General features: G+C 68.9%; 53 protein-coding genes and 1 tRNA gene (1 of these 54 running past the window's edge). 26 read left to right on the top strand and 28 right to left on the bottom strand.

The window, feature by feature from the left end; genetic code table 11:
* A protein-coding gene (serB, locus tag MKL20_RS17525) for a phosphoserine phosphatase SerB (RefSeq protein ID WP_244037738.1) crosses the window boundary here: on the bottom strand, positions 1-615 show its 5' portion. It extends 279 nt beyond the left edge of the window; 615 of the gene's 894 nt are visible here — the first part of the coding sequence; it begins with the start codon at positions 613-615; its stop codon lies off the left edge, out of view.
* A gap of 14 nt (positions 616-629) precedes the next feature.
* On the opposite strand from serB, the gene miaA reads away from it, so the two are divergent.
* The gene (miaA, locus tag MKL20_RS17520) at positions 630-1544 is read left to right on the top strand and encodes a tRNA (adenosine(37)-N6)-dimethylallyltransferase MiaA (RefSeq protein ID WP_244037737.1); all 915 of its coding nucleotides are present in this window, start codon (positions 630-632) and stop codon (positions 1542-1544) included.
* A 276-nt stretch (positions 1545-1820) separates the two neighbouring features.
* Here the strand turns inward: miaA and MKL20_RS17515 are convergent, their stop codons facing one another.
* Positions 1821-2687 carry an NAD(P)-dependent oxidoreductase gene (locus tag MKL20_RS17515; protein WP_243963838.1) on the bottom strand — a complete coding sequence of 289 codons (867 nt, stop codon included), beginning with the start codon at positions 2685-2687 and terminating at the stop codon, positions 1821-1823.
* A gap of 286 nt (positions 2688-2973) precedes the next feature.
* On the opposite strand from MKL20_RS17515, the gene MKL20_RS17510 reads away from it, so the two are divergent.
* The 7 genes from MKL20_RS17510 to MKL20_RS17480 all read left to right on the top strand — a co-directional run bounded on the left by MKL20_RS17510 (position 2974) and on the right by MKL20_RS17480 (position 11419).
* Positions 2974-5034 (top strand): carbon starvation CstA family protein, encoded by a 2061-nt coding sequence (locus MKL20_RS17510; protein WP_244037736.1) that lies wholly within the window; start codon positions 2974-2976, stop codon positions 5032-5034.
* Between the two features lie 8 nt (positions 5035-5042).
* On the top strand, positions 5043-5264 hold the full coding sequence (locus MKL20_RS17505; protein ID WP_244037735.1) for a YbdD/YjiX family protein: 222 nt from the start codon (positions 5043-5045) through the stop codon (positions 5262-5264).
* 307 nt (positions 5265-5571) lie between these two features.
* On the top strand, positions 5572-6006 hold the full coding sequence (locus tag MKL20_RS17500) for a tellurite resistance TerB family protein (RefSeq protein WP_243963844.1): 435 nt from the start codon (positions 5572-5574) through the stop codon (positions 6004-6006).
* Positions 6007-6187: 181 nt separating this feature from the next.
* On the top strand, positions 6188-7408 hold the full coding sequence (locus MKL20_RS17495) for a YjgN family protein (RefSeq protein ID WP_244037734.1): 1221 nt from the start codon (positions 6188-6190) through the stop codon (positions 7406-7408).
* A 10-nt stretch (positions 7409-7418) separates the two neighbouring features.
* Entirely contained in the window at positions 7419-8507 is a 1089-nt protein-coding gene (locus MKL20_RS17490) for a M48 family metallopeptidase (protein ID WP_244037733.1), read from the top strand.
* Positions 8508-8880: 373 nt separating this feature from the next.
* Positions 8881-10395, top strand: a complete 1515-nt coding sequence (locus MKL20_RS17485) for a sugar ABC transporter ATP-binding protein (RefSeq protein ID WP_279594822.1) — start codon at positions 8881-8883, stop codon at positions 10393-10395.
* Between the two features lie 10 nt (positions 10396-10405).
* Complete coding sequence (locus MKL20_RS17480; protein ID WP_244037732.1) at positions 10406-11419, top strand: ABC transporter permease; 1014 nt, start codon at positions 10406-10408, stop codon at positions 11417-11419.
* A gap of 115 nt (positions 11420-11534) precedes the next feature.
* On the opposite strand, the gene MKL20_RS17475 is transcribed toward MKL20_RS17480, so the two are convergent.
* The 12 genes from MKL20_RS17475 to MKL20_RS17420 form a co-directional block, all read right to left on the bottom strand.
* Entirely contained in the window at positions 11535-12572 is a 1038-nt protein-coding gene (locus MKL20_RS17475) for a substrate-binding domain-containing protein (protein WP_244037731.1), read from the bottom strand.
* A gap of 14 nt (positions 12573-12586) precedes the next feature.
* Complete coding sequence (locus MKL20_RS17470) at positions 12587-13849, bottom strand: acyl-CoA dehydrogenase family protein (RefSeq protein ID WP_244037730.1); 1263 nt, start codon at positions 13847-13849, stop codon at positions 12587-12589.
* Positions 13850-13881: 32 nt separating this feature from the next.
* Positions 13882-14643 (bottom strand): ABC transporter ATP-binding protein, encoded by a 762-nt coding sequence (locus tag MKL20_RS17465; protein ID WP_244037766.1) that lies wholly within the window; start codon positions 14641-14643, stop codon positions 13882-13884.
* A 23-nt stretch (positions 14644-14666) separates the two neighbouring features.
* A complete protein-coding gene (locus MKL20_RS17460) occupies positions 14667-16004 on the bottom strand; it encodes an ABC transporter substrate-binding protein (protein ID WP_244037729.1) in 1338 nt (445 codons plus the stop codon).
* 4 nt (positions 16005-16008) lie between these two features.
* Positions 16009-17076, bottom strand: coding sequence for a branched-chain amino acid ABC transporter permease (locus MKL20_RS17455; RefSeq protein ID WP_279594829.1), 1068 nt, complete (start codon positions 17074-17076; stop codon positions 16009-16011).
* 4 nt (positions 17077-17080) lie between these two features.
* Positions 17081-17962 (bottom strand): branched-chain amino acid ABC transporter permease, encoded by an 882-nt coding sequence (locus MKL20_RS17450; RefSeq protein ID WP_244037727.1) that lies wholly within the window; start codon positions 17960-17962, stop codon positions 17081-17083.
* A complete protein-coding gene (locus MKL20_RS17445) occupies positions 17959-18744 on the bottom strand; it encodes an ABC transporter ATP-binding protein (RefSeq protein ID WP_244037726.1) in 786 nt (261 codons plus the stop codon). The genes MKL20_RS17450 and MKL20_RS17445 overlap by 4 nt, the downstream gene beginning before the upstream one ends.
* Before the next feature lie 8 nt (positions 18745-18752).
* On the bottom strand, positions 18753-20162 hold the full coding sequence (locus MKL20_RS17440) for an LLM class flavin-dependent oxidoreductase (RefSeq protein WP_244037725.1): 1410 nt from the start codon (positions 20160-20162) through the stop codon (positions 18753-18755).
* Between the two features lie 363 nt (positions 20163-20525).
* A complete protein-coding gene (locus MKL20_RS17435; RefSeq protein WP_244037724.1) occupies positions 20526-21512 on the bottom strand; it encodes an ABC transporter permease in 987 nt (328 codons plus the stop codon).
* A complete protein-coding gene (locus tag MKL20_RS17430; RefSeq protein WP_409568164.1) occupies positions 21509-22546 on the bottom strand; it encodes an ABC transporter permease in 1038 nt (345 codons plus the stop codon). Before MKL20_RS17430 ends, MKL20_RS17435 begins: the two co-directional genes overlap by 4 nt.
* A 4-nt stretch (positions 22547-22550) precedes the next feature.
* Positions 22551-24110, bottom strand: a complete 1560-nt coding sequence (locus tag MKL20_RS17425) for a sugar ABC transporter ATP-binding protein (RefSeq protein WP_244037722.1) — start codon at positions 24108-24110, stop codon at positions 22551-22553.
* Position 24111: 1 nt separating this feature from the next.
* Positions 24112-25131: a sugar ABC transporter substrate-binding protein gene (locus MKL20_RS17420; protein WP_244037721.1), complete on the bottom strand. Its 1020-nt coding sequence runs from the start codon at positions 25129-25131 to the stop codon at positions 24112-24114.
* A 328-nt stretch (positions 25132-25459) separates the two neighbouring features.
* On the opposite strand from MKL20_RS17420, the gene MKL20_RS17415 reads away from it, so the two are divergent.
* Together MKL20_RS17415 and MKL20_RS17410 are read left to right on the top strand one after the other, a co-directional pair.
* Positions 25460-26680: an SfnB family sulfur acquisition oxidoreductase gene (locus MKL20_RS17415; RefSeq protein WP_244037720.1), complete on the top strand. Its 1221-nt coding sequence runs from the start codon at positions 25460-25462 to the stop codon at positions 26678-26680.
* 216 nt (positions 26681-26896) lie between these two features.
* A complete protein-coding gene (locus MKL20_RS17410; RefSeq protein ID WP_244037719.1) occupies positions 26897-30169 on the top strand; it encodes an efflux RND transporter permease subunit in 3273 nt (1090 codons plus the stop codon).
* Positions 30170-30386: 217 nt separating this feature from the next.
* On the opposite strand, the gene cynS is transcribed toward MKL20_RS17410, so the two are convergent.
* On the bottom strand, positions 30387-30875 hold the full coding sequence (cynS, locus tag MKL20_RS17405) for a cyanase (RefSeq protein ID WP_147856983.1): 489 nt from the start codon (positions 30873-30875) through the stop codon (positions 30387-30389).
* A 367-nt stretch (positions 30876-31242) separates the two neighbouring features.
* On the opposite strand from cynS, the gene tsaE reads away from it, so the two are divergent.
* From tsaE to MKL20_RS17390, 3 genes are all read left to right on the top strand, one after another.
* Positions 31243-32820: a tRNA (adenosine(37)-N6)-threonylcarbamoyltransferase complex ATPase subunit type 1 TsaE gene (tsaE, locus tag MKL20_RS17400; RefSeq protein ID WP_244037718.1), complete on the top strand. Its 1578-nt coding sequence runs from the start codon at positions 31243-31245 to the stop codon at positions 32818-32820.
* An 83-nt stretch (positions 32821-32903) separates the two neighbouring features.
* A complete protein-coding gene (locus MKL20_RS17395) occupies positions 32904-33644 on the top strand; it encodes a nucleotidyltransferase family protein (protein WP_244037717.1) in 741 nt (246 codons plus the stop codon).
* A gap of 103 nt (positions 33645-33747) precedes the next feature.
* Positions 33748-33824, top strand: a tRNA-Arg gene (locus tag MKL20_RS17390).
* Positions 33825-33943: 119 nt separating this feature from the next.
* On the opposite strand, the gene MKL20_RS17385 is transcribed toward MKL20_RS17390, so the two are convergent.
* Entirely contained in the window at positions 33944-34192 is a 249-nt protein-coding gene (locus tag MKL20_RS17385) for a hypothetical protein (protein ID WP_244037716.1), read from the bottom strand.
* Positions 34193-34313: 121 nt separating this feature from the next.
* Here MKL20_RS17385 and MKL20_RS17380 point away from each other — a divergent pair, with 121 nt between their 5' ends.
* The 6 genes from MKL20_RS17380 (at position 34314) to MKL20_RS17350 (ending at position 43459) form a co-directional block, all read left to right on the top strand.
* Complete coding sequence (locus tag MKL20_RS17380; protein ID WP_244037715.1) at positions 34314-35390, top strand: catalase family protein; 1077 nt, start codon at positions 34314-34316, stop codon at positions 35388-35390.
* A gap of 259 nt (positions 35391-35649) precedes the next feature.
* Positions 35650-36168 (top strand): peptide-methionine (S)-S-oxide reductase MsrA, encoded by a 519-nt coding sequence (gene msrA, locus MKL20_RS17375; RefSeq protein ID WP_244037714.1) that lies wholly within the window; start codon positions 35650-35652, stop codon positions 36166-36168.
* A gap of 477 nt (positions 36169-36645) precedes the next feature.
* Positions 36646-39651: a PAS domain S-box protein gene (locus MKL20_RS17370; protein WP_244037713.1), complete on the top strand. Its 3006-nt coding sequence runs from the start codon at positions 36646-36648 to the stop codon at positions 39649-39651.
* Between the two features lie 596 nt (positions 39652-40247).
* On the top strand, positions 40248-41282 hold the full coding sequence (gene rsgA, locus MKL20_RS17360; RefSeq protein ID WP_244037712.1) for a ribosome small subunit-dependent GTPase A: 1035 nt from the start codon (positions 40248-40250) through the stop codon (positions 41280-41282).
* 133 nt (positions 41283-41415) lie between these two features.
* On the top strand, positions 41416-42630 hold the full coding sequence (locus MKL20_RS17355) for an ABC transporter substrate-binding protein (protein WP_244037711.1): 1215 nt from the start codon (positions 41416-41418) through the stop codon (positions 42628-42630).
* Between the two features lie 70 nt (positions 42631-42700).
* On the top strand, positions 42701-43459 hold the full coding sequence (locus MKL20_RS17350) for an SDR family oxidoreductase (protein WP_244037710.1): 759 nt from the start codon (positions 42701-42703) through the stop codon (positions 43457-43459).
* Between the two features lie 45 nt (positions 43460-43504).
* Here the strand turns inward: MKL20_RS17350 and MKL20_RS17345 are convergent, their stop codons facing one another.
* From MKL20_RS17345 to MKL20_RS17320, 6 genes are all read right to left on the bottom strand, one after another.
* Positions 43505-44836, bottom strand: a complete 1332-nt coding sequence (locus tag MKL20_RS17345; RefSeq protein ID WP_244037709.1) for a TadE/TadG family type IV pilus assembly protein — start codon at positions 44834-44836, stop codon at positions 43505-43507.
* Complete coding sequence (locus tag MKL20_RS17340) at positions 44821-45429, bottom strand: TadE/TadG family type IV pilus assembly protein (protein WP_243965968.1); 609 nt, start codon at positions 45427-45429, stop codon at positions 44821-44823. The genes MKL20_RS17345 and MKL20_RS17340 overlap by 16 nt, the downstream gene beginning before the upstream one ends.
* Before the next feature lie 11 nt (positions 45430-45440).
* On the bottom strand, positions 45441-46112 hold the full coding sequence (locus tag MKL20_RS17335) for a TadE/TadG family type IV pilus assembly protein (protein WP_244037708.1): 672 nt from the start codon (positions 46110-46112) through the stop codon (positions 45441-45443).
* A gap of 195 nt (positions 46113-46307) precedes the next feature.
* Positions 46308-46544 carry an isoaspartyl peptidase/L-asparaginase gene (locus MKL20_RS17330; protein ID WP_244037707.1) on the bottom strand — a complete coding sequence of 79 codons (237 nt, stop codon included), beginning with the start codon at positions 46542-46544 and terminating at the stop codon, positions 46308-46310.
* A gap of 13 nt (positions 46545-46557) precedes the next feature.
* The gene (locus tag MKL20_RS17325) at positions 46558-47934 is read right to left on the bottom strand and encodes an NAD(P)H-dependent oxidoreductase (RefSeq protein ID WP_244037706.1); all 1377 of its coding nucleotides are present in this window, start codon (positions 47932-47934) and stop codon (positions 46558-46560) included.
* Positions 47935-48081: 147 nt separating this feature from the next.
* On the bottom strand, positions 48082-48987 hold the full coding sequence (locus MKL20_RS17320) for a LysR substrate-binding domain-containing protein (protein ID WP_244037705.1): 906 nt from the start codon (positions 48985-48987) through the stop codon (positions 48082-48084).
* 206 nt (positions 48988-49193) lie between these two features.
* On the opposite strand from MKL20_RS17320, the gene MKL20_RS17315 reads away from it, so the two are divergent.
* The 4 genes from MKL20_RS17315 (at position 49194) to MKL20_RS17300 (ending at position 51169) form a co-directional block, all read left to right on the top strand.
* Positions 49194-50057: a class II aldolase/adducin family protein gene (locus MKL20_RS17315; RefSeq protein ID WP_244037704.1), complete on the top strand. Its 864-nt coding sequence runs from the start codon at positions 49194-49196 to the stop codon at positions 50055-50057.
* 393 nt (positions 50058-50450) lie between these two features.
* On the top strand, positions 50451-50675 hold the full coding sequence (locus MKL20_RS17310) for a hypothetical protein (RefSeq protein WP_244037703.1): 225 nt from the start codon (positions 50451-50453) through the stop codon (positions 50673-50675).
* A gap of 120 nt (positions 50676-50795) precedes the next feature.
* On the top strand, positions 50796-51029 hold the full coding sequence (locus tag MKL20_RS17305; protein ID WP_243965981.1) for a hypothetical protein: 234 nt from the start codon (positions 50796-50798) through the stop codon (positions 51027-51029).
* Positions 51029-51169: a hypothetical protein gene (locus tag MKL20_RS17300; RefSeq protein WP_201025736.1), complete on the top strand. Its 141-nt coding sequence runs from the start codon at positions 51029-51031 to the stop codon at positions 51167-51169. The genes MKL20_RS17305 and MKL20_RS17300 overlap by 1 nt, the downstream gene beginning before the upstream one ends.
* Before the next feature lie 140 nt (positions 51170-51309).
* On the opposite strand, the gene MKL20_RS17295 is transcribed toward MKL20_RS17300, so the two are convergent.
* The 6 genes from MKL20_RS17295 to MKL20_RS17270 all read right to left on the bottom strand — a co-directional run bounded on the left by MKL20_RS17295 (position 51310) and on the right by MKL20_RS17270 (position 53963).
* Positions 51310-51546, bottom strand: a complete 237-nt coding sequence (locus tag MKL20_RS17295) for a hypothetical protein (protein ID WP_244037702.1) — start codon at positions 51544-51546, stop codon at positions 51310-51312.
* Positions 51547-51593: 47 nt separating this feature from the next.
* Complete coding sequence (locus tag MKL20_RS17290) at positions 51594-51818, bottom strand: hypothetical protein (protein ID WP_279594826.1); 225 nt, start codon at positions 51816-51818, stop codon at positions 51594-51596.
* A 167-nt stretch (positions 51819-51985) separates the two neighbouring features.
* Positions 51986-52948: a transaldolase gene (tal, locus tag MKL20_RS17285; protein ID WP_244037701.1), complete on the bottom strand. Its 963-nt coding sequence runs from the start codon at positions 52946-52948 to the stop codon at positions 51986-51988.
* Between the two features lie 155 nt (positions 52949-53103).
* Complete coding sequence (locus MKL20_RS17280; protein ID WP_244037700.1) at positions 53104-53334, bottom strand: hypothetical protein; 231 nt, start codon at positions 53332-53334, stop codon at positions 53104-53106.
* Positions 53331-53615 (bottom strand): hypothetical protein, encoded by a 285-nt coding sequence (locus tag MKL20_RS17275; RefSeq protein WP_243965987.1) that lies wholly within the window; start codon positions 53613-53615, stop codon positions 53331-53333. Before MKL20_RS17275 ends, MKL20_RS17280 begins: the two co-directional genes overlap by 4 nt.
* A 165-nt stretch (positions 53616-53780) precedes the next feature.
* Positions 53781-53963 carry a hypothetical protein gene (locus MKL20_RS17270; RefSeq protein WP_244037699.1) on the bottom strand — a complete coding sequence of 61 codons (183 nt, stop codon included), beginning with the start codon at positions 53961-53963 and terminating at the stop codon, positions 53781-53783.
* A gap of 552 nt (positions 53964-54515) precedes the next feature.
* Here MKL20_RS17270 and MKL20_RS17265 point away from each other — a divergent pair.
* From MKL20_RS17265 to MKL20_RS17255, 3 genes are all read left to right on the top strand, one after another.
* A complete protein-coding gene (locus tag MKL20_RS17265; RefSeq protein WP_243965989.1) occupies positions 54516-54665 on the top strand; it encodes a CsbD family protein in 150 nt (49 codons plus the stop codon).
* 68 nt (positions 54666-54733) lie between these two features.
* Entirely contained in the window at positions 54734-55081 is a 348-nt protein-coding gene (locus MKL20_RS17260) for a CsbD family protein (protein WP_244037698.1), read from the top strand.
* Between the two features lie 128 nt (positions 55082-55209).
* On the top strand, positions 55210-56133 hold the full coding sequence (locus MKL20_RS17255; protein WP_244037697.1) for a PhnA-like protein: 924 nt from the start codon (positions 55210-55212) through the stop codon (positions 56131-56133).
* The last annotated feature ends 107 nt before the right edge of the window (positions 56134-56240 follow it).

The raw sequence follows: 56240 nt of genomic DNA, 5'->3' as shown, positions 1-56240 counted from the left end.
GTCCGCGACGCCGAGCACGTTGGCCCGGTGCTCCTCGAACCCGATCATCCCGGCGATCGGGCCGGTGAACAGGGTGAAGCCCCCCGAGACCAGGCAGGTCCGGACCCCGTGCGCCCGCATCGTCCGCACCAGCGTCGGGCCGCCCGGGGTGAGGCTGAGCTGATCGGCGATCAGTCCATCGACCGCCGTAACGGGAATATTCTTGAGGAGCGCCACGCGCTCGCGGAGCGCCGGCTCGAACGCGATCTCGCCGCGCATCGCCCGCTCGGTGATCGCCGCGACATGGTCTTTGAGGCCCAGCGTCCCGGCGAGCTCGTCGATGCATTCCTGCTCGATCATGGTCGAATCCATGTCGGCCAGGAACAGGCGCTTGCGCCGGTGCGAATCGGCCGGCAGTACGGCGAGGTCGATCGGCTCGCCCGAGAGCGCGCTCCGCAGCCGTTCCGTGAGAGCGCCCACGTCGGCGGCATCGCCCGGCACCAGCACCTCGGCGGCGACCTCTCCGTGCAGGATCCGGGGCGGGTGCTCCGTCCGCAGCACCGCGCGCGCCTCAGCCAGCACCGCGTCGGTGATGGACGGCCGAGCCGGGTTTGCTATCAGGACCGCGACCAGCATCGTGGAGTTTCGCCTTGCCAGACCGGGAAGAGACCGGGGGGCGCCCGGCGGCGATCCTCATCGCAGGGCCCACCGCCTCGGGCAAGTCGGCGCTCGCCGCCCGGCTGGCGCTGCGCCACGGCGGCGTGGTGATCAACACCGATTCCATGCAGGTCTACCGCGACCTGCGCCGCCTCACCGCCCGGCCCGACCCCGACGAGGAGGCGCGGGTGCCTCACCGGCTCTACGGCCATGTCGACGGGGCGGTGAACTATTCCGTAGGCTATTTCTCCCGGGACGCCACCGCCCTCCTGGCGGATCTCGACGGCCGGCTGCCCGTCTTCGTCGGCGGCACCGGCCTGTATGTCCGGGCCCTGGAGCAGGGGTTTTCGGAATTGCCGCCGGTGCCGGACGCGGTCCGCGCGCAGGTGCGGGACGAGGCCGAGGGCCGCCCGACCGAAGCGCTGCACGCCGACCTCGCCAGGCACGATCCCGAGGGCGCCGCCCGCCTGCGCCCGAGCGACCGCATGCGGGTGATGCGCGCCCTGGAGATTTTTCTGGCGACCGGCCGGCCGATCGCGAGTTTTTACGGCGATCCCGTGCCGGGACCGCTGGCCGGTAAAAACCTCCAAAAACTCTTCCTGGCGCCCGACCGCACGCTGCTGCGCGCCCGCATCGACGCCCGATTCCACACGATGATTGCCGAAGGCGCCCTGGACGAGGTCTTTCGCCTGCGCGCGCGGAATCTCGATCCGATGCTGCCGGTGATGCGCGCCCACGGCGTGCCGGGCCTGATCGCCCATCTCGACGGGACGCTTTCGCTGGAAGAGGCGATCGCCCGCGGCCAAGCCGATACGAGGGCCTACGCCAAGCGTCAGTTCACCTGGTTCCGCCACCAGATGGGGATGGATTGGCGCTGGCTCGATCCGGAGGCCGCGGCTGCGTTGTGAGGGGCGGGGGCACGCGTCTCTCCCGCTCCCCTCTGCAGGCGACGATGTTCTCACATCGTCTTCTGTCATACTCGACAGGCTCCCTCTCCCGTGCGGGAGAGGGTTGGGGTGAGGGATACGCCCTTTCCGGAAAGACCGGGTCCCTCACCCTGTCCCTCTCCCGCACGGGAGAGGGGACCCGAGCCACATCCGGCGATGTGCGAAACTGCCAGCCCCTGTAGGGGAAAAAGCGCTCCTGCTCTTTACAGGCTGGCGCAGATCAAAAAAACGCCGCCCTCAGCGCTCCAGGCGCGCCACCAGGCTCGACGTGTCCCAGCGGTTGCCGCCCATGGACTGCACCTCGGCGTAGAACTGGTCGACCAGGGCCGAGACCGGGAGCTTGGCGCCGTTGCGGCGGGCTTCGTCCAGCAGGATGCCGAGATCCTTGCGCATCCAGTCCACCGCGAAGCCGAAATCGAACTTGCCCTGGTTCATGGTCTTGCCGCGGTTCTCCATCTGCCAGGAGCCGGCGGCGCCCTTGGAGATCACGTCGAGCACCGCCTCCACGTCGAGGCCGGCACGCTTGGCGAAGTGGACGCCCTCGGACAGGCCCTGGACCAGCCCGGCGATGCAGATCTGGTTGACCATCTTGGTGAGCTGGCCGGAGCCCACCGGGCCCATCAGCCGGCAGGCCCGGGCGAAGGAGCCGATCGCCGCCTCGACCTTGGCGTAGGTCTCCGGCGCGCCGCCGCACATCACGGTGAGCACGCCGTTCTCGGCGCCGGCCTGGCCGCCGGAGACCGGTGCGTCGATGAAGCCGAGCCCCTTGGCCTCGGCGGCCGCGGCGAGCTCCCGGGCGACCTCGGCCGACGCGGTGGTGTGATCGACGAACACCGAACCGGCCGTCATGCCGGCGAGCGCGCCGTCATCGCCCAGCACGACGCTGCGCAGGTCGTCGTCGTTGCCGACGCAGGCGAACACGATCTCGGCGCCCGCGACCGCCTCCCGGGGCGTGGCCGCGAAGGCGCCGCCATGGGCCTTCACCCAGGCCTCCGCCTTGGGGGTGGTCCGGTTGTAGACGGTGACGTCGTGGCCCTTCTTGGCCAGGTGTCCGGCCATCGGGCCGCCCATCACGCCGAGACCCAGGAATGCGACCTTCGCCATTGTTGTCCGCTCCTCCCAGGGCCGAATCGCGCCGGCACCGGGCCTGCGCGCGAGGCGCAGGCGGCGACGGGTTCCGGGGCCGACCGCGACGACGGCCGGGGCCGTGACGATGGCCCGATGTAACAGATCGGGCGTCGTGCCGCCCGCGAAGCTGCATCACAGCTCGGATCGCTTGCGTCAACGGCGGACGAATAGGATAAACCCACGGTGTAGCCCGGGACCTGCGAGTCCCAGCCGGAGGTCCCAGCGGCCCCGAGCATGAGGCGTTCGGTAGGGAGCGGGACGGATGGGTACGGCGATCGGCAGGCATGGGCCCTGGGCCCTCGTGGGAGCGCTCGGCGCCGCGGCTTTGGCGATCGTGGCCACCCAGCGCGGCGAGACGATCAACGCGCTCTGGATCGTGGTCGCGGCGGTCTGCGTCTACATGATCGCCTATCGCTACTACTCGAAATTCATCGCCGAGAAGGTGATGCGCCTCGATCCGAAGCGTCAGACGCCGGCGGTGCGGCACAATGACGGGCTCGACTATGTGCCCACCAACCGCAGCGTGCTGTTCGGCCACCATTTCGCGGCGATCGCGGGGGCGGGCCCGCTGGTTGGCCCGGTGCTGGCCGCGCAGATGGGCTACCTGCCCGGCATGCTGTGGATCCTGGCTGGCGTGGTGCTGGCCGGGGCGGTGCAGGACTTCATGGTCCTGTTCGTGTCGATGCGCCGGGACGGCCGGTCGCTCGGCGAGCTGATCCGGGCCGAGCTCGGCACCGTGCCGGGCATCATCGCGCTGTTCGGCACCTTCCTGATCATGGTGATCCTGCTGGCCGTGCTGGCGCTGATCGTGGTCAAGGCGCTGGCCGAGAGCCCGTGGGGCACCTTCACGGTGATGTCGACGATCCCGATCGCGATGCTGATGGGCGTGTATTCGCGCTACATCCGCCCGGGCCGGATCGGCGAGGTCTCGATCCTCGGCTTCGTCCTGCTGATGCTGGCGATCGTCGGCGGCGGCTCGGTCGCGGCGAGCCCGGTCTGGGGGCCGGCCTTCACCTTCACCGGCCCGCAGCTGTGCTGGATGCTGATCGGCTACGGCTTCGTCGCGTCGATCCTGCCGGTCTGGCTGCTGCTGGCGCCGCGGGACTACCTCTCGACCTTCCTCAAGATCGGCACCATCGTCGGCTTGGCTCTGGGCATCGCGGTCGTCGCGCCGCACATGCAGATGCCCGCGACGACCAAGTTCATCGACGGCACCGGGCCGGTCTGGGCCGGCAGCCTGTTCCCGTTCCTGTTCATCACCATCGCCTGCGGCGCGGTCTCGGGCTTCCACGCCCTGATCTCGTCGGGCACCACCCCGAAGCTGATCGCCAGCGAGTCGGATGCCCGCTTCATCGGCTACGGCGGCATGCTGATGGAATCGTTCGTGGCGATCATGGCGCTGGTCTCGGCCTGCGTGATCGACCCGGGCGTCTACTTCACCATGAACTCGCCCGCGGCTCTGCTCGGCACCACGCCCGAGACCGCTGCCGCGGCCGTGACCAAGCTCGGCTTCGCGACCACCCCGGAGGTGATCACCCAGACCGCCGCGGATGTCGGCGAGCGCACGATCATCTCCCGCGCCGGCGGTGCCCCGACCCTGGCGGTGGGCATGGCCCACATCATCTCCTCGGCCATCGGCGGCAAGGCGATGATGGCCTTCTGGTACCATTTCGCGATCCTGTTCGAGGCTTTGTTCATCCTCACGGCCGTGGATGCGGGCACCCGCGCCTGCCGGTTCATGGTGCAGGATCTCGTCGCGCTGGCGGTGCCCTCGTTCAAGAACACCACGTCCTGGGGGCCGAGCATCGCGGCCACCGCGATCGCGGTCGGCGCCTGGGGCTACTTCCTGTACCAGGGGGTGACCGACCCGCTCGGCGGCATCAACACCCTGTGGCCGCTGTTCGGCATCTCCAACCAGATGCTGGCCGCGGTGGCGCTGACGCTCTGCACCGTGGTGATCTTCAAGATGAAGCGCGAGCGCTACGCGTTCGTGACCATCATCCCGACCGCGTGGCTGTGCCTGTGCACCCTCACGGCCGGCTGGCAGAAGATCATGTCCGCCGACCCCAAGATCGGGTTCCTGGCCCATGCCGAGCGCTACGCGACGGCCGCCGCCGAGGGCAAGCTCCTGGCGCCGGCCAAGAACGCCGATCAGATGGCGCAGATCATCCTCAACGACCGGATCGACGCCGTGCTGGCGGCCCTGTTCATCGGCCTCGTGGTCGCCATCGCGGGCTTCGGCATCGCCGCCTGCCTGAAGGCATTGCGGGCCGATCGCTGGACCGCCCTCGAGACCGATCCGCGCCTGGCTGCGGCCGAGTAGGAACCGCCATGGAGCAACCGCAGAGCCTGCGCAGCCGCCTCCAGACGCTGTCCAAATGCGTCTGCGACGGCGCTCGGCTGATGGTGGGGCAGGGCGATTACGCGGCCTACGCCGCACATATCCGTCGCACCCATCCCGACCAGGCGCCGATGACCGAGCTGGAATTCTTCCGCAATCGCGAGAACGCCCGCTTCGGCGTGGGGAACACGTCGGGGTTTCGCTGCTGCTGAGGGGAGAGACGCCGGCGTCAAACGGTGCGGGGCCTGTGGTCCCGCACCGTCATTGCGAGCGCAGCGAAGCAACCGAGGGAAGCGCTACCTTCGGGGATCGCGCGCTGCGCTGGGTTGCTTCGCTGCGCTCGCAATGACGGCAAAGGCGGGTGCGCGCCTCAAACCGGAAACGGGACGAGCCGCCTGCGCCCCGCTCGCCCGCGAAACCATAAAGTGAGCGCGAAATGTCAGTCCCCGGCGCAAGCGCGGCCGGATCTTGACTCGGCCGCCACAATATCCGCCATCTCCCACCGCACGGGAGGTCGGCATGAGCATTTTCCAGGACGCCATCCTTCGGTTCGGCCGCACGATCATGTCGTATGCGGGCGATGCCGTCTTCCTTCAGGCGGCGGTCTCGGCCGCGGCCAACGTCATCGTGGCCGATGGCGACGTGGCCGAGGAGGAGATCGAATCGGCGATCAGCGGCATTCGCGCCAACCCGATCCTGGAGAAATCCTACGACACGCTGCGCGTCGAGCAGGAACTCTACGAGGCCATCGCCCGGGCCAAAACCCGGGCCGGCCGCCTGGAGAACCTGCGCCTCGTGGGCGCCATCGCCGAGCGGCCGATCGACCAGCGCCAGGACGTCTTTCTGATCGGCGCCGACGTGGCCGATTTCGGCGGCATCAGCGAAGTCGAGCACAAGGCGCTCGACGAGATCGGCGCGGCGCTGCACGTGGACAAGTCCGCGCTGCTGCGCTGAGCCGCCTCGAAGACGGGTCGTCCGGCGGGGTTTGACGGACCGCAACTGTCGGTCGTCGCCGGATCGACCTGACGGGCCCGGCGCGACTGCTTGGCGAGGGCCGGGCGTTGCTTGAACGTCACCGCGCAATGCGCAACGCTTCCGTAGGGCCGCGAATCGGCGGCCCGCCGGGGGGCGCGGGATGGACGTTCGGAACACGGTTTCGGCTGAGAGGCCCGAGCGTGGCGGGGAGATCGCCTTCGACAGGTCCCTCGCCGGGCTGACCGGGATCGTCGTGAAGGGGTTTTTGCTGTCGCTGGTCACCTCCGGCATCTATCGGTTCTGGTACGTGACCAACCTGCGGCGGTTCTTCTGGAGCCGCACCCTCGTGGACGGCTCGCCCGCCGCCTATACCGGCCGCGGCGAGGATCTGTTTCTCGGATTCCTCGTGGCGATCGTGCTTCTGGTGCCGATCTATGTCGGCCTGTTCGCGGTATCGCTGCTCTCGCCCGCGTTCCCAATCTTCGCGGGCGTCGTCAGCGTGGTTGTGCTGTTCGTCCTCGGACAATTCGCCCTCTATCGCGGGCGGCGCTACCGAGCCTCGCGGACCCTGTGGCGCGGCATCCGGCTTGGCCAGGACGGTTCGGGCCTGGCCTACGCCGCTTTGGCCGCGGGCTGGTGGATCGTCGTCCTGGCGACCCTCGGTCTTGCCTTCCCGTTCATGCGCGCGGCCCTCGAACGCTACCGCATTCGCCATACCCTGGTGGGTACGAGCCGGATGGAATCCCGGGCACGCGGTTTGGCTGTGCTGCCGAGCTGGCTGCTGATATGGGCCGCGGTCGTCGGAACGGTCGTTGCACTGATGATCCTGGCGACGCTGGGTATTCACGCCAGAGGCAGCCGCCTCGGTGAGGTTGTGCTGCCCATCCTGTCTATCCTGGTGATCCTTCCCGTTCCGGCGCTGTATCCATTCTACCGCGCCCGCGAGACCCGAGCCTTTCTGAGCGCCATCCGGCTGGACGGGGTCCGTCTCGTCTCGCAGATGAAAGCGTGGGACCTCTACCGCCCGCACCTGGCCTATCTCGTCCAGTGTCTGAAGCTCGGCATCCTGATCACCGTCGCGGCGGCCATCGTCGTGGTGATCATGATGGTGTCCGGCGACGCGGTCGCGCAGAGCGTCCGGTTTGCGATCGGTGCGATCATCGTCGTGGCCCTCTATGGCTGGTACCTCGTATCCTCGGTCGTCCTCTACGTCCGCGTGTTGAAGGCCGGCCTCTGGCGCGCTGTCGCCGAGACCACGCGGATCTCGGATGCGGCCGCCCTGGGAGCGATCGTCGCTTCCGCCCGCGGCCCCAGCAGCAGCCTGGGCGAGGGCATGGCCGACGCCCTCGACGTGGGCGGCGTCCTCGATATCGGGTTCTGAGGGACCGGATGTGACGGCACTCACCGGCGCGGGCCGCTACTTCGACGGCCGCACCGCACGGCCCGTCCCGGTCTCCCTGCGCCTCGAAGCCGGACGCTTTGAAGTGTCGGGCCCGGATCTCCGCCGGGACTGGAACGGCCTCGACCTGCGGGCCGAGGACGCGCGACCGCCCCTGATGCGGGTCGGGCCGGCGGATACGCCGGAGCGGGTCGAATTCTCGGACGAGGCCCTGGCCGCCGCCCTCGAAGCGCTCTGTCCGGACCTGCATGCCGGCCCGGCCGCGGAGGGCCGCACCCTGACGGTGGCGCTCTGGTCGATGGCGGCCGGGATCGCGCTCCTCGGGCTCGCGGCCTTCGGCGTGCCGGTCCTGGCCGACGCCTTGGCACCGCTGGTGCCCGCGGCGGTGGAGGACCGCCTCGGTGCCGCGACCGAGAAGCAGATCGGGTATCTGCTCGGCCACCCGCCGGCCTGCTCCGCCCCGGAGGGGCAGGCTGCCCTGGACCGGCTGGTGAGCAAGCTCGGTGCGGGACTGCCGTCCGGCCCGCGCGTGAGCGTGCGCCGCTCGACCACGGCCAATGCCCTGACCCTGCCCGGTGCCCGGGTGATCGTCCTGTCGGACCTGATCGCGCAGGCGCGGTCTCCGGACGAGTTTGCCGGTGTGCTCGCCCACGAATTCGGACACGTGGCGGCCCGGGACCCGACCCGGGCGCTGATCCGGAGTTCCGGCATCGCCTACCTGCTCGGCTACCTCGTCGGTGACCTGGCCGGCTCGGCCGTGATCGTCGCGCTGGGAGAGAACGCGCTCTCCGCCGGCTACAGCCGCGAGGCCGAACGAGCCGCCGACGCCTATTCTGTCGCCGCCATGACCCACGCCGGGGGCGATGCGACCGCCCTCGCGATCCTTCTGGAGCGGATCGCCGCCGATACCGGCGAGGACCTCGCCTTCATGCGCAGCCATCCCTTCACGCGGGAGCGGGCGGCTGCCATCCGGGCGCTCGCGGCCGCCGCTCCGCAACCGCTCGCGGGGCGTCGGCCGCTCCTCGACGCGCCGTCCTGGGATGCGCTCAAGGCGATCTGCGCGGCCCCCGCATCGCGGTAGAGCGCGCGCCGCCGAAGTGTGGACCGGTACGGCGGCTCCGTCGTCATCCTCGCGGGCGCAAACGGTGCTGCGGTACACCCTCGAAAGCAGCCCCTTCGGGAGCGGACGGTCCAGCCAGCGCATCTCACCGAAGTCATCGGTCGCGCCGAAACAAGTCGGCAACGCCTTCAGCCGAAAGCGGGTGAAATCGTGATGGTGGCAATGCTTTTGACCAGAAGGTGAAATAGAATAGCCGATCGATTTGCTCAGATCATAAAGCATGAGCAGCAGCGATCTGTTTTTTGCTTCAAGCCTGCGCTCAAAGCACTTGACATACGCTGATCTCCGATAGTGTTATATAAAGTCTGTCGGCAATTGCTTGGGAGCGACAAATTTGCCGGTGGTGCTCGCGGCGGAGGGGCTCACGAAGTGCTTCGGATCGACCCGGGCGCTCACCGATGTGTCGTTCGAGCTTCAGGCCGGCGAGGTGGTCGCCCTGATGGGCGCCAATGGGGCCGGCAAGTCGACCTTGGTGAAGATCCTGTGCGGCGTCCACGGTGCCGATGCCGGGTCAATCACCATCGGCGGGAAGACGATCGCGTTCGCCTCGCCGCGGCAGGCGCGAGAGCACGGGATCATCGCCGTGCATCAATCGATTGCCGATGTCGGCGTCCCGACTCTCTCGGTCGCCGACAACCTGCTGCTCGACCGCGCCTGCACGGGGCGGGGCCCGCTCCTGGTCGGCGGCCGGCGGAGCTTGCGCGCCGCCGCGGCGATCGCGGCCGGCATCGGCCTCGAGCTGGACCTGTCCCGGACCCTCGACGCGCTCTCGATTGCCGAGCGCCAGCTCGTCGCCATCGCGCGCGCCGTCGCGCACGACCCGGCCGTGCTGATCCTCGACGAGCCGACAGCCAGCCTCTCGGCCCCGGAATCCGATCGCCTGTTCGCGGTCCTCGACCGGCTCAGGGACCGGGGCGTCGGGCTGCTCTACATCTCGCACAAGACCGGTGATCTGCGCCGCATCGCCGACCGGATCGTGGTGCTGCGCGACGGCCGGGTCTCGGGCGAGTTCCGCCGGCCGCTGGATCTCGGCGCCGCGATCCGGGCGATGGTGGGCCACGCGGTCGGGCGCGCGGCGCCGCGCGATCCGGTGCCGGGCGGCGCGCCGATCCTGCGGCTGTCGCAGGCGCGCCTCGCCCCGGCCGCTGCGGCCTTCGATCTCGTCGCACATGCGGGCGAGGTCGTCGCGGTGACCGGGCCGGTGGGCGCCGGAAAGTCCACCCTCGCCGGTGCCATCTTCGGGCTCTGGCCGCTCGCGGCCGGGCACATGGAACTCGACGGCCAGCGCTGGCGGCCGCGCTCGGCCGGGGCCTCGGTCCGCAACGGCGTGTTCATGGCCGGCGAGGACCGCTGGCGCACCACCTTCTTCCCCGGCACCGTGCCCTTCGCGCAGATCGCCGGCACGATCGGCTTCCCCTTCCTCGACCGCTGGGGCCGGGCGGGCCTCGTCGCGCGGACGGCCGAGACGCGCGCGGCGCGCCGGCTCATCGCCGAATTCGGCATCAAGGCGCGCGGCCCCGAGGACCCGCCCGCCGCCCTCTCGGGCGGCAACCAGCAGAAGGTCGTCCTCGCCCGCTGGCACGCCGAGCCGGCGCGGCTGCTGCTGCTCGACGAGCCGTTCCAGGGCGTCGATGTCGGCGCCCGGGACGACATCATCCGGGCGATCCGGGTCCAGTCGCGGGACCGCGCCACGATCGTCTTCGTCAACGACCTCGAAGAGGCGCTGGAGGTCGGCGACCGGGTCGTGGTCATGGCCGATCGCGCCGTGGTCGGGGACGCCGCCGACCTTGCCCGGATCAGCGCGCTGCTGGCTTCAGGCGCCCCTTCGCCTCACCCCGCCGTTTCGTAGAGTCCCCGTCATGTTGTCGCCCGCCCGCGCTCCGAAGGGGGCCTTGTCCCTGCGTTGCCTCGCGATCGATTACGGGCTCCTGATCCTGCTTGTCGGACTGGTGGTGGTCTTCGCGGTCGCGCAGCCCGCCTTCCTGCGCGTCAACAACCTGTTCAGCATCCTGCAGGCCGTCGCCATCGTGGCGCTGCTCGGGGTCGGCGTGACGGTCACGATGATCGCCGGCGGGTTCGATCTCTCGGTCGGCGGGCTCGCCGCCTTCGTGCAGATGGCCGCCGCCTACAGCCTGATCGTGCTCGACGGCTCGACCGGCAGCACCATCCTGCTCTGCCTGGGAATCGGCGTGTTGGTCGGCCTCGGCAACGCGCTCCTGATCGTGCGGCTCGGCATCCCCGATCTCCTCGCGACCCTCGGGATGCTCTTCCTCCTGGCCGGCCTCCAGCTGATCCCGACCGGGGGCCGCTCGATCGCCCGGGGCATGACCCTGCTCGACGGGTCCGTGGCGGACGGCGCCTTCACCGACACGTTCCTCGCCCTCGGCCGGCATCGATTCTGCGACATCCTGCCGGTCCCGGTGGTGGTGCTCGCGGTCGTGGCCGCCGCGCTCTGGTTCGTGATGGATCTCACCCGCTTCGGCCGGGTGTTCCACGCGGTCGGCGGCAACGAACTGGCGGCGCGGCTCGCCGGTGCGCCGACGCGGGCCTACCGGGTTTGCGCCTACGTCATCTCCTCCACGGTGGCGTCCATCGGCGGCATCCTGATGGCCGCCCGGATCGGCCGGGGCGACGTTTCGGCCGGCAACGGGCTGATGCTGGATGCCATCGCGGCCGCGCTGATCGGCTACGCCGTGCTCGGCGCCAACCGGCCGAACATCCTCGGCACGGTCGTGGGCGCCGTGTTCGTGGGCGTCCTGCTCAACGGCCTGACGATGCTGAACGCCCCCTATTACCTCCAGGACTTCGTCAAGGGCGCCGTGCTGATCGGCGCCCTGACTGTCACCTACGGCCTTGCGCCGAAGCGGGCCTAGAGCCTCATCCCGAAAGGTGGTTTCCGGCTTTCGGAAAACGATGATGCAAAACCGAAGATCGCGCGCATCGCCCGGGTTCCGAGATCCAGGACGATGCGCGGATCGCGGCGGGCGATCAATGCGGCTTGGGGATCCAGGGGGCGGTCGCGGCCTCCGAATGGCCGAATGCCGGGATCCGGGCGTTCAGATCCGCGATCGTCTTCACCCCGGCTTCCCGAAGCGCCCCCTGCGTCAGCAGGATCGGCTCGACGGTGATCCGAGGCCCGGGATCCTGGCCGGCGAGGGCGAGCGCCGCGGCGCGGATCGACACCGCGCCGACCACCGCCGGATTCGTCGCGACGGTGGCGACCCAGGGGCTGCCGGGCTCGGTGATCTCGCCGATATCCGCGGTCGACACGTCGGCCGAATAGATCTTCACCCGGTCGGCGAGGTTCAATTCGTTCACCGCGAGCTTTGCGCCGCGCGCGAACTCGTCATACGGCGCAACAATCACCGTGATGCCCGGATTGGCACGCAGGGCCGCCTTGGCCTGATCGGCGACGACGCTCGCGGTCGCGTCGCTGACGGTGCCGAAGCGGGCCTTCTCGATCACCCCCGGATGGGCGGCCTTGAAGGCGGCCCAGACCGCGTCGCGGCGATCGAGGGGGTCGAAGCCGGCGACATAGATATAGGCCGCCTGAAAGCTGGTCCCGTTCTCCTGAACGACCTGATCCAGCGCCTTCTGGGCGAGCGCGCGATCGCTCTGCTCGACCTGCGGGATCCGCGGATGGTCGAGGTTCACGTCGAAGGCCACGACCTTGATGCCGGCATCGACCGCCTTCTGGGCGACGTCCTTGAGCGATTCGGGCAGGCCGTGATCGATCACGATCGCCTTGGCGCCGAGCGCGACGGCCTGCTCGACCTGCTCGCGCTCCTGGGCCGCGTCCTGCTTGCCCGGGAAGATCCGCAGATCGATGCCGAGCGCCTTGGCCTGCGCCCGGGCCCCGGCCTCGTAGGCCTGGTAGAAATCGCCGACCGACAGGTAGCGGACCAGGGCGACCGTGACGTCGCCGTGATCGAAGGGTGGCGGGGCACCGGCGAGGCCGCCCGCCCAGGCGGCGGTCGAGAGGCCGAGGGCCGCGACGGCGGCGCAGAGACGGAGACGCACGGACATGGCTTGCCTCGCTATCAGGATGCGGCCGGCAGGACGCGGCCGATCTTCCACTGGAATGGCGGCTCGGTGCCGTTGACCGCGAAGTCGCCGACGATCCGATCCTTGAAGATGCGCGGGTTGTGCGAGGCGATCGTGCGGGCGTTGCGCCAGTGCCGATCCAGGGCGTGCCGGCTGCTCGTCGCGGAGGCGCCCAGCGCGTCGAACAGGATCGTGCCGGCATCCAGGACGAGGCCGGTCAGCACGGTCTGCGCCTGGGCGAGCTCGATCTCCGAGGCGATGGTGATCGCCTGCGCTTCGTCTGTTGGCAGGGTCCCGACCCGGGCCTCGTAGGCGCGGTGCACCGCCTCCGCCGCCCGGGCGTTGATCGCCCCCGCCGCGTAGGCCAGCGCGTGCACCCGGCCGACCACCTGGAGCACCTGCGGGTCGGCGCTGGGCCGTGCGCCGGCGGCGTGGGAATAGGTCCGATCCCGGATGCGCACCGCCCGGGTCACTTCGTCGGCCGCCGCCCGGGCGATCCCGGTGAGCGTCGCGAGATGCACCGCCTGGAAGAACGCCGTGCCGTAGGCGAAGCGGACCTCGGTGGGCAGCGGCTCGCCGATGGCGGGCACGTCCGCGAACGTGGCGGTGCCGCTCGCAGTCAGCCGCTGGCCGAACCCGTCCCAATCGTCGAGGATCGCGACGCCGGGCGCGCGTGCCGACACGACCACCGAGGTCTCCTCCCCGGCCTCGCCGGTGCCGACCACGTCGATCCAGTCGGCGAAGAGCGAGCCGGTGGTGTAGTACTTTCGCCCCGTGAGTCCCCAGCCGTCGCCGCGCCGGTGGATGCGGGTCTCGAACGTGCCGACCACGGCGGTCCCGGTCTCCGACCAGGCGCCCCCGAACAGGTCGCCGGCCGCCAGGCGCTCGATCCAGCGTGCCCGGCGCGCATCGTGGGGAGCGCTGACGGTGTCCTCCGCGAAGCCGAAATGGTTGCGCAGGGCCTGAGGCAGGTTGGAATCGGCCTGCGCCAGCTCGGCGAGGAGGCCGAACAGGTCCGGCAGGCTCGCGCCGAAGCCGCCCTCCGCCTCCGGCACCCGCAGGGCGCCGAACCGTGCCGCGCGCAGCCAGCCCACGGCCTCCTCGGGCAAGCGGCGCTCCCGCTCGCGCGCGACGGCTCCCTCGCGGATCCGGGCGAAGATCGGCCGGAACCGAGCCGCCAGGCGCTCGTAATGCGGGCTCGGCGGAGAGCCCCAGGCGGAGCGCTCGGGGGGCCAGGGAGCGGCATCGGCTTGGCTCATCGGGTCGGTCTCGTCCGGGCGAGGATTGAAGATCAGTGCCGCGTCGGCGCGTCTGCGCCGCCGAGATACAGCGCGGCGAGACGGCCGCTGGCGGCGAGTTCGGCGGAGGGGCCCGAGGCGACCACGCGCCCGCTCTCCAGCACGATGGCGCGGTCGGCGTGGTCGAGCACGAGGTTCGCGCTCTGCTCGGCGATCAGGACGCTCAAGCCCTCCTCGCGGTTGAGGCGGGCGATGATCGCGAAGATTTCGGCGACGATGATCGGGGCGAGGCCCATCGAGGGCTCGTCGAGGAGGAGCAGGGTCGGACGGGTCATCAGCGCGCGGCCGATGGCGACCATCTGCTGCTCGCCACCGGAGGTGAGGCCGGCCCGTGCGCTGCGGCGTTCTTTCAGGCGCGGGAACCAGCCGTAGACCCGATCGAGATCCGCGGCGAGCTGCCGCCGGCTCGGACGGCGCAGATACCCGCCGGTGAGCAGGTTCTCCTCCACGGTGAGCTGCCCGAAGACGTGCCGGCCCTCCAGCACCTGGACGATGCCGCGCGCCACGAGATCGGACGGATCGAGCCGCCGGGTCTCCTCGCCCTGCCATCGGATCGTGCCGCCGCGCAGGGCGCCCCGCTGAGCGCCCAGCAGGTTCGAGATCGCCCGCAGGGTCGTGGTCTTGCCGGCGCCGTTCGGGCCGACCAGCGCCACGATCTCACCCCGGGCGACGCTCAGGGACACGTCGTGGAGGGCCAGGATCGAGGCCCCGTAGACGGCCTCGATCGCCTCCACGTCGAGGAAGGGCGGCCGCACTAGGCCGGCCTCGACAGCCCGGGTCACCGGGCCGCCGCCTCGGCGGAATCCGCGGAGCGGGGCGTGATGCCCTTCTCCTTGGCGTAGGCCGCGGCGCCAGCCTTGATGAGGGGGGTGAGCAGCGCGTGATCGGCCTTGATCCAATCCGTCTGCAGCACCCATTTCGAGCCGTCCCAACTCTGGATGCGGGCCGCGCCGCCGCCCTCGTGATCGGTGGGCGTGATGGCAATGGGCTGGAGCAGTCCATCGAAGCCGATCTGCTTCAGCCGGGCCGGATCGATCGTCAGGTGCTCGAAGGCCCAGCGGCCCTCCTCGCCGTTGAGCGGACGCGCGCCGAAATGCTTGTAGCCCGTGCGGAGCGCCTCGACCGCGAGCGCGGCGTTGACGAGGCCGACGTTGTAGTTGACCGCGCCGAACAATTTGGCATCGCGCAGGTTCGACTTGCCCTTGTCGAGGATCTCGGCCTTCAGGCGCTTGTGGATCTCGAAGTCCGTTCCGCCTGGATAGGGCGCCAGCGCTGAATAGCCGACCGCCGCGCTGCCGGCCGGGATCGTATCGGATTCGGACCCCGCCCACACGTCGCCGATGATGCGGTTAGCCGGGAAGCCGAACCGCTGCGCGGTCTTCAGGGCTACGACGGTCGAGACGCCCCAGGTCCGCAAGAAGATCCAATCCGGCTTCACCTCGCGGATTTGGCGCCATTGCGGCGATTGCTCGCTGCCCGGATCGGCAACCGGGATCTGGATGTTCTCGAAGCCGTATGTCTTCGCGAGCGCGTCGACGGCAGGCTGGCTCGCCCGCCCATAGGCGCTGTCATGGTAGACGGTCGCGATCTTCAGGCCTTTCAGCTTGTCGAGACCACCGACCTTGGAGGCGATGTAGTTGATGCCGGTCGAAGCCTGGCTGTAGTAGCTGAAGAGGAGTGGGAACGCGTAGGGGAACACCGCTCCGTCCACGCTTTCGGTCTTGCCGCCCGCCGGATCGATCAGCGGGATCTTGTCGGCCGCCGCCTTTTCGAGGAGCGCGTAGGTGGCCGGCGTTCCGTGGGTGAAGAAGAAGGCGAGCGGCGAGCCGTCCTTGCCTGCTTTGACGCGCTCGTAGACCTCGACCGTACGATCGGGGCTCCACTCGGTCTCGAACTCTTCGTAGTTGAGCTTGACGCCTTCGACGCCGCCTTCGACCTCGTTGATGTAGCGGAAGTAATCGCGCTCGCCCGCCCACCAGAGCTCGCCGGACGACGCATAGGCACCGACACGATACGTGGGGAGCGGGATGTATTGGCTGACCTCTGCCGCGCAGGCGGGTGCGCCACCACCGAGCACGGTGCCGGCGAGAAGCGCGGCGAGCAGCAATCGTCTCACGGTTTTATCTCCTGACTGAAGGGAAGAGGGTGCGGCGGCTCGAACGGCGCAGGTTCGGCAAAGCGAGAAGCCGCGCGAGGCCCTCGGGCTCCTTGATCAGGAACCCGATGATGAGGACGCCGAAGATCGCCTTCTGGATGTTCTGACGCAGGCCTTCATCGACCTGCCCGGCGAACAGGTGCTGGAACGACCAGTCGAGAGCCAGGGGCAGCAGGCTGACGAACGCAGCGCCGAGGAAGGCGCCGCAGATAGTGCCGAGGCCTCCGATGATGATGATGAAGAGGATCTGGTAGGATCGTGAAAGGCCGAAGCTCTGCACGCTGGCCGAGCCGAGATAGGCGAAGGCCCAGAGTGCGCCCGCGATGCCGAGGATGAAGCTCGACACGAAGAAGGCCTGCAGCTTGGCGCTCCGGGTCGGCACCCCGATCACCGCGGCGGCCGCATCCATGTCACGCACCGCCATCCAATTGCGGCCCGTCTGGCTCCGGATGAGGTTCCACGACAGCAGCGTCAGGATCGCGACCGTGCCGAGAGTCAGCCAGTAGCGTCCGGGTGGGTTTTCGGCGTTGAGTCCGAAGACCGAAAGGCCGCGTGCCAACGCGATCGTGGCCGACGAGTTGCCGTTGTAGAACCACGGGAACTTGAGGAACAGCCACTCGAAGAAGAACTGCGCCGCAAGCGTGCTGACGATCAGGTAGAAGCCTTTGATGCGCCGCGAGGGCAGCCCGAAGAAGAGGCCGACAACCCCCGCCACCAGGCCGGCGAGAATGAAGGCAAAGGGCAGCGGAAGCGCGGGCACGCGGAGCTGAAGTGCGAAGGTCGCGTAGGCGCCCACCATCATGAATGCGCCGCTGCCGAGCGAGAGCTGGCCCGCATAGCCGGTGAGGAGATTGAGTCCGAGCCCCGCCAGGGACAGGATCAGGAACGGCACGATGATCGCGTTGACCCAATATTCCGTGGTCAGAAACGGCACCGTCAGAACGAGAGCCGTGACAGCCGCCACGCCAAAGGCGCGGGGCGCGACAACGATGGACGAAGGCGGGACATCGGAGCGTAGACCGACGTGGTCCATGGCGTCAGACCCGCTCGATCTGCCGTTCGCCCAACAGGCCGGCCGGACGGATGAAGAGGAAGACCAGGGCCAGCGCGTAAGCGAACCAGGGCGTGATGCCGCCACCCAGGAACGGGCCGATATACGTTTCGGCGAGGCTTTCTCCGGCGCCCACGACCACGCCGCCGACGATGGCGCCCGCGATGGAGGTGAAGCCACCGATGATCAGCACGGGAAGCGCCTTGAGAACTACGAGCGACAGCGAGAACTGCACGCCCTGGCGGGCGCCCCAGAGCAGCCCGGACACGAGACCGACAAGGCCCGCCACCGCCCAGACGATCTGCCAGATGCGGTTGATGTCGATGCCGAGGGACAGCGCGGCGAGGGTATCATTGGCGACGCCGCGGAGCTGGATGCCGATGCGTGTGCGGTTGAACAGCAGCGACAGGGCGATCACAAGCAGAGCGGCCACGCCGGCAGCGATGAGATCGAACTGGCTGATCATGATATCGCCGAGGAACATCGGCAGATCCTCGATGCCGAGATCGAGGGCGCGAACCTGCGATCCCATGAAGCCCTGCGCGACGCCTTCCGCCACATAGGAGAGCCCCAGCGTCGCCATGAACAGCGTGAGGGGGCTGCGATTGGTGAGCGGCCTGAGCAGAAGCCGCTCGATCGCGATCGCCGTGACGATGAGGAGGCCGACCGTGATCGCAAGGGCGCCGGCGACCGGCACGCCCGCGTCCTTCAGGGACACGAAGGCCAGGGCGCCGAAGAGCAGGATCGAGCCCTGCGCATAGTTGAAGACGCCCGAGGCCTTGTAGATCAACACGAAGCCGATCGCGACCAACGCGTACAGGGTGCCGGCCAGAACCCCGCCGATCAGGGTTTCGAGGAACAGGCTCATGCGGCCCTCTCCGCACGGTCCGAGCCGATATAGGCGGCGATCACGTCAGGGTTGCTGCGGATGGTCTCGGGCGGGCCGTCGGCAAGCTTGCGCCCGTAGTCGAGAACGACGACGTGGTCGGCGAGCCGAAGCACGATCCCGATATCGTGTTCAATGAGCACGATGGTCAGCTTCAGGTCGCGGTTCAGCCGTCCGATGATCGCGGCGATCTCTTCCTTTTCGCGCGCGTTCATGCCCGCCAGCGGCTCGTCGAGTAGAAGGAGCGTGGGTTTCGCGACGATGGCGCGGGCGAGTTCGACCTTCTTCTGGACGCCATAAGGCAGCGTACCGACGACCGTGCCGGCATGAAGATCGAGGTCGAACAGGTGCAGCACCTCGCGAGCCCTCTCGCGGAACGCGGCCTCCTGTGTCGAGGCGCGGGGCAAGCGCAGGGCCTCCTCGACGAGCGTCGCCTTCGCGTGTCGCGACAGGCCGACGATCACGTTGTCGAGCACGCTCATGCCTGAGAACAGCGCATTGTTCTGGAAGCTGCGGCCGATGCCGCGCCGCGCGGCTTTCATCGGCTCCATGCGGTGGAAATGCTCGCCCTCGAACACGACCGTGCCGGACTCCGCCCGGTAAACCCCGTTGAGGATGTTGAGCAGCGAACTCTTGCCGGCTCCGTTCGGGCCGATCAGCGCGCAGATCTCGCCGCGCCGGACCGCGAAGCTCAAGCCGTTGATCGCCTTGATGCCCTTGAACGCCAGCGAGACATCGGTGAGTTCGAGGATCGTGTCGGACAAGGCCGGCCTCACTCGGCCGCAGCGGCGGGGCGAAGCGCCGCCTCGCGGGCCTTCACGGCCTCGATGTCGCGGAATCCGTGGGCCGGATGCGTCTCCGGCAGATACGGCCCGCGGCCGAACAGCTTTTCGCGCAGCGTCCCGGGGCGGTAGGCCTTCGGATAGGCGCCGCGGCGCTGGAGCTCGGGCACCAGCAGGTTGACCGCATCCTCGAAGCTCTCGGGCGTCACGGCGTAGGCGAGGTTGAACCCGTCGACATCGGTCTCCGCGACCCATTCCTGCAGGATGTCGGCGACGGTCGCGGGCGAGCCGACGAAGACCGGGCCGACGCCGCCGATGCCGCCCCACCGGGCGAGCTCGGCGATCGACCAGGGGTTCTCCGCGGACGAGAAATGCTCGACCATCGACACGATGGCGTTGGTCTCGACCTTCTTGACGAGGTCGGTCGGCGCGTACTGCCCGAAATCGATGCCGCTCCAGCCCGACATGAACACCAGCGCGCCGTCGCAGGACGCGTAGGACCGGTAGTCCTCGAACTTCTTCTGCGCGGCCGCGTCGGTCTCGGCGACGATCACGGTGGTGAGGTTGTAGATCAGCACGTCGCGGGGCGAGCGCCCGGCGGCCTGGGCCTGCGCGCGCACATCGGCGACATAGGCCTTCAGCATCGGCTTCAGGGGCGCAGCCACGAACACGCATTCGGCGTGATGCCCCGCGAACGCCTTGCCGGGCCCCGAGGCGCCGGCCTGGTAGAGCACCGGCGTGCGCTGCGGTGAGGGCTCGCAGAGATGGTAGCCCGGCACCGTGAAATGGCGGCCGCGATGCCCGATCTCGTGGACCTTGGACGGGTCGGTGAAGATCCGCCGCTCCCGATCCCGCAGGACCGCGCCGTCCTCCCAGCTGCCCTCGAACAGCTTGTAGAGCACCTCGACATATTCCGCCGCGACTTCGTAGCGGTTGTCGTGGCGCTTCAGGCCGTCCTGGCCGACATTCTTCGCGCCGCTCTCGAGATACGAGGTGACGATGTTCCAGCCGACCCGTCCCTTGGTGTGATGGTCGGCCGTCGAGAGCCGGCGCGCGAAGGTGTAGGGGTGCTCGAACGAGGTCGAGGCGGTGATGCCGATGCCGAGATGCTCGGTCGCCAGCGCGATCGGGGCGGCGAGCTGGAGCGGATCGTTGACCGGGATCTGCGCCGCCTGATGCAGGGCGTGCCAGTTCGAGCCCTTGTAGACGTCGTAATAGCCGACGACGTCGGCGATGAAGATCCCGTCGAAGATGCCCCGTTCGAGAGTCCGGGCCAGATCCTGCCAGTATTCCAAGTCCTTGTACTGCCAGGAGCGGTCCCGCGGATGCGCCCACAGCCCCGGCGACTGGTGGCCCACGCAGTTCATGTCGAAGGCGTTGAAGCGGATCTGGCGGGTCATGGAGGGCGTGTGGTCCGGTTCGGGGGTCGGCAGCGCGCGGCACCCGCGTGCCGTATCAGACAGGGTAAGACGAGCGACCGACGCGCCGCTGTATCCAGGCAAGAATGGTGTTGATCGCCCTGCCGAGAAGCTGATTGCTTCTCAGATCATCCATCGATCAGGCATATTGTGAGGACAAATTCGTCGTTGTGCCGTGGAATGTTTGCGTTGCATCTGCCGAGTCGTCAATGAAACGGCCTGCTTTATTTCGCGAGCGGCGCGAAAGAAGGTTTTCTTATTGTCGCCTGCGGTAGGACGGGGCGCGATCTCCGAGCCGCGGCCGGCTTCGATGCCGCGCGCTCCCGCGCAAAAACGTCTTCCCGATCAGGCGTGCAGGCGCGGTCCCGCGAAGGCGAGGGCCAGGGTCGAAAAGATCAGCACGCCGGTGCCGACCTGCTGCCAGTAGAAATTCCAGCCGACGAGCAGCAGGCCGTTGGTCACGAAGGCGAACAGCACGACGCCCAGGATCGTGCCGGGGATGTTGGGCCGGCGGTTCCGGCTGAGCGAGGTCCCGATGAAGGCGGCCCCGATGCTGTCGAGCAGGTAGGCGTTGCCGGCATACGGCACGTAGGCGTTCACATGCGCCGAGAGCAGGATGCCGGCGAGCGCCGCAACGGCCGCGCTCGCCACGTAGACCAGCGCCAGGATCCGCCGCACCGGCAGGCCGGAATGGATCGCCACCTCCACTTGGGTCCCGACCGCCAGCACCTCGCGTCCGAAGCGCGTGCGCTCGAGCAGCAGCCGTGCGCCGACGCCCAGGATCAGCACCAGCCAGAGCGCGAGCGGCACGCCGAGGACGGCGCCGTGGCCGAGGACGGCCAGCGCGGCCGGGATGCGGTCGGCCGGGACGTAGACCGGGTTGCCGCCATCGGTGGTCAGCTGCTGCAGGCTGTGGCCGATGAACAGCGTGCCGAGGGTCGCCAGGAACGGCGTGATCGACAGCCGGGCGATCAGCAGCGCGTTGAACAGCCCGGTGCCGATCCCGGCGAGCAGCCCGTAGAGGCCGGCCAGGGCGACCGGCTGGCCGGCGCCGATCGCCGTGATGAAGGCCAGGCTGCCGAGATCGACGGCGGTCCCGACCGACAGGTCGGTGCCGCCCGCGGCGACGGCGAGCGTCATGGCGATGGCCACGATCGCCGCCAGGGCGACATTGTTGACCAGCACGCCGGTGACGTTCGCCACCGTGAGGAAGCCCGGCGCCGCGGCGGAGAAGGCGACGAGGACGAGCACCAGCGCGATCGGGATGCCGAACCGCACGATCTCCGCGGCGGGCAGGGCGAGGCGGCGGCGTTCCACCGTGACGAGGCTCATGCGGCGTGTCCCTTCGCCGAGGCTGCCGTCGCCCCCACGACGGCGAGGATCAGCGCCCCCTCGATGCCGTTCACCCAGTAGGTCGAGACGTGCAGGAGCTGGAAGCCGTTGGTCAGGCTGCCGACGAACAGGGCCGCGAGCAGCGTGCCGGGGACGGTCGGGACCAGGCGGCGCGAGAACACCACGCCCAGGAAGGCCGTGGCCACCACGGGCAGCAGCATGTCGGCGGAGCCGCCGGTCGCGCTGTTGAGGAACGCCACGGAGGCGATGCCGGCCAGGCCGCCGGACAGCCCGCTCGCGAGATAGGAGCCGGCCCTGTAGCGGCCAATCGAGAGGCCGGCGGCGCGGGCGGCCTCCGGATGGGCGCCGACCGCGGAGGCGCGCGGGCCGAGCGCGGTGAGGCGTAAGCTCGCCGCAAGGGTCAGCGCCACGGCGAGCAAGAGGTAGCCCAGGACCGGCACGTCCAGCGGTCCGGTGCCGCCGAGCCACTCGATCAGGGGCGAGGCGGCCGGGATGGTGGTGTTCTCGGTGATTACCAGTTCCAGCCCGGCGCAGATGTTCATGGTTGCCAGGGTCGCGAGCAGCGGCGGGATGCGCAGGCGCAGGACCGCGATGGCGTTCACGAGGCCGACCGCGAGACCGGTGCCGAGCGCCGCGGCCACGCAGGCGGCATCGCCGGCGCCGGCCTGGTTGAGCCCCGCGAACGCGGCGGCCGAGAGCCCGTGGGTGCCGGCGAGCGACAGGTCGATGCCGCCGGCGACGACATCCGTGCCGCCGGTGATCAGCACCAGCGTCAGCCCGAGGCCCAGGATCCCGAGCACGCTCGATTGCGCCAGGATCAGGCCGAGATTGGCCGTGCCCAGGAACGCCGGCACCCGGGCCGCGAAGACGGCCAGCACCACCAGGACCAACAGGAAACTGCCGGCGCTGCGCAGGCCGGCGAGGGTTCCCGCCCCTCCCGCGAGCCATGCGTCTGGATCAGCCGCCGGATCCGTCAGGGCGATGCTGGGCACGGTCTCGAATCCGCGATCCATTGCGCTAGGCGGCACGGCTGGCCTCCGCGCCGGGCCCGTCGCCCGTCAGGGTCGCGTTAAGCAGGCTCTCGGCGGTGGTCCCGGCCGCGGGATGCTCCGACACGATCGCCCCGCGATACAGGACGAGCACGCGGTCGCAGATCCCGAGCAGCTCGTCGAGATCGGTGGAGAGCAGCAGGATGCCGGCCCCGCCCTCGGCCAATCCGGCGATCAGCCGGTAGATCTCGGCCTTGGCGGCGATATCCACCCCGATGGTCGGTTCGTCGAGGATATAGAGGCCGGCCTCCCGGGCGAGCCATTTGCCGAGCACCACCTTCTGCTGGTTGCCGCCGCTGAGCGTCCGGACCGGTGCCTCGGGGCCGGCCGCCTTGATCTGCAGATCGCCGATCAGGCGCAGCGCCTGTGCGCGCTCCCGGACCCGATCGAGCCAGCCCCGGCGGCTCACCCGGTCGAGGCTCGCCAGCGTCAGGTTCTCGCGGATGCCGAGGTCGAGGGCGACCCCGTGGGCGCGGCGGTTCTCCGGCACCAGCGCGAGGCCCCGCCGCACGGCGTCGTGCGGGTTCGCGACGTGCGCGACCCGCCCGTCGACCGTCACCGTGCCGGCCTTGATCGGCGCGAGGCCGAACAGCGCCTGGACGAGTTCCTTGGCGCCCGAGCCGAGCAGGCCGGTGAGGCCCAGCACCTCGCCGCGCCGGAGGACGAAGGAGACGTCGCGCAAGGCCGGCGGCACGCTCACCCCGGCCAGGGCGAGCACGGGCGCGCCGGGCTCGGCGCGATGGCGCGGGAAGAGGTCGCTCACGTCCCGCCCGACCATCAGGCGGGTGAGCGCCGCCGTCGAGGTCCGGCGCGGATCGACCTCAGCGACGTCCCGGCCGTTGCGCATCACCGTCACCGCGTCGCAGTGGCGCTCGATCTCGGCGAGGTAGTGGGAGATGTAGAGCGTGGTCAGGCCGTTCGCCTTGAGGCGCGCGATGGCGGCGAACAGGTGCTCCGCCTCGCGCTTGGCGAGCGCCGCCGTCGGCTCGTCGAAGACCACGATCTTCGGCTCGGCCAGCAGCGCCCGGGTGATCTGCACGATCTGCTGCTGCGCGATCGTGAGGTCGCGGATCAGCGCGTTCCGCGGCAGGCGTATCCCGAAGAAGCGCGCGATGGCGGCCTCGGCCCGCTTCTGCAGGCCGCCCGACAGATAGCCGAAGCGCGACCCCGCGGCCTCGCGGCCGAGGAACAGCGCCTCGCCGACCGTGGCGGTCGGAACCAGCAGCCGCTCCTGGTGGATGAACGCGATGCCGAGCTCTTCCACCCGGCCGGGGGTGATCCCGGCGATCGGGGTGCCGTGCAGCGCGACCGTCCCGGCTTCGGGCGTCACCAGCCCGGCCAGGACCTTGATGAGCGTCGACTTGCCGGCCCCGTTCTGGCCGATCAGCCCGTGGATGGTCCCCGGCGCGACGGTCAGCGCGGCGCCGTCGAGGGCGCGGGTCGGCCCGAAGGTCACGACCAGATCGCGCATCGCGAGGGCCGGCGGCGGATCGGGCGGCGGCGTCCGGGTCGGATCGGCGGCGGCCATGTCAGGCCTGGCCGAGCTGCCGCTGGACCTCGGCGGCGTTCGCCTTGTTGGCGATGATCGCCGGCAGGAACGTCTGGGATGGCAGGCTCCTGTCGCCGGTTAGATAGCGGGCGACGTTGAGCACGGCGGTCCGGCCGATCGCGGCGGGCTGCTGCGCCGCCACGGCGCCCGCCGGCGCGTTCGGATCCTTGACCAGCGCCAGGACCTCCGGCGTCCCGTCGACGCCGTAAGTGCGGATCTCGGTGCGGCCGGCGGCGATCAGCGCCTGCGTGGCGCCGAGCTGCGGGATGTCCCAGGCCGACCAGATCGCCGCGATCGAGCCTTTTTCGGGATACTTGCTGAGCAGCGCCGTGATCTGCCCATAGGCGTCCTGCACCGTGTTCGGGATTACGTCCCGCAGCTCCGGCTGGACGATGCTGGCCTCCGGGTAATACTTCAGGACGGTCTTGAGCTGCGCGTAGCGGATCTCGCAGACCGGGACGCCGGCGAAGCCGTTGAACACGACGATCTTGCCCCGGCCATTGATGTCCGAGACGAGCTGCAGCGCCAGCTGCGCACCGAGCGAAAAATTGTCCGAGGTCGCCGTGTTGATCACGTTGGTCGAGGGCAGGTCTACGGAGAACACCGGGATCCCGGCCTGGCGCAGCTTCTTCAGCCACGGGTCGACCACCGTCAGGGTCCCGAGCGTCTGGATGACGGCGTCGGGCTTCTGGGTCGCCAGGGTCTGCAACTGGCTGACCAGGGCCTTGTCGCTGCGCCCGGCATCGAGGCCGATCGGGGTGCCGCCGAGTTCCTTCACGGTCTCGACCTGCGCCTGATAGGCCTTGAGGTCGAAGAAGTGATCCGTCCCGGCGACGCTGATCGCGATGGTCTTGCCCTTCAGCGACAGCGTTTCGTCGGCTCCGACGGCCGGCCCGGCCTCACCGGCCCGGGCCGCGCCCTGAACCAGGGACGCGGCGCCCAGGGCCGCGCCCATCTGCATCAGGGCGCGTCGTGACGGATGCGCGCGCGTCTCGGGCATGGCTCTCAGAATTCCGGCAGGGTGGTCGGGCGATCGTGGCGCATCAAGATCGGTCCGAACTGGCCGGATGATCAATCGGGTTTGTTCGCGCGTTTCTGGAACAAAATTCTCACCCGATCCGATCGTGCAAGACAAAATCACTTCGGCTCAGGACCAGATTGTATGTCTATTGGACGGCTACATCTTCCAGGAGACACAAGACGCGCCACCTCTCGCTTGACTTGCACGGACGTTTGCTTTCGCTTGCGCCCCGTTGCGCGGTTCGCCAGCCGGCTCGGCCCGGATTGAACGCCCCCGCGACAGCCTGATTCCGTCCCGAGACCCCGCCATGCCGACCGCCGCGCCGACACCGCCATTCGCGCTTCATCCGCAGGCGCACCGCATCGCCTCCGAGGCCGAGGCGCTGCGGATCGCGCGCGATCTGGCCGCCGATTTCGCCACCGGCGCCGCCGAGCGGGACCGCGACCGGCGCCTGCCGGTGGCGGAGCTCGATCGGTTCTCGGGCTCCGGCCTGTGGGGCATCACGGTGCCCGCGGCCTATGGCGGCCTGGGCGCGAGCTTCGTCACGGTGGGGGAGGTGATCGCCCTCGTCTCGGCCGCCGACCCATCCCTGGGCCAGCTTCCGCAGAACCATCTCGCGGCGCTCGACGTGATCCGGGTCACGGCCTCCGAGGCGCAGAAGCGGCTCTGGTTCGACCGGGCGCTGCGCGGCTATCGGCTGGGCAACGCCTTCTCGGAGCGCAACAGCCGCCATGTCGGCGCCTTCGAGACGACCTTGCGCCGCGACGGCGAGAGCTTCGTGGTCGAGGGCGACAAGTTCTACGCCACCGGCGCGCTGTTTGCGCATTACATCCACATCGGCGCGGTCGACCCGGAGGGCCGGGTCCACCTCGCCATCGCGGACCGCGACGCGCCCGGCCTCACGATCACCGACAGCTGGTCCGGGTTCGGCCAGCGCACCACGGCGAGCGGCGATGTCACCCTGCGCGGCGTGCGCGTGGGACCCGAGGCCGTGATCCCGGCCTGGCGGGGCGGCGAGGCGCCGTCGTCGAACGGGGCGGTCTCGCAGTTCATCCAGGCGGCGGTCGATCTCGGCATCGCGCGCGGCGCCCGCGACGAGACGATCCGCTTCATCCGGACGCGCGCCCGGCCATGGATCGACAGCGGCCGCGCGCAGGCGACGGAGGATGTCCTGACCATCCACCAGATCGGCGACCTCACCGTGAAGCTGCGCGCGGCCGAGGCCATGCTGGCCCGGGCCGGCCGCGCGATCGACGCCATCCTGGACGCGCCGACCGACGCCGCGGTCACCGAGACGGCGGTCGCGGTGGCCGAGGCCAAGGTGCTGACCACGGAGATCGCGCTGCTCGCCGCCGACAAGCTCCACGAACTGTCCGGCACGCGCTCGGTTCTGGCGGCCGACAACCTCGACCGCCACTGGCGCAACGCCCGCACGCACACGCTGCACGACCCGGTCCGCTGGAAGTATTTCCACATCGGCAACCACGCCCTGAACGGCACCGCGCCGCCGCGGCACGCCTGGAGCTGAGGGGCTGGGATCGTCCCGGAAAGCTGCGCGTATCTCCGGCCGCCCCGCTCATCCGGCGGCGATGCGCGAACCGTCTCGCCCGTAGCGCGTCCCAACCCCTGCGGCGTCGCGGCCCGTCCCTTGCCTGGCTGGACATGATAGCGAAACAGGCTTGGCGTCCGGTACGCCGGCACGCGATGCGAACAGGCTGGCCTTGCGCCGGCCGGCGGAGACCGCATGGGCCTCGTCCTCTACGCACTCAAGTTCCGGATCACGACCTACGTGCTGGCCGTGCTGATGATGCTCGGCGGCGTCGGCGCGATCATCGTCACGCCCAAGGACGTGCTGCCGGTCGTCGACATCCCGGTGGTGGTCGTGGTCTGGACCTATACCGGCCTGTCCACGCCGGAGATGGAACAGCGCATCACGACCTATGCCGAGTACGGCATCTCCAACAACGTCAACAACATCCGCCGCATGGAGTCGACCACGCTCCAGGGCACGGCGGTGCAGCGGATCTACTTCGATCCCGCGGTCAGCATCGATCTGGCCATCGCCCAGGTGGTGTCCTCGACCAACTCGATCCGCGCGGCGATGCCGGCCGGCACGCAGCCGCCGATCATCGTGCGCTACTCGGCCTCCTCGGTCCCGGTGATCCAGCTGGCCCTGACCTCGGCCAAGGACAGCCTCAACCAGGTCTACGACTACGCCCAATACCGCATCCGGCAGACCCTGGCGCAGGTGCCGGGCTCGACCCTGCCGGCGCCGTTCGGCGGCGCGCCGCGCCAGATCATGGTCGATCTCGACCTCAACGCCCTCCAGGCGCTCGGGCTGACGCCGCTGGACGTCACCAACGCCATGACGGCCCAGAACCTCACGGTGCCGTCGGGGCTGGCCAAGATCGGCGAGCAGCAATACCCGATCCAGCTCAACGCCACGCCGCCCTCGATCGAGACCCTGAACCTCGCGCCGATCAAGGTGGTGGCCGGCCAGCCGGTGCTGATGCGCGACGTCGCCTATGTCCGCGACGGCGGGCCGCCGCAGATCAACGTGGTCCGGGCCGATGGCGGCCAGGCCGTGCTGATGCAGGTGATCAAGAACGGCACCGCCTCGACGCTGAACGTCGTCAACAACGTCAAGGCGGCGATGCCGACGATCCGGGCCGCCGCCCCCGAGGGGCTGACGATCAAGCCGCTGTTCGACCAGTCGGTGTTCGTCTCGAACGCCATCGAGGGCGTGCTGCACGAGGCCGCCATCGCGGCGGCGCTCACGGGGCTGGCGATCCTGCTGTTCCTGGGCTCGTGGCGCTCGACCCTGATCGTGCTGATCTCGATCCCGCTCTGCGTGATGACCTCGCTCGCCGTGCTGGCGGCGCTGGGCGAGACCATCAACGTGATGACGCTGGGCGGCCTCGCCCTCGCGGTCGGCATCCTGGTGGACGACGCCACGGTGGCGATCGAGAACACCTACCGGCTGTTCGAGGAGGGCGAGGAGTTCCGCGAGAGCGTGGTCCACGGCGCCGCCGGCATCGCCAAGCCGGCTTTGATCTCGACCCTGTCGATCTGCGCCGCCTTCACGGCGGTGTTCGCGCTCACCGACACGCCCAAATACCTGTTCACCCCGCAGGCGCTCGCGGTCGTGTTCGCGATGCTGACCTCCTACCTGCTGTCGCGCACCCTGGTGCCGCTCATGATCGACGTGATCGTGGCGCCGGAATACCGGCAGAAGCACGCGAAAGACCGGGACGCGCGCGATCCGCCCCGCCGGGGCCGCATCGCCCGGGCCTTCGGCTTCGTCTCCGCGCCGCTGTTCCGCCTCGCCGGGCGCGCCCACGGGGCGTTCGAGCGCGGCTTCACCCGGTTCCACCGGGGCTATATCGGCCTGCTCCACGCGGTGCTGGGCCATCGGATCGTCACCCTGGGCGTCGTGGGCTTCGTCCTCGGGATGACCGGATTGCTGTTCGTCTTCGTCGGCGAGGATTACTTCCCGCAGATCGAGTCGAGCCAGATGACCATGCACCTGCGCACCCGCACGGGCATGCGCATCGAGACCACCCAGCAGGTCTTCGCCGCGGTCGAGGACACGGTCCGCGAGGTGATCCCGCCGGCCGAGATCGAGCAGATCCTCGACAATATCGGCCTGCCCTCGACCAACTACAATTTCGCCTTCTCGGACGGCTCGTTCGTCTCCTACAACGACGGCCAGATGCTGATCAGCCTCAAGGAGGGCCACGGCTCGGTCGCCGGCTACACGAAGCGCCTGCGGGAGGTGCTGATGAAGCGCTTCCCCGATCTGACCGTCTATTTCCAGCCGGCCGACATGATCACCCAGATCCTGAATTTCGGTGTCATCACGCCGATCGACGTGCAGGTCTCCGGCCGGCACAAGGAGAAGGACCTGGAGGTCGCCCAGCGCATCGTCCAGCGGCTCAAGCACACCAAGGGCCTAGTCGACGTCCACCTGCAGCAGATCGTCAACGAGCCGCAATTCTACGTCGACGTCGACCGGCGGCTCGCCTCCGAGCAGGGGCTCACCGAGCAGCAGGTGGCGCAGAACATGAACATCTCGCTGTCCGGCAGCTACCAGGTCACGCCGAACTTCTGGCCCGACCCCAAGACCGGCATCCCCTACCAGCTCTGGGTGCAGACGCCGGAATACCGCAACGCCTCGCTCGCCGACCTGCGCAACACGCCGATGTTCGTGCGCGCGGCCGCCACCTCCGGCACCGGCCCCGGCGTGCTGACCCTGCTGTCGAGCCTCGCCGAGCTGCGCCGGGTGCCGACCCAGACGGTGATCAACCACGTCAACATCCAGCCGACCTTCGACATCTTCGCCTCGGTCCAGGACCGCGACCTCGGCTCGGTCGCCCGCGACATCGACGCGATCGTGCAGGACGAGCAGAAGAACCTGGAGGCGCCCGACAAGATCACGGTGCGCGGCCAGATCGAGAACATGCGCTCGGCCTTCTTCCGCCTGGAGATCGGGCTCGGCATCGCGCTGATCGCCGTCTACCTGCTGATGGCGGTGAACTACCAGAGCTGGGGCGACCCGTTCGTGGTGATCGCCGCCCTGCCGATGGCGTTCTGCGGCATCACCTTCGCGCTGTTCATCACCGGGACCGCCTTCTCGATCCCGTCGATCTTCGGGGCGATCATGTCGGTGGGCATCGCCTCGGCGAACTCGATCCTGCTCGTGACCTTCGCCAAGGAGCACCGGGAGGAAACCGGCTGCGGCGCCCTGGAGGCGGCGATCACCGCCGGCGAGACCCGCCTGCGGCCAGTGCTGATGACCGCCTCGGCGATGTTCTTCGGGCTGATCCCGATGGCGCTGGGCACCGGCGAGGGCGGCGAGCAGAACGCCGCGCTCGCCCGCGCCGTGATGGGCGGCATCGCCTTCGCCACCCCGGCGACCCTGCTGCTCGTGCCGTTCCTCTACGTGCTGCTGCGGAGCGGGCCCGCGCAGCCGGTGCAGGATTATCTGGGGGCGGAGGGCGAGGCGGCGGCGGTGTGAGGGCTATGTCCTCCCCCCAACCTCATCCTGAAGTGTGAGCGGAGCGAGCCTCGAAGGAGCCCTCCAGCCGGCCGCGCGATCCCTGGAGGCCTCCTTCGAGGCCTCCGCTGCGCTTCGTCGCCTCAGGATGAGGGGAGCGTTCGGGATATCCGTCGGGTCGGCCGCAGCCTCCCCGTCTCCGCGATCGCGATGACGGGGAAACGCCGGGGCGCCGCCCCTATCCCTCTTTAAAACCGTATTCCGGCGTGTCGTCGTCGTTGCCGTAATACTTGTACGGCAGGAACTTGCCCGACATGGTCAGCTTCACCCGGTCGCCCTTGTTGTTGGCCTCCCGGGCCATCTCCATGTTGAAGTCGATCGCCGACATGATGCCGTCGCCGAACTCCTCCTGGATCAACTCCTTGAAGGTCGTGCCGTAGACCATCACCAGCTCGTAGAACCGGTAGATCAGCGGGTCGGTGGGCGGCATCGCCGGGATCGAGCCGCGATAGGGCGCCTCGTTGAGCATCCGCTCCTCGGCGACCGTCAGGCCGAACAGCTCGGCGGCCCGCTTGGCCTGGGCCTTGGGCAGCTTCATCTGGCCCATGCAGGCGGCGGTGATCAGGAACGGCGAGAGGCCGCCGATCGCCTCGTGGATGTGGGCCCAGCTCCAGCCCTTCTCGCGTTTGATGTCGAGAAGCTTCTCGGTCAGGTCGGCGCGCTTCATTCGGGGCTCCGTGCTCGTTCGTCAGGCTGGTTCGGGTGAGGCCGCGGGGGGCGAGCGGCCTCACCCCACCCCGGGCGGGGTGCGCACCCGGACCGGAACCGACGGGGGGCATCGGTCGGCACCGGGCACGGAACGCGGCCCGCGGTCTCGGCTGAGACGCGCGGAAACCGCGCGGTTGCAAGGGCTGCGCCAGCCAATTCTTCGCAGAGATCACAATTCGCGACGCACCGGATGTTTCCGCTGCGAAGACATTGCGAAGCGTGGTTTCGATGCACCGGACCGGCGGGAAGCGCGCCGCCGCGGCCGGAAACGCTTGCATCCGCGGCGTGTTTTCGGACCATGCGCCCTCGGGTCTCGGAGGCGGGCTTTGGACGGGGACGATCAGGACGAACAGAGGGCGGGCGCATCCGCGCCGCCGGCCCCATGGGAATTCGTGCTGCCGGAGGAGACGGCCACGGAGGATCTCGGCCTGTTCCTGTCCGAGTTCCTTTGCCCTGGCGACGTCGTGGCGCTCTCGGGCGGCCTCGGCGGCGGCAAGACCACCCTGGCGCGGGCGGTGATCCGCGAACTCGCCGGCGATCCGCGCCTGGAGGTGCCGAGCCCGACCTTCACGCTGATCCAGCCCTACACGGCCCGCGACGGTCGGGCGATCGTCCACGCCGACCTCTACCGCCTGCGCGACCCCGACGAATTGGTGGAACTCGGCTTCGACGAGATGGCCGAGGACGCCATCACCCTGGTCGAGTGGCCCGACCGGATGCCGCCCCGCGACGGCCCGGTGCTCACCATCGACCTGTCCCTGCGGGCCGAGTTCGGCGCCGAGGCGCGCCTCGCCCGGATCGACGGCACCGGCGGCATGCGCGCCCGGCTCGACCGGGCCCGGGCGGTGCGCCGCCTGCTCGACCGCAGCGGCTGGGACATCGCCGAGCGCACCCTGATGCAGGGCGACGCCTCGTCCCGGGCCTACGAGCGCCTGACCAAGCCCGACGGCACCAGCGCCGTGCTGATGATCGCCCCGCCCCGGCCCGACGGCCCGCCGGTCCGCGACGGCAAGCCCTACAGCGCGATCGTGCACCTGGCCGAGAGCGTCCACGCCTTCGTGGCCCTCGACCGCGGCCTGCGGGCGCTCGGCTTCTCGGCGCCGAAGATCTACGGCGAGGACCTGCCCGAGGGCCTGCTGATCCTCGAGGATCTGGGCAGCGAGCCCGTGGTCGAGGGCGGCGCGCCGCGGCCCGAGCGCTACACCGAGGCGGTGCGCCTGCTCGCCAAGCTCCACGCGACGCCGCTGCCCGCGGTGCTGCCGGTGGCCGACGGCATCGAGCACGTCCTGCCCGTCTACGACGAGGCGGCCTTGCTGTTCGAGGCGGAGCTGATGCCCGAATGGTACGCCCCGGCGATCCGGAACGTCGCGCTGTCCGAGGCGGACCGGGCGGAGTTCGTGGCCCTGTGGCGCGCCGCCCTGCAGAACGCGGTGCCCGACCGCGCCACCTGGACCCTGCGCGACTACCACTCGCCGAACCTGATCTGGCTGCCCGAGCGGGAGGGGCTGGAGCGGGTCGGGCTGATCGATTTCCAGGACGCCGTGATGGGCCATCCGGCCTACGACGTCGCCTCGCTGCTGCAGGATGCCCGGGTCGATACCAGCGCCGAGTTCGAGCTGCGTCTGCTCGGGCTCTACGCCCGGGAGCGCCGCAGCCGCGACCCGGCCTTCGATGTCGGCGCCTTCGCCACCGCCTACGCGCTGCTGGCCGCCCAGCGCGCCACCAAGATCCTGGGCATCTTCGCCCGGCTCGAGCGGCGCGACGGCAAGCCCGGCTACCTCGCCCACCTGCCGCGGATCGAGGGCTATCTCGCCCGCAACCTCGCCCATCCGGCGCTCGCCGAGCTGCGGGCCTGGCACGCGGCGCACCTGCCGGGCCTCGTCGCGCCCGAGGAGGAGGCCTGAGCCCGCAGGGCTCCGCCCTGCGCCCGCCAAAGGTCTCGGACCTTTTGAAACCATGACTTGCAATGCTTGATCCGGATTCCCGCATGAGCGAGCCCGCCCCCGCCGTCACCCGTGCGTTCGTGCTGGCCGCGGGCCTGGGCAAGCGCATGCGGCCGGTGACCGCCACGGTGCCGAAACCCCTGGTGGAGGTGGCCGGCAAGGCGCTCCTCGACCACGCCCTCGACCGGGCCGCGGAGGCCGGGATCGAGACCGCGATCGTCAACGTCCACTACCTGCCCGACCTGATCGAGGGGCATCTCGCCCGCCGGACGGAGGGACCCGCCATCCAGGTCTCGGACGAGCGCGCCGCGCTGCTGGAGACCGGCGGCGGCATCCGCAAGGCGCTGCCGCTCCTCGGCGACGCGCCCTTCGTGGTGCTGAACTCGGATTCGTTCTGGCTCGAGGGCCCGGCCCCCAACCTGCGCCGGCTGATCGCCGCCTGGGATCCGGACCGCATGGACGCCCTGCTGCTGGTCGCCCCCACCGCCACGAGCCTCGGCTACGATGGGGCAGGGGATTTTGTCATGGACGCGGACGGCCGCCTGGAGCGCCGCGGCGAGCGCGAGATCGCTCCGTTCATCTACGCGGGCGTGGCGATCCTGACGCCGAGCCTCTTCGCCGACACGCCGGACGGCGCCTTCTCGCTTAACCTCCTGTTCGACCGGGCGATCGCGACCGGCCGGCTCTCGGGCATGCGCCTCGACGGCCAGTGGCTGCATGTCGGCACCCCAGAGGCGATCCAAGCGGCCGAGGAGCGCGTCCGCGCGAGTGCCCGGACCCCATAGCGCCGGGCCGTTTCAAGCGTGGCACAATCAGTCTTGCCAAGCCCGATCCGAGCCTCTAGAAGCCCCTTCACACCGGCGGGCCAAGCCCCCGCCGCCGTGTCAGGCGCCCGTAGCTCAGCTGGATAGAGCACCAGACTACGAATCTGGGGGTCAGAGGTTCGAATCCTTTCGGGCGCGCCAACACGCAGATATCATTCCATAATCTGCCGGATGCACCTCGGGTAACGCTGTGGATCACAGCGCAACCGCTTGGTGACGGCTACCGCCCGCGCGAGCGGCGCTCGAATCTGTGCCCTCTATCAGGCGAAGACGGCGTCGAAAGTCGCGCGTCGTACCAGCCAGCCGAGCTCCAAGTCTCCCACATGATGCGGCCGAACCCCTTGAGGTCGGCCTGCACGGATTTCTGGCAGCGCTTGGTCCCCAGAAACCAGTGGTTCCACTGACGCTGGCACTGCCGGAACGGCGGCGTTCGATCCCCAGTCATGACCAGCAACCATGACGATCCCGAGGTCGAGCGCACCCATCAGGTCGATGGCGTTGTCGGCCAATCGCCGCCCATCCAGCATTCACCGCAAATTGTTCACGGACAATTGACCGGTCAGCAATCCGGAACGGGGGGACGGCCATCATTGTTCGTTTCGAAACCGAACCGCGCCGGAGTCCCTGACCTTGCAAGCACCTGTCCGCTACAGCCCCGATGTCGAGCACGTGCAGCCCGACGAGGGTAAGACCATCGCGGGACTGAACGAGACCTTCGATACCATCCTCAAAACGGTCGCCGACGATTCCGGCCACGCCGTCCGCTCCGTCCACGCCAAGGCCCACGGCATCCTGGAAGGCGTCCTTCGGATCGATCCGAGCCTGCCGCCGGAACTGGCTCAGGGGCTGTTCGCCAAGCCCGGCGAGCACAAGGTCTACATGCGGCTCTCGACCAATGCCGGCGACATCCTGCCCGACGCGGTCTCGCTGCCCCGGGGCCTCGCCCTGAAGGTTTTGGATGTCGCGGGCGAGCGCCTGCCCGATGCCGAGGGCACGACCCAGAACTTCATCATGGTCAACGGCAAGGTCTTCCAAGCCCCGAACGCCCGGAAGTTTCTGGGCAGCCTCAAGCTGCTCGCCGGCACCACTGACCGGGTCGAGGGCCTGAAGGTCGCGGCCTCCACGGTGCTGCGCGGCGTCAACAAGGCCCTGACGGCGGTGGGCATCGAGAGCCCGACCATCGGCTCGCTCGGCGGCGCGCCCAACGTCGATCCGCTCGGCGAGACCTATTACAGTGTCACCCCGTTCCGGTACGGCGACCACATCGCCAAGTTCTCGATCGCCCCCGTCGCTCCCGGGCTGACCGCGCTGACCGGCACCGAGATCGATGCCTCCGGCCGCCCGAACGCGATCCGCGAGACGGTGCGCTCCGAGATGACGGGGATCGAAGGCGTGTGGGAATTCCGAGTTCAGCTCTGCCGCGACCTCGAGCGCCAGCCCGTCGAGGATCCGACCGTCGAATGGAGCGAAGACGAGGCGCCGTTCCAGCGGGTCGGCCTGATCACCGTCCGTCCGCAGGACAGTTGGGATGAGTCCCGCGTCCGCACCGTGGATGAGGAGATGCGCTTCAGCGTCTGGACGGGGCTCGCCGCCCATCGGCCGCTGGGCAACATCAACCGCGCCCGCAACGCGCCCTACCGGCACTCGGCCGAGTTCCGCCAGCGCTTCAACGGCTGCCCGATCCACGAGCCCGGCGCCGGGCGCTGAGGGAGGCCTGCATACGCCATTCGATCGGGGCGGCGGCCGTCGTCTTCATCGTTCTTGGCGCACGCAAGGTCCGGCAGGCTGCGGCAAGGCGCTGCCCAACGCCTGCGCCTGCATGAGGGTCGAGGCTTGCTGAAGGGGCGCCGGATCGGAAGCACGAAAAATTCCGGCGGGCGTTATCGCCCCCGGGCGGGGCGAAGCGCGATCGGAGTTCCCATCTAACGGCCATGACGGGACGCTTCGGTCCTACGGAGGAAGCACGATGAGCGAAGAGAGAGCGGTACTGGCGGGTGGCTGCTTCTGGGGCATGCAGGATCTGATCCGGCGCCAGGACGGCGTCATCACCACCCGCGTCGGCTACACCGGCGGCGACGTGCCGAATGCGACCTACCGCAACCACGGCACCCATGCCGAGGCCATCGAGATCGTCTATGACCCGGCCAGAACGAGTTTCCGGCGCATCCTGGAGTTCTTTTTCCAGATCCACGACCCCACGACGCCGAACCGCCAGGGCAACGACCGGGGGCTGAGCTACCGTTCGGCCATCTATTATCTCGACGACGTGCAGCGGCAGGTCGCGGTGGATACCATTGCCGATGTCGACGCGTCGGGGCTCTGGCCGGGCAAGGTGGTGACCGAGGTGGCGCCGGCGGGGCCGTTCTGGGAGGCCGAGCCGGAGCATCAGGATTACCTGGAGCGTCGGCCGGATGGCTACACCTGCCACTTCATCAGGCCGAACTGGACGCTGCCGGTCCGGTCCCCGGCCTCGCAGGACGCCTGAGCGTCGAGCGCGGGCGCCGGAGCGAAGTCGTTCGCGGCCCCGCGCCTGTTTGACCGTGACGAAGCTCCGGCCCGCGCAATGATCGCGGGGACGCCGATGACGGGCGAGGCCGCCCGTGGCTGATTCCGGCCCCCATGGACGGCGTCGCCCTGGCCTGAGAGATCGGCCGGCGTCCGGCTGGAGCGCTCGCCGCCGACGTGGACACCGGGCCGGCGTCAGCGAGGGCGGTGAGTCCGAAGCGGAAAGGCCAGCCCGATTGCAACGCGATCGGGAACGGCTTTAAGCCACCTATCGGCCCGGGACGGCCTCGATCTCCTGCGCGAGTCTGATTCGGTCGAGCAGCTTTCCTGTATCCTTCGTCGGGTGACGACCTGACGTCGCAAGGCATGGAGCGGGGCGACGTCTCCGAGGCCTTCGGGCCTTCCGACGTAACCGTGCGCGATGGACCGATCCGCCAGCCCCGAGTGTAATCTCACGATGCGTTCGACCCCAACGAGCGAGACGGCTCGCCTCCGGGCGCTGGAGAGCTACCGCCTGCTCGACACACCGCGCGAGAGCGACTTCGACGAGATCGCGGAGGCTGCGGCGGAGCTCTGCGATGCACCCATCGGCGTGGTCAACCTGATCGGCGACGGCCGCCAGTTCTTCAAGGCGGAGGTCGGCCTGGGCGTGCGCGAGACGCCCCTCGAATCGTCCTTCTGCCGCCAAGCTCTGCTGCAGGAAGATTTTCTCTACGTTCAGGACGCCGCGCGCGATCCGCGGTTCATCGGAAACCCCCTCGTCGTCGGCGATCCCGGTCTGCGCTTCTATGCCGGGGCCCTGCTCAAGACGCCTGACGGCCATCCCGTCGGCACGGTCTGCGTTCTCGACACGAAGCCTCACGAACTGACCGAGCGGCAGCGCAAGGGGCTGATGCGCCTGGCCCGGCAGACCATGGTGCAGATGGAACTGCGCCGCGCGCTGCGGGAGCAGGCCGAGCAGCGCCTGCTGCACGAGCGCATCCTCGACAGCGCGACCGACTACGCGATCATCGCGACCGACGCCCGGGGCAACGTCACGCGCTGGAATGCGGGCGCCGAGAACGTGCTGGGCTGGAGCGAGGCCGAGATGCTGGGCCACTCGGCCGCCCTGTTCTTCACGCCGGAGGACCGTGCCGGCGCGCGGCCGGAAACCGAGATGGCGCTCGCGCTGCAGAACGGCAGCGCCCCCGACGAGCGCTGGCACGTGCGCAAGGACGGCAGCCGCTTCTGGGCCTCGGGAGAGCTGATGCCCCTGAAGGCGGATGATGGCGACGTGATCGGCTTCCTCAAGATCCTGCGCGACCGCACCGAAAGGCGCGCGACCGAGGCGGCCCTGCAGGCGAGCGAGATGCGCTACCGCTCGCTCGTCGAGATCAGCCCCCAGGTCGTATGGTTCGGCGATGCCGAGGGCAACGTCACCTATTGCAACGCCTACTGGTACGATTACACGGGCTTGCCGCCCGGCGTGACCGGAGAGGCCAGCTGGATGTCCGTCATCCATCCCGATTACCGCGAGTCTACCCGGCAGGCTTGGCTGGCGGCGGCGCGCTCGGGACAATCCTACGAGATCGAGTTCCCGCTTCGGCGCGCGGACGGTGAACACCGCTGGTTCCTGTCCCGGGCGAAGCCGATCCCCAACGCGGACGGGACCGTGCAGAGCTGGATCGGGACGTCCCTCGACATCCACGAGCGCAAGGTCGCCGAGCGCCGCTTCAAGGCCCTGACCGAGCTCGCGCCGGCGATCATCTGGTTCGGTACGCCCGACGGCGGCGTCAGCTACCTCAACGACCGCTGGTTCGCCTACACCGGACAGACGCCGGAGCAGGCGCTGCCGTCCGGCTGGGTCGAGGTCATCCACCCGGACGACCTGGACGGCCTGCTGAGCGTCTGGGACGAGGCCCGCGCGCGGGAGATCGTCTACGACACCGAGGCGCGCCTGCGCCGCTATGACGGGCAGTATCGGTGGTACCTGATCCGCGCCGAGCCGATGCGCGATGCCGGCGGTGCCGTCACGGGCTGGCTCGGCAGCAACACCGATATCCATGACCGCAGGCAGATCGAAGAGGATCTGCGCAAGGCGCGCGAGCAGCTGCGCCTCGCCGTCGAGGCGACCGGGACCGGCATCTTCGATTACGACCTCGTCGCGGACGTGCTGGAATGGGACCTGCGCACCCGCGCCTTTTTCGGCCTAGGACCGGACGCGCCCGTCAACCTCGACGTCTACTTGGCCCGTCTGCACCCGGACGACCGGGCCAGGGCGGACGAGGCGGTCCGGGCCGCGCTCGATCCAGCCGGCAATGGCGCCTACGACATCACGTACCGCGTTGTCGCCCCCGAGGACGGGATCGAGCGCTGGGTCTCGGCCAAGGGCCAGACGCTGTTCGCGGGCGACCGACCGGTGCGCCTCATCGGCACGGCGCGCGACGTCACCGAAAGCCGGAAGGCGGAGCAGATCCTGCGCGAGACCGAGGAGCGCTACCGGCTGGCCTCCCGCGCCACCAACGACGCGATCTGGGACTGGAACCTCACGACGAACCATATCCTGTGGAACGAGGCCCTCCAGACCGCCCACGGCTATGGGCCGGACGCGGTCGAACCCACCGGAGACTGGTGGATGGCCCACATCCACCCCGACGACCGGGCGCGCGTCGACGCCTCGATCCATGCGGTCATCGACGGCACCGGCCTCGTCTGGAGCAACGAATACCGCTTCCAGCGGGCGGACGGCTCCTACGCCAGCATCCTCGATCGCGGCTACGTCATCCGCGCCGGCGACGGCCGCGCCATCCGCATGATCGGCGCCATGCTCGACATCACGGCGCGCAAGCGGGCGGAGGAGCACCAGCGCCTGCTCACGGGCGAGCTCCAGCACCGGGTCAAGAACACCCTCGCCCTCGTCCAGGCCATCGCCAGCCAGACCCTGCGCGGCGCCACCGATGTCGACGCCATGCGCGAGGCGTTCGCGTCCCGCCTGATCTCGCTGGGACGCGCCCACGATATCCTCACCGCGTCGAGCTGGACGGAGGCCCCCATCCAGGAGGTGGTGGACGGGGCGCTGGCGGTGCATCGCGGCGTCGCTCCGCACCGCATCCGCGTGAGCGGCCCGAACGTTCCCCTGGCGGCCAAGTCCGCGCTGTCGCTGGCGCTCGCCCTGCACGAGCTCGCCACCAACGCGACCAAGTACGGGGCTCTCGCGAACGAATCCGGCGCCGTGGACCTGTGCTGGCACGTCGTGAAGGCGAATGGGGCCTCACGCTTCTGCCTGACCTGGTCGGAGCAGGGCGGGCCGCCGATCCTCTCGCCGCCGACGCGTCGGGGCTTCGGCTCGCGCCTGATCGAGCGCAGCTTCGCCGGCGAGGTGGGCGGGCATGTCCAGCTCACCTACGCCCCGACCGGCCTGGTCTGCCACTTGGAGGCGCCGCTCCGCGCCATGCAGGACCATCGCGACGAGGCGGCGGCCTGACCTCATTTTTCACCCTCTGTCGCCGCTGTCTGGAACGACTTGGCCGAGGCCGAAACGGGCGCGGGGCGATGTCGGCCGGGTCCGTGCAGGAACCGGCAGTTCCGTTCGATCAACGCGTAGCGCGGTAACCGCAGAGGTCCCGGAAGGCGCGGTTGGCGAAGGGGATGGGATTGTCGGGCAGGTTCACGTCGGTGACGAACTGCGGCATGCGGGTCGTCTCCGCCGCCGTGAACTACAGGTCGGTCCCGGCGGCCGAGGTCCGCTCGTCGCCGCTCGGCGCATGCACGTGCCGCTCGTTCCGTTACCGCCGCCGTAGCGCCTCGGTTTCCGACCCCTGCCCTTTATCCCGACCCGGCGCCCCCGAAGTCGGAGCGCCCGGGTCACGACGGTCGGGGGCTACCGCTCCATAGGCATATCGCCGAGCCGGGAAGACGCCTCTCCTCGGCGCTCAGGGCTTTCGGATGGCCCCTTGAACCAGAGCGGCGCTTGCACGCCGCGACTCTGGCGGCGGCAGGGGATCGTCCACGCAAACGCGTCCTCCTGCTGAGCTTGTAAGGCTACGATTTGGACGCTGGCTATGAGCGGGATGCCGTGTCATGGCTTGGTCGGTGACTGATCATGCCGTCTGCCTCCATCCCGTGCCGCCTGACAGCCTCGGCTGGTCCAGCTTCTTCGACGACCAGCTGGAGCGTCACGAGACCGATCTCGCTCGCATGCGGATCGCCACGGTCCATCGCTCCCGCCTGACCGCTCTTTCGCTCACCGGACCGATCAAGCTGACGCTCCCGGTTCACACGAACACCGGCGATTTCGCGGTGGGCGATTGGGTGCTGGTCGATCCCCAGACCCAGACTCTGCACCGCCGCCTGAACCGCAGGTCGGTCCTGGAGCGCCACACCGAAGGCAGCAAGACGCTGCAGGTGGCCGCGGCCAATGTCGATACGCTGTTCGTCGTCACATCCTGCAACGCGGATTTCAATCCGGCTCGGCTCGAGCGCTATCTGGCTCTGGCCAATCAGGGCGGCGCAAACCCGGTGATCCTGCTCACCAAGGCCGACACTGCGGCCGATGTGCAATCCTACCAGCGCCAAGCCGCCGAGCTGCAGCGCGGTCTGGCGGTCGTGACCGTCAATCCTCGTCTCCCGGAGGCTGCAAGCGCCTTGTCGCCGTGGTGCGGCGTCGGACAGACCGTCGCACTGGTCGGCTCCTCCGGTGTCGGCAAATCGACCCTGGTGAACACCCTGACCGGCCTGAGCCAGGACGAGGCCCAGGAGACCGGGAGCATCCGCGAGCACGACGCGAAGGGACGCCACACCACGACGGCGCGCTCGCTGCACGCCATCGCCGGCGGCGGCTGGGTCATCGACACGCCCGGGATGCGAACGCTTCAGGTCAGCGACGCGGCCGACGGCATCGCGACCCTGTTCGCCGAGATCACCGAACTCGCGCCCGCGTGCCAGTTCCGCGACTGCACGCATGCCCACGAACCCGGCTGCGCCGTACAGGCCGCCGTCGCCGACGGCCGGCTGGATCCCGATCGGCTGACCCGATGGCGCAAGCTGCTCACCGAGAACCGCGACAACACCCCGGTGTCCACTGGGCCACGCGGTCGTCAGAAGTCCGTCCGATAGGCGCCTCCACAATCCCGGAGCGATTATAGGCGGCGTCCTCTGCCGCTTCTGGTTGCCGGACGACGCTTGACGCTGGGTCGCCGGGCGTGTCCTCGTAGGGGCAACAAGAATTCGCCTCGGAGGACGGTCTGCCATGGCACTGATCCGGTGCTGCATCGTCTCGGCTGCGATCAGCCTCGCCGCCATGACCGGGCCGATTTCGGCCGAGCCGATCCGCGTCAAGGTCGGTGTCCTCAACGACATGTCCGGGGTCTATTCGGATACCGGCGGCAAGGGCTCGGTCGTCGCGGCCAAGATGGCGGTCGAGGACTTCGCGCAGACGAACAAGGACGTGCAGGTCGAGATCGTCTCCGCCGACCATCAGAACAAGCCCGATGTCGGCGCCGCCATCGCCCGGCAATGGTACGACCGGGACAACGTGGACGCGATCCTCGACGTGCCGACCTCTTCGGTCGCGCTGGCCGTGAGCCAGGTCACGCGCGAGAAGAACAAAATCTTCATCGACTCGGGCGCCGGAACCACCGAGCTGACCGGCAAGCAATGCTCGCCCAATACGATCCAGTGGACCTACGACACCTACGCGCTGGCACACGGTACGGCGGGTGCCATGCTCAAGCGCGGCGGCGACACCTGGTACTTTCTCACGGCCGATTACGCGTTCGGCCTTTCGCTGCAGAACGAAGCCGCCGCCGTGATCGACAAGGGCGGCGGACGGGTGCTGGGCGCGGCCCGCGTCCCGTTCCCGGCCAACGACGTCTCGTCCTTCCTGCTGCAGGCGCAGGCTTCCGGGGCGAAGGTCGTGGGGCTGGCCAATGCGGGCGGGGACACGATCAACGCGGTGAAGCAGGCCCATGAGTTCGGGCTGACCGACGGCGGCCAGAAACTGGCTGCGCTCCTGATCTACGCCGTCGACGTCCACTCGATCGGCCTGCAGACCGCGCAGGGGCTGGTGCTCACGGAATCGTTCTACTGGGACCTCAACCCCGGGACGCGGGCCTTCTCCGAGCGGTTCTACAAGCGCCACGGCGACACCATGCCGACGATGAATCAAGCGGGCGTGTATGCCAGCCTGCTGCATTACCTGAAGGCGGTGGCCGCGGTGAAGTCGACGGACCCGCAGGCGACGATGGCCTGGATGAAGGCAAACCCGACGGACGACCCGCTCTTCGGCACAGGCTCCGTCCGGGCGGACGGACGCAAGGTGCACCCGATGTACCTGTTCGAGGTGAAGACGCCGTCCGAGTCGAAGGGCGCGTGGGACCTGTACAAGCTCCTCGACACCATTCCGGCCGAGCAGGCGTTCCGCCCCCTCGGCGAGGGCGGCTGCCCGCTCGTGAACAAGGGGTAGAGGCCGGCAGCCGGTCACCCCCGATCGTAGCAGGCCTCGTACGGCCAGTGAGCTTGAGAGGGAGCCCGACATGCTGCGCGAGATCGAGGGACAGGTCGCCTGGGTGACGGGGGCCGGGTCCGGCATCGGCGAGGCCGCCGCGGTAGCCCTCGCCAAGGCGGGGGTGCGGCTGGCGCTCACGGGACGTGGGCGGGAGGCTCTGGAGCGAACCGCGGACCGCGTTCGCGCGGCGGGCGGGGAGGCCCTGGTGGCGCCGGCCGACATGCGCCGGGCCGATGACGTGGAGCGCGCCTGGGCGGCGGTCCACGCCGCCTACCGGCGCTGCGACATCCTGGTGAACTCGGCGGGTCTCAACGTGCCGAAGCGGAGCTGGAGCGAGATCACGCCGGCCGACATCGACGCCGTGGTCGGCGCGGATCTCAACGGTCCCTTCTACGCGTCCCGGGCCGTGCTGCCGACGATGCGGGCTCAGCGGGATGGCCTGATCATCCAGGTTTCCTCCTGGGCCGGCCGCTACGTCTCCAAGCTGACGGGGCCGGCCTATTCCGCCGCCAAGCATGGGCTGGTCGCGCTCTCGGAGAGCCTGAACCAGGAGGAATGCGGCCATGGCATTCGCTCCTGCTGCATCTGTCCCGGCGAGGTCGCGACGCCCATCCTGGATAAGCGTCCCGTCCCCGTCACGGCGGAAGACAAGGGACGCATGCTGCAATCGGAGGACCTCGCCGACACGATCCTGTTCGTGGCCCGTCTGCCGCCCTCCGTGTGCGTCAACGAGATCCTCATCAGTCCGACCTGGAACCGCGGCTACCTGGAAGGCGTGAAGCTCTGAGGGGCCGGTCTTCGGCTTCGCAGGGGTCGGAATTCGGTCTCGCTATCAATTCGTGATCCGCACGGAAGCGAGCGCCGCACGAAACAGCAGTTGCATGGCGCCGTTGATGTCGCCGTCCGTCGTGACGGTGAAGTAAAAACCGTCCGTAGCACAGCTTTTTAGCATCGGACCTATGTTGTTCTCGAAGGGCTTGACATTGGTGTTGTAGAAATCGTCATTGTAAAGCGGAAGATATGGTGTGTAGATAATGCCGATTCGGATGTTGTTGTTTTTCATTGCCTGACAGGTGGACGGGCTGATGGCGCTGATGAATCGATTGTTGTTGATTTTGAAGCCGGCGCTTTGATTGCTCATCGTGCCGTCGATGGGCGTATCCTGCACGCCGTCCGTCACAAAAAACAGAAACCGTATCGGGGTCAGCGCGGTGACACCATTGCCGCTGGCCGGGATCGTGGTCGTCATCTTGGCGATCGCGCGCTCATAGGCGGTCTGACTGTCGCGCTGGTCCTGATAGGAATAAGCCAGATCGATCTGATTGGAGGCTGTTTTCACCTGATCGAGGGATGGCGTCAGCTGGATCAAGCGCGTTTGTATGTCGCTGAACGTCCACATCTCCATGCGGAATTGCTGCGTCAGATTCATGCTCGACTTTGCGGAATCGACGAGATTGGATACGGCGTCGCGAAGGACCTGGATGCGAAGCTTGATGTTGTTGCGTTTGGCAATATTGTAGTTATCGTTCGTGTTTTCCGTGCCATTGCTGTTGAGCAGATGGCAGGCGAATGCGCAGCCGTTCGCCACACGTTGCATGTTGGAGATGTCCGCTGCGGTCGCCGCCAGACCCATGGATGGTGAGTTATCGAGCAACAAGTAAAAATCGATGTATTGTGCAACGTTGCGAACGCTGCCCGATTGCCCTGAAATATTCATCGTCGTCACGTTCATCATGCTGCCGAGCGTCGTGCGCACGGTCGCCGTGTAACTCGCTGTCAGTCCGACTTGGGTGACGCCCGGCAATGGAAGTGCGACGAACGAGGTGATCGTGACGCCTCCCAGCTTTGCGGCATCCGCCATGAACTGCGTGCGCACGCTGGCAAGCATGTCGAGGGTCATGATGTTCGTCTTCTGCGTGATGACGCCGAGGACGGCAGCATCGACCGCTGCGTCGAGTTGAGCTTTCACGGCATTGCGCCGACCATAATCGATGGCTGAGCCCGCAGCATAAAGCATTGGAACGACCATCAAGGCAAAGATGATCGCCACCTGTCCGCTTCGCGCCTCCGAGAAACGCCGCGAGAGCCGTTGAAGGAAGCCCTTTCGCTCCGGGCGCGCTGTCGCGTCGCGCCAGGCTCGCCACGCGCTCAATAGGTCGGGCACTTCGATCCTCCCGGCATGACCACCTCGCCCTTGTCGAGGCGCTGTGCCCACGAAATCTGGCGGCTGAAAACCAGTCCTCTTGCCCCGAAGATCGATTGATAAAGCTTCGAGCCAATGATCGGCGCGTAGGACACGGTGACCTCAGCTAAAACATAACGGGCGCCGTCGTATTGAAAGGTCGCAGGCGTGGCCGGCAGACCGCTATTGCCGTTGAGCGTGAGGACCGGGCGAGCGTTTTGCGGGTAACTCGAGCAGACGCCGCCGTAGAGCCCACCGGAAATGCTTTCGACACCCATGGCATGGATCGCGACCTGTACGTTGGTCGTCGGGTAGGGGCGCATGATCGAACCGGCGGCATTGACGATCGCGGCCATGTCGGTCGTTGTCGGACTGCCGTTGGTCGCGCGCCCCGAGAGGTCGGCGATAGTCCGCGCATACAGGGTGGTCTTTCTTCCCGTGTCGATGGCACGCACGAGTTCCGTCAGCCCGAAGTAAAGCGTGATGAGCAGCGGCAGGATCATCGCGAACTCGATGGCTGCGATGCCGCCTGCGTCGCGCCGGAAGCGCGCCAGTCGCTGTGCGGACGAAACCATCAGGAGACTGCTCAGGAGTTGGACGGGCAAGCAGCGGTCGAGTTGAATGGCTCGACTTGGAAGACGGTCGCCGCTTGGATCAGGCGCCGCCGGTTCGGCAGCGTCGCGTAGGCAGCCCCCAGCAATGGGAAATAGACCGGGACATCGATGGCCGCCTGAACGACGACGACGTCGCCGGCCCGTGCGCAGGTGTAGGACGGGAAATTCGCATTCCAGTTCGAGATGCCCGTCGTCGCGTTCGTGGCGGTCGCCTGCACGGGGGTGGCCGAGCCAAAGCTCGTAGCCTTTGTGATGCTGACCCGCACGTTGGAGCAGGGAAAAACGGTGATGCGTGCCCGGCCACCGGGGTAGCACATGGCCGTGCGGAAATTGTTGAGCAGGGTCGTCGTGTCGGTGATGCTGGTATTGGCCGTCTGGAATTGGCCCGTGTAGATTTGGCGGCCTGCGTCGGCGACCGCCTGCTGAAGGATCTCCTGCGCGAAATAGGTGACGCCGGCTTCCAAGATGGCGCCGGACAGGGCCAGAAACGGCAGCGCGACGAGGGCGAACTCGACCGCCGAGGCCCCGCCCCGGTGACGGGGTAAGGCATGAAGGGCACGGAGGATCGAACGGCGGACGATGCGGGATGCGCGCGCGGTCGTTGCGCGACCCCTCTCGCTCTCCCCCTGAAGGCCTATCCACATGGTCCGTGCGTCGCGTGAAGGCCCGTGATCCCCAAGCCGGGAGCCATCGTGTGACAGCCCGGCCATACTGATGGCGTGGACCTTGCCAATCCGTTGCCGGAATGGGCGCGATTACCAGACGACTTCGTCTGTCTGACCCTTGGTTACCAATCGATATGAAGACAGACGGCCTAAATCCCCTCTCAAAGGGCGATCCTATAGCGGTAGATCCGCGACCCTCACAGCCGATGTCGATGAGGAGCCCGGGAGCGGGTTCGGGGGGGTGGTGAAGCGCACGCTCAAGGCATCGACCAACAGGATGCCCTCGGTGTTGAACGGCATTGCGACGCGCCCGCGCGCATCCACGGCGATCAAGCCGCCGTGACCGCCCACCGTCTCGAGCCCGTCCCGGATGACCGCCGTGGCGACGGAGACCCCGACATGGTCCGCCAAGCGGACCCGTCGGTCAGGCCACCCGTTGCGCGGCTGAGCCAAGGCCCAACTCAGCGCGGAACAGCGCTTCCATCTCGCGCCGGATGCGGATCGCCTGGTGGTCGGCGTCGTACGCCACGTCGCTCCAGCGGACCGCCCGGCCGGCCGGGACGTCGTGGGTCAGCACGAGGTTGTGCGCGAGCCCGATCGGCAGGGCGTCCTGCTGGAGGGAATCGGCCGTCGGCATCAGCTCGCCGTAGACCGTGAAGCCGCCCTCGCCGTCGAGGCGCTCGCCGGCTTTCAGGGGGCGCTTGGCGGTGGCCGCCACGTCGCCGCGCCAGGCGCCGGTGGCGCCCGTGGCCTCGCCGCGGACCGCGATGGACGCCACCGAGATCCCGAGTTCCAGGCCGATCAGGTGGTAGGGCTTGTAGGTGGCGGCGTAGCGGCCGCTGGGGTCGGTCTTCAGCCCGTATTGCGCGAAGCATTCCTGCACGTAGCGGCTCGGCGCCTCGAACACCGCGAAGACGCCCCAGCGCAGGTCGCGGAAGACCGGGCGCCCGTCCCGCTCCAGGGATGAGACCACCTCGACGGTGCCGCGCTCGGTCAGGATGCCGCCATCCGCCACCGGTCGCAGGAGCGTGGGCAGGTCGTCGACGCCGCAGGCCGGGAATGCGAGGCCGTCGCGCGGCGGGGTCAGCCCGCAGGCATTGGCCACCGCGGCCATCTCCAGGGCCGACTTGGTGCCGTCCAGGAAGGAATTGAACATCTGCGCGTTGAAGTCGCCGCCCGCGACCTGCTCGGCGCTGAAGCCGTAATGGCCCCAGACCGTGTCGGGGGTGGAGGCGTGATAGGCCGGCAGGTACTTCGTGCCCTTGCCGGCGCAGACCACCTCAAGTCCGATCGTGCGCGCCCAGTCGACCAGCTCGGCGATGAGCGCCGGCTGGTCGCCGGAGGCCATGGAATAGATCACCCCGGCCTCGGCGGCGCGGCGGGCGAGCAGCGGCCCGGCGAGCACGTCGGCCTCGACGTTGACCATGACGATGTGCTTGCGGTGTTCGCAAGCCTGGAGGGCGTGGTGGATGCCGGCGGCCGGGCTGCCGGTCGCGTCGATCACGATGTCCACGAACGGGCTGGCAATCATGGCGTCGGCATCGTCGGTGACGCAGGTCGCGCCGGTCCGCGCGGCCTCCTCCAGGCTGGGCGCCGCGAACCGGGCCTCGTCCCAGCCCACCCGGAGCAGCGCCTGGCGGGCGCGATCCGGCGAGAGGTCGGCCACGGCCGTGAGGTGGATGCCCGGCGTCCGGGGTGCCTGCGACAGGTACATGGAGCCGAACTTGCCGGCGCCGATCAGGCCGACGCGGACCGGGCGGCCTTCGCTGGCGCGACGCTGCAGCTTGGCGAACAGGGACATGGCGCTCTCCCGGCGTGGTGCGCGGTCGGTCGGGCCTTGGGGCCCGTCCCCGCCGCGTTTGCACATTGACGTGGGATCGGAATTATCATGCGTTTCGGCGCCTGCCCATGCGGCGACGGCGGCACTTTGCGACCGGCGAGCATCGCCTTAGCCCGCGGCCCGGCTCTCTTGCTCCTGTTCCAGAAGCCAGCGGCGGAAGGCTCGGATCTTCTCCAGATCCCGGTCCCGTTCGCGGTAGCAGATGAAGTGGAGGTCCCGGTACAGGCTCTCGAGGCGGCCCTCGCCAAGCCGCACGAGTTGCCCGGCGACGAGCTCGTCCTGGGCGAACCGCAGGCTCTCCAGGGCGACGCCGAGCCCCTGGATGGCCGCCGCGATCACCAGGGAGCCGCGGTCGAAGGCCGGCCCGGAGGGGGCAGCCGGGGCGGGAAAACCGTTCTGCGCGAACCAGTCCGGCCAGCGGACCGGGCTGAACGACGAGTCCAGCCGGGTGAAGCGCGCAACCGTGGCGGGCTCGATCGGCCCGATCGCCCGGGCGAGATCCGGCGTGCACAGGGCCGCGATCTCCTCCAGGCCCAGGGACTCGACCGTCAGGCCCGGGCCGCGCGGCGGCCGGCCATAGGCGATCAGGATGTCGATCGCCTCGTGCCGGCCGAGGTCGATCGGGTCGGCATTGCTGGAGAGGCGGATGCCGATCTCGGGATGGGCCGCCATGAAGGCATGCAGCCGGGGCCCGAGCCACTTGGCGGCGAAGCTCGGGGTGCACTGCACCGCGAGCGACGAGGGCGGCGGCGGTCTCAATTCGGCGCAGAGCGCCTCGATCGTGTCGAAGGCCTGTCCGAGGCCGGCACAGAGGCGCTCGCCGTCGGTGGTGAGGGTCGCCTGGCGGTTGGCACGTCGGAACAGGGGCCGCCCGAGGGTGCGTTCGAGGGCACGGATCTGGTGGCTCACCGCCGAGGGCGTCAGGTGCAGCTCCTCGCTCGCCCGGGCGAAGCTGCCGAGGCGTGCGGCCGCCTCGAAGGCCCGCAGAGCGGGAAAGCTCGGGATCCGCCGCATCCTGCAATCCGTGAATTGTATTCACGAAAACGGTGAAAAATCGTCGTTTGTCAAGATAAACCGGTGGCACGATAGTGCCGGCCAAGCCGCGAAGACGGCCGAGACAATGACGAAGACCGAGGAAACGCATCCGGGGGGGCGTCCAGCCCGAGCGTCTGACCGACAGCCGCCGGATCTCGGCCTCGCCTGGAAAAAAAGGACACGCCATGCTCGACGACCATGCCCACGAGAGCGACATCGCCATCGACCTGCCGAACGACAGCGCGGGCCGCAAGCGGACCTCGATCTACCAGCCCGAGCAGGCGGGCCTGATCTTCCCGGAGATCCCCCAGTTCGCCAGCCACGCCGAGGCGCGGGAATACCGCAAGCAGCACCTCGTGGCCGCCTGCCGCGCCTTCGCGATGCACGGCTTCGATTACGGCTTCGCCGGGCACCTCACGATCCGCGATCCCGAGCGTCCGGAGCTGTACTGGACCAACCCGATGTGCGTGCACTTCTCGCAGGTGCGGATGTCGAACCTGATCCTCGCCGACCACAAGGGCGACGTGGTCGAGGGGCGCTACGCGATCAACCGCGCCGGCTTCGTGCTCCACGCCGCCGTGCACGACGAGCATCCCGACGTCATGGCGATGTGCCACGCGCACACCACCTACGGCACCGCCTGGTGCGCCACCGGCCGGCCGCTGGACATGATCAGCCAGGATGCGGCCGCCTTCTACAACAGCCACGCGGTGATCGGCGCCTCGGCCGGGGCGGTCGCGGTCGAGAAGGCGAGCGGCCTCTCGGTGGCCCAGCAGATCGGCCGCAACCGCGGCGTACTGCACCAGAACCACGGCCTGCTCACCTGCAGCCGCCACAGCATCGACGACGCGGCGTTCTGGTTCATCGCCCTGGAGCGGGCCTGCCAGCAGCAGCTCCTGGTCGAGGCGACCGGCATCAAGCCGCAGCTCCTGTCGGAGAAGACCGCTCGCTACAGCCGCGAGCATGTCGGCAGCGACTATATCGGCTGGCTGCACTTCCAGACGCTCTACGGCCACATCGCGGCGACCCAGCCCGACATGTTCGACTGAGGTGGTGACGGGATAGCTTCGGGCGACTCGGATCCCTTCTCCCGTGCGGACTACGATGGTCGCACATCGTCTTGCGAAAGCCGCCACGCGCCCCCTCTCCCGTGCGGGAGAGGGTTGGGGTGAGGGGACAGGTCTTTCCGGAAAGCACGCATCCCTCACCCTGTCCCTCTCCCGCACGGGAGAGGGGACCCGCGCGTGAATCCGATAGCCCGCAGAGGGGGGGAGGGCGGGTGGGTGTTCGTTTCGGAGCGAGCCTATCGTCCAACCGAGGATGATCCACCCGATGCGTGACTCTGCTGGTCCGCACGGCAGAGCGTACGCGTCGCTGTTGGCCCTTCTGCTGTCGACGCCCTCCATAGGCGCGCCGGTCAGATTTGCCTGTCGACAACCCGCATGGCCGGCAACCTTTCGGGCTTGAAACGTGTCGTCCTGGCGTCGCGGGGCGACGCGGAGGCCGTCATGATGGGTTTGGGTGTGTTCTGTGTGGTGGCCGGCACCAGCCTAGCCGCCGCATCCCTGTGGGCGCCCCGGTACCGCGCCCTCCTCGAAGGGATGGGCGGCTGCCTGTTCCTGGTCGGGCTGGGCTGCGCGGGTGCGGATCTGGCGCTGGCGTCCTGATCCGCGGCGATGGGCGGAATGATCCAGCGGGTTTTCGAGGGGCGGGGTTGCCAAGCTTGACCATATAGGCCAGCCTGTACGTAAGTAATGCGTCCCGATTGGAGCCGTACAGGAGTGCCAATGCTGGTCAATCACACGCGCCGCTTGCTCAATAAGGCGGCCGAATCCGGCGATTGTCGGATCTCCATCCAGCGGAAGCCGAACGCTTCCTGGCCCGCCGATCACAGCCGGCTCACCGCCCTCGAAAGCGTCGGCCATCTGGAGCGGATCGATCACGGCGACGAACGCGCGATCTGGCAGATCACCTCCGCCGGCCTGACGCAGCTTCAGACCTTCGCCGGAGGAGGCGCGTGATGGCCTCGATCAAGATCCGCGCGACCGATGACGGCACCTTCGTGGTCTATCGCAACGGCGCGGCCGTCGCCTCCGGGCTGACCCGCCATCAGGCCGAGCGCTGCGCGACGGTCCTGGGCTGGATTGCCCCGCATTCCTGAGCGGGTAGCGATCGCAAGGAATCGTTAACCCTGTCGATCTACCCAGACTGCACCAGCCGATCGCTGGCCTTCCACGCCCATCCGATTTCGCCCCTCAACACGGGTGGGCGTGGAAGCCTAAGCGCCCCCCGCGTTCGGCCTCAGAGCGCCCGGGCGTAGCCGGGCATCAGGTCGATGGCCTGGGCCGTCGCCTGGGACAGACGCACCTCCGTCAGCGTGACCTCGGCCCCGGCTTTCACGGCTTCCTTGACGATCTGCACGCCGCTGTCGGGATTGTCCGCGATGACCGCGTAGAACACCGTCAGCAGGTTTTCCGGGGCGTCCTCGTCCCGGCGCGCGACCTTCACGATGAAGGCGGTTTGGTTCGGCTCGATCATGGCAGGCGTTGCGTTCCGTTCCCGACGGCGAAGGGATGACCCGGCATTCAGGCCGCGGTCAGGCGCTTGGTGTTGGAGGCGACGTGCTCCCGGTAGCGGGCGATCACCGTCTCGGGGGAACCGCCCGTCATCAGCATCGTCATGGCTTCGCCGGCGGCCTGCATCTTCTCGGTGACCATGGATTGCGCCTCGGCCATTCCCTCGCTGCCACCCCAGGCGAGCCGGACCAGGCGCAGTTCGACAACACGCTGCGCCTCGATGGCCAGCATCATCCAAGAGAAGAAGGAATTGTACACGGCTCACTCCGGACCGCGGCAGATGCGGCGGGGATTAAACTCGGCGGTCGCCTGGAACGATCCACCGGCGGCACGCGGGGCCGATCCGCGTTCCGGGCCGGCCTGCCTCTTGGCATGGCTCTTGGCATGGGAACGCGCTCAGATCACCCGCGCCCGAGCCGATCGCGGATGAGCGTGTGAAGCGCGCGCAGGTCGCTGCCGAACTGCCGGATGCCCTCGGCGAGCTTTTCGGTCGCCATGGCGCTCTCGTTCATCTCCCAGCGGAACGAGAACTCGTCGGTCGCCGGCACCTCGGGCGGCTCGCCGTAGGCGTCGGGGGACAGGGCGCGGGGGAGGGGCCCCTCCGTCGCGGCGAGCTCCTCCAGGAGCTTCGGCGAGATGGTCAGGCGGTCGCAGCCCGCCAGCGCCTGGATCTGGCCGATGTTGCGGAACGAGGCGCCCATCACGACGGTCTTGATCCCGCGCGCCTTGTAGGCGGCGTAGATCGCCCGCACCGACTGGACACCCGGATCCTCCGCCCCCGTATAGGTCTTGCTCTCGGCCTTGGCGTACCAGTCGGTGATCCGCCCGACGAAGGGCGAGATCAGGAACACGCCGGCATCCGCGCAGGCCATGGCCTGAACCAGGGAGAACAGCAGGGTCAGGTTGCAGTCCACGCCCTCGCGCTGGAGCACGCGGGCCGCCTGGATGCCCTCCCAGGTGGAGGCGATCTTGATCAGCACCCGGTCGCGCGACACGCCGCGCTCGTCGTAGGCGCGGACGATCGCCCGGGCCTTCTCCAGCGTCCGGTCGGTGTTGAAGGACAGGTTGGCGTCGACCTCGGTGGAGACGCGGCCCGGCACCAGCTTGGTCAGCTCGACGCCCACCGACACGGCGAGCCGGTCGGCCACCGCCTGGACGACGTCCTCGGTCTCGCCGCCCTGCGCCTTGCCCCAGGCGACCGCCTCGTCGACGATCGGGGCGAGCCCCTCCATGCCGGCCGCCTTCAGGAGCAGCGACGGGTTGGTGGTGCAATCGACCGGCTTGAGCTTCTCGATGGCGCCGATGTCACCGGTATCGGCAACCACCACGGTCATGGTGCGGAGTTGATCGAGCAGCGATGTCATAGCCTACCTCGTGGATTGGCGCCCGGCCGACGAGGCCGTCGGGCTACCGCGCCCGGACATATAAGACGCCCCCCCGGAGGCTTCGACGCCGCGCGGCTCGGGGCGAATCATCCGGCGAATGCGCCCGGGTGGCTCCGTACCACGATGGGGCGGGATCAGCCGACCGATCGCCAGTCGCGCAGCGACAGGGACCAGGCCTGGGCCTCGTTGTAGGCCACGGCCACGCGGCCGTGGCTGAGGATCTTGGCGAGCATGACCCTGTCACCCAAGGCGGTGATCTGGATCACGGTCGGGCCGTAGCCGGCATCACCGACCAGGCAGGTCCCGATTTGCCAGCCCTGCTCGCGGCAGATCTCCGCCGCGCACCGGTGATCGTGCCGGGTCACGGATTGGCGCTGCGCGCGGCCGGCTGCGGGTTGGACGGGTTACCACCCGGAACCGCGCTGCCGTTCGACGGCGCCGTCGTGCCGCTCTCGCTGCCGGTGACCTGCTTGCGCGAGGCCGCCTGGCTCTGGCTGGCGTAATCCGGCGGCGAGCTCGCGCCCTGCCACGTCATCAGCCCGGCGAGCGCGGCGACCATGAGGCCGACGCTGGCGATCAGGACGATGAGCGCGGGCCGGCCGCGCTTGCCCTGCCGGCCGTCCTGACCGGAGAGTTGTTCTGCCATGGTGGAACCTCGTTGACCCGCCAAGGCGGGTCCTGGAGCGCGCACCGCCGAAGGGGATTCCGCTTCGGCGTCAGCGCGCGTGGGATGTGAGAGAGGAACAGGCCGCCGGGCGGATAGGTCCGCCCCTGTGGCCTTATGCGCCGCCCGGGGTGGCGATCCGGGCCGTCAGGTGGTGAAGACCAGCAGCAGCGCCCCGAGGCTGCCGAGCGCGGTGACGCTGATCCCGCTCACGAAGGCGACGTCCCAGCCGGCGAACTTGTTCGTGATCGGCGCGAACCGATAGGCGGAATGCGTCACCAGCGCGCCGAGCACCGCGAGGGCCAGCGCGACCGACATCAGAATTGTCATGGGGTGTGATCCTTGTCCGCCAGTGGCGGGACTGACCGACCCTCCGCGGATACAGGCAACGGACCGGCGGGCTCAGGTATCCGCCTGTTGCCGAACCATGCGTGCCGCCGGTGACGCAGGCCCCGGCCGGCTGCGTCTTCTGCCGGCCCGATCCGAGCGGCCGATACACCCAAGCCAGCGGCTCAAGACTACCTCTGGTCGATAACAACTGCGTCAGTGGTGCAGGCATACCAGTGGAAACAACGTAGGTCAGGGAACTTGCTTGTGCGCAACCCGTTTGAGCCCCGCTGCCGACAGGGCAGGGATCAGCACCGGGAGCCCGACCGATCGTGACGGCAGACATCGAACACAGGAGCACCGATCGGTCTATGCCGGCTCGCAAGGGCGTCCGTGTCAATATCCGTGCGAAATCGATGCCGATCTTGGCGCGCTCGCGACGCGGCCGCCCGGTAAAGACGTCTAAAAGAATGGTACTTTCGTACTATTGAACGCGCGAAAGCCGCGCACATCTGGTGTCCGGTCCGGGGTCTTCTCAGGCACAGCGAGGTACCCATGACCGAACGCACGAAATTACCCTCTGCCGAGCACCTCAAGGCTTCGGTGAAGGAGGCCATCGGCAAGCTCACCGGGGATGCCCGGCTCGAGGCCGAGGGCCAGCGTCAGAAGCGGGCGGCTCAGGCGGCCAAGCCTCGCGACGACTGACTCCCCGTTTCAACCGGCGCCCCCACCGGGCGCCATTCCCATCGAACCCATCACAACCGGAGAATGACATGGTCGATATCGACAGGATCACGGGCGCCGCGAAGGAGCTCGGCGGCAAGGTTCAGGGCGCCGTCGGCGACCTCACCGGCTCGCGGAGCGATTCCGTCGAGGGCCGCTTCCGCGAGGCGAGCGGGCAGGCCGAGAACCTCTACGGCCAGGCCAAGGACACGGTCCGGCACGCAGCCGACGAGACCGCGGACTATGCCGAGGACGCCTACGAGCGCGGCGGCCATTACCTGCGCCGGGGCACCCGCGAGGTGAGCCATCAGGTCGCCGAGTACCCGCTCGCCTCCCTGCTGGTGGCCGGCCTGGCGGGCTTCGGCCTCGGCCTCCTGGTCAGCGCCAGCCGCGACTGAGAGCCCCTCACAAAACGCCCTCTGCGCTGTCGTGTGCAGAGGGAGGCGCCCGGGTGATCGGGCGTTTTGTGAGGTGCTCTGAGCCCAGATCCCTCTTCCACAGACGACCGACGACCCGGAGTAACAGCGTGACCACCATCCCAACCACCGCGTCCCCCCTGGCCACAGGCGCATCCGCCGATACGCGCGCCGTCCTGCTCAACCAGGTCTCCTGGGGCGCGATCTTCGCCGGCGCCGCCACGGCCCTGGTCACCCAGGTGATCCTGAACCTGATCGGCGCCGGCGTCGGCCTGGCCTCCTTCGGCCCCAATGCCGCGGACAACCCGGCCGCCTCGACCGCCTCCATGGGCGCCGGGATCTGGTTCGTGGCCTCGGGCATCGTCGCCTCGCTGGTCGGCGGCGCCATCGCCGGGCGCCTGTCCGGCAAGCCGGTGGGCGGCTCGGCCGGCCTGCACGGCCTGGTCTCCTGGGCGGTGACGACCCTGGTGGTGCTCTATCTGCTGACCTCCGCGGTCGGGGGTATCGTCGGCGGCGCCTTCAGCGGCGTGACCAGCACCCTCGGCGGCGCAGGCTCGCTGGTCGGCGGCACGGTCCAGACGGCCGCGCAGGCCGCGGCGCCGTCGCTCGCCAAGATCACGAACCCCCTCGACGGGATCGAGAGCACCGTGCGCCAGCAGGCCGCCGGCCAGGACCCGCAGGCCGCTCGCGACGCCGCCGTGGCGGCCGTGAAGGCCCTGTTCACCGGTGACCCGGCCCAGAAGCAGCAGGCCGAGAGCCGCGCCGCGGACGCCCTCGCCAAGGCGCAGAACGTCCCGGTCGAGCAGGCCCGCCAGCAGGTCCAGGACTACGAGAAGCAGTACGAGCAGGCGGTCGCCACCGCCAAGCAGAAGGCTGAGGCCGCCGCCGTCGCCACGAAGTCGGCCGCCACCCAGGGCGCCTTCTACGCCGCCCTGGCGCTGGTGCTCGGCGCACTCGCCGCCTTCCTGGGCGGCCGTCTCGGCGCCCCCAAGCCCGTCACCCTGCTCGGCGCCTACGAGACCCGCCGCGCCTGATCCCCATCGGTCCCCGCCTCCCGGCGGGGACCTCTTCCGACCGGCATGAGCCGGCCATCGCGCAACCCTGAAGGAGAGTTTCGATGAGCAGCACCACCGACAAGATC

This window comes from Methylobacterium sp. E-066 (assembly GCF_022829635.1).
Lineage (GTDB): Bacteria > Pseudomonadota > Alphaproteobacteria > Rhizobiales > Beijerinckiaceae > Methylobacterium.
Note: the sequence above shows the minus strand (reverse complement) of the source record. Positions and strands in the feature narration are given on the sequence as shown.

What these genes read in the sequence shown, in the direction of transcription:
- MKL20_RS17425 (WP_244037722.1), bottom strand. Translation starts at nt 24,110, where the DNA reads ATGGCCGCCGCCGATCCGACCCGGACGCCGCCGCCCGATCCGCCGCCG.
- MKL20_RS17495 (WP_244037734.1), top strand. Translation starts at nt 6,188, where the DNA reads ATGGACGTTCGGAACACGGTTTCGGCTGAGAGGCCCGAGCGTGGCGGG.
- MKL20_RS17440 (WP_244037725.1), bottom strand. Translation starts at nt 20,162, where the DNA reads ATGACCCGCCAGATCCGCTTCAACGCCTTCGACATGAACTGCGTGGGC.
- MKL20_RS17310 (WP_244037703.1), top strand. Translation starts at nt 50,451, where the DNA reads ATGGCCGGCAACCTTTCGGGCTTGAAACGTGTCGTCCTGGCGTCGCGG.
- MKL20_RS17300 (WP_201025736.1), top strand. Translation starts at nt 51,029, where the DNA reads ATGGCCTCGATCAAGATCCGCGCGACCGATGACGGCACCTTCGTGGTC.
- MKL20_RS17475 (WP_244037731.1), bottom strand. Translation starts at nt 12,572, where the DNA reads ATGTCCGTGCGTCTCCGTCTCTGCGCCGCCGTCGCGGCCCTCGGCCTC.
- msrA (WP_244037714.1), top strand. Translation starts at nt 35,650, where the DNA reads ATGAGCGAAGAGAGAGCGGTACTGGCGGGTGGCTGCTTCTGGGGCATG.
- MKL20_RS17455 (WP_279594829.1), bottom strand. Translation starts at nt 17,076, where the DNA reads ATGGACCACGTCGGTCTACGCTCCGATGTCCCGCCTTCGTCCATCGTT.
- MKL20_RS17370 (WP_244037713.1), top strand. Translation starts at nt 36,646, where the DNA reads ATGCGTTCGACCCCAACGAGCGAGACGGCTCGCCTCCGGGCGCTGGAG.
- MKL20_RS17435 (WP_244037724.1), bottom strand. Translation starts at nt 21,512, where the DNA reads ATGAGCCTCGTCACGGTGGAACGCCGCCGCCTCGCCCTGCCCGCCGCG.
- cynS (WP_147856983.1), bottom strand. Translation starts at nt 30,875, where the DNA reads ATGAAGCGCGCCGACCTGACCGAGAAGCTTCTCGACATCAAACGCGAG.
- MKL20_RS17470 (WP_244037730.1), bottom strand. Translation starts at nt 13,849, where the DNA reads ATGAGCCAAGCCGATGCCGCTCCCTGGCCCCCCGAGCGCTCCGCCTGG.
- MKL20_RS17295 (WP_244037702.1), bottom strand. Translation starts at nt 51,546, where the DNA reads ATGATCGAGCCGAACCAAACCGCCTTCATCGTGAAGGTCGCGCGCCGG.
- MKL20_RS17260 (WP_244037698.1), top strand. Translation starts at nt 54,734, where the DNA reads ATGGTCGATATCGACAGGATCACGGGCGCCGCGAAGGAGCTCGGCGGC.
- MKL20_RS17340 (WP_243965968.1), bottom strand. Translation starts at nt 45,429, where the DNA reads ATGGTTTCGTCCGCACAGCGACTGGCGCGCTTCCGGCGCGACGCAGGC.
- MKL20_RS17290 (WP_279594826.1), bottom strand. Translation starts at nt 51,818, where the DNA reads ATGATGCTGGCCATCGAGGCGCAGCGTGTTGTCGAACTGCGCCTGGTC.
- MKL20_RS17415 (WP_244037720.1), top strand. Translation starts at nt 25,460, where the DNA reads ATGCCGACCGCCGCGCCGACACCGCCATTCGCGCTTCATCCGCAGGCG.
- MKL20_RS17335 (WP_244037708.1), bottom strand. Translation starts at nt 46,112, where the DNA reads ATGTGGATAGGCCTTCAGGGGGAGAGCGAGAGGGGTCGCGCAACGACC.
- MKL20_RS17305 (WP_243965981.1), top strand. Translation starts at nt 50,796, where the DNA reads ATGCTGGTCAATCACACGCGCCGCTTGCTCAATAAGGCGGCCGAATCC.
- MKL20_RS17325 (WP_244037706.1), bottom strand. Translation starts at nt 47,934, where the DNA reads ATGTCCCTGTTCGCCAAGCTGCAGCGTCGCGCCAGCGAAGGCCGCCCG.
- MKL20_RS17510 (WP_244037736.1), top strand. Translation starts at nt 2,974, where the DNA reads ATGGGTACGGCGATCGGCAGGCATGGGCCCTGGGCCCTCGTGGGAGCG.
- MKL20_RS17275 (WP_243965987.1), bottom strand. Translation starts at nt 53,615, where the DNA reads ATGGCAGAACAACTCTCCGGTCAGGACGGCCGGCAGGGCAAGCGCGGC.
- tal (WP_244037701.1), bottom strand. Translation starts at nt 52,948, where the DNA reads ATGACATCGCTGCTCGATCAACTCCGCACCATGACCGTGGTGGTTGCC.
- MKL20_RS17395 (WP_244037717.1), top strand. Translation starts at nt 32,904, where the DNA reads ATGAGCGAGCCCGCCCCCGCCGTCACCCGTGCGTTCGTGCTGGCCGCG.
- MKL20_RS17355 (WP_244037711.1), top strand. Translation starts at nt 41,416, where the DNA reads ATGGCACTGATCCGGTGCTGCATCGTCTCGGCTGCGATCAGCCTCGCC.
- MKL20_RS17350 (WP_244037710.1), top strand. Translation starts at nt 42,701, where the DNA reads ATGCTGCGCGAGATCGAGGGACAGGTCGCCTGGGTGACGGGGGCCGGG.
- MKL20_RS17500 (WP_243963844.1), top strand. Translation starts at nt 5,572, where the DNA reads ATGAGCATTTTCCAGGACGCCATCCTTCGGTTCGGCCGCACGATCATG.
- MKL20_RS17410 (WP_244037719.1), top strand. Translation starts at nt 26,897, where the DNA reads ATGGGCCTCGTCCTCTACGCACTCAAGTTCCGGATCACGACCTACGTG.
- MKL20_RS17515 (WP_243963838.1), bottom strand. Translation starts at nt 2,687, where the DNA reads ATGGCGAAGGTCGCATTCCTGGGTCTCGGCGTGATGGGCGGCCCGATG.
- MKL20_RS17270 (WP_244037699.1), bottom strand. Translation starts at nt 53,963, where the DNA reads ATGACAATTCTGATGTCGGTCGCGCTGGCCCTCGCGGTGCTCGGCGCG.
- MKL20_RS17265 (WP_243965989.1), top strand. Translation starts at nt 54,516, where the DNA reads ATGACCGAACGCACGAAATTACCCTCTGCCGAGCACCTCAAGGCTTCG.
- MKL20_RS17320 (WP_244037705.1), bottom strand. Translation starts at nt 48,987, where the DNA reads ATGCGGCGGATCCCGAGCTTTCCCGCTCTGCGGGCCTTCGAGGCGGCC.
- MKL20_RS17480 (WP_244037732.1), top strand. Translation starts at nt 10,406, where the DNA reads ATGTTGTCGCCCGCCCGCGCTCCGAAGGGGGCCTTGTCCCTGCGTTGC.
- MKL20_RS17315 (WP_244037704.1), top strand. Translation starts at nt 49,194, where the DNA reads ATGCTCGACGACCATGCCCACGAGAGCGACATCGCCATCGACCTGCCG.
- MKL20_RS17420 (WP_244037721.1), bottom strand. Translation starts at nt 25,131, where the DNA reads ATGCCCGAGACGCGCGCGCATCCGTCACGACGCGCCCTGATGCAGATG.
- MKL20_RS17450 (WP_244037727.1), bottom strand. Translation starts at nt 17,962, where the DNA reads ATGAGCCTGTTCCTCGAAACCCTGATCGGCGGGGTTCTGGCCGGCACC.
- MKL20_RS17430 (WP_409568164.1), bottom strand. Translation starts at nt 22,546, where the DNA reads ATGGATCGCGGATTCGAGACCGTGCCCAGCATCGCCCTGACGGATCCG.
- rsgA (WP_244037712.1), top strand. Translation starts at nt 40,248, where the DNA reads ATGGCTTGGTCGGTGACTGATCATGCCGTCTGCCTCCATCCCGTGCCG.
- MKL20_RS17505 (WP_244037735.1), top strand. Translation starts at nt 5,043, where the DNA reads ATGGAGCAACCGCAGAGCCTGCGCAGCCGCCTCCAGACGCTGTCCAAA.